The 57,671-nt window shown below is 43.1% G+C and carries 55 protein-coding genes and 1 riboswitch (1 of these 56 only partly in view); of the genes, 29 read left to right on the top strand and 26 right to left on the bottom strand.

Annotated elements, in window-relative coordinates; translation table 11 throughout:
* The first annotated feature begins 57 nt into the window (after positions 1-57).
* From nadA to aroG, 3 genes are all read left to right on the top strand, one after another.
* Entirely contained in the window at positions 58-1,098 is a 1,041-nt protein-coding gene (gene nadA / locus GKR48_RS15110) for a quinolinate synthase NadA (RefSeq protein ID WP_154628671.1), read from the top strand.
* Between the two features lie 95 nt (positions 1,099-1,193).
* A complete protein-coding gene (pnuC, locus tag GKR48_RS15105; RefSeq protein WP_154628670.1) occupies positions 1,194-1,916 on the top strand; it encodes a nicotinamide riboside transporter PnuC in 723 nt (240 codons plus the stop codon).
* 332 nt (positions 1,917-2,248) lie between these two features.
* A complete protein-coding gene (gene aroG, locus GKR48_RS15100; protein WP_154628668.1) occupies positions 2,249-3,304 on the top strand; it encodes a 3-deoxy-7-phosphoheptulonate synthase AroG in 1,056 nt (351 codons plus the stop codon).
* 69 nt (positions 3,305-3,373) lie between these two features.
* On the opposite strand, the gene GKR48_RS15095 is transcribed toward aroG, so the two are convergent.
* The 4 genes from GKR48_RS15095 to modE all read right to left on the bottom strand — a co-directional run bounded on the left by GKR48_RS15095 (position 3,374) and on the right by modE (position 7,825).
* Complete coding sequence (locus GKR48_RS15095; RefSeq protein WP_154628667.1) at positions 3,374-4,114, bottom strand: hypothetical protein; 741 nt, start codon at positions 4,112-4,114, stop codon at positions 3,374-3,376.
* 184 nt (positions 4,115-4,298) lie between these two features.
* Complete coding sequence (gene gpmA / locus GKR48_RS15090) at positions 4,299-5,051, bottom strand: 2,3-diphosphoglycerate-dependent phosphoglycerate mutase (RefSeq protein WP_006660200.1); 753 nt, start codon at positions 5,049-5,051, stop codon at positions 4,299-4,301.
* Between the two features lie 373 nt (positions 5,052-5,424).
* On the bottom strand, positions 5,425-6,903 hold the full coding sequence (gene modF, locus GKR48_RS15085; RefSeq protein WP_154628666.1) for a molybdate ABC transporter ATP-binding protein ModF: 1,479 nt from the start codon (positions 6,901-6,903) through the stop codon (positions 5,425-5,427).
* A gap of 133 nt (positions 6,904-7,036) precedes the next feature.
* Entirely contained in the window at positions 7,037-7,825 is a 789-nt protein-coding gene (gene modE, locus GKR48_RS15080) for a molybdenum-dependent transcriptional regulator (protein WP_154628665.1), read from the bottom strand.
* Between the two features lie 190 nt (positions 7,826-8,015).
* Here modE and GKR48_RS15075 point away from each other — a divergent pair, with 190 nt between their 5' ends.
* Complete coding sequence (locus tag GKR48_RS15075; RefSeq protein WP_036950553.1) at positions 8,016-8,168, top strand: AcrZ family multidrug efflux pump-associated protein; 153 nt, start codon at positions 8,016-8,018, stop codon at positions 8,166-8,168.
* A gap of 82 nt (positions 8,169-8,250) precedes the next feature.
* Here GKR48_RS15075 and GKR48_RS15070 read toward each other — a convergent pair whose 3' ends face one another.
* Complete coding sequence (locus GKR48_RS15070) at positions 8,251-9,306, bottom strand: ElaD/SseL family deubiquitinase (protein ID WP_195848262.1); 1,056 nt, start codon at positions 9,304-9,306, stop codon at positions 8,251-8,253.
* Positions 9,307-9,570: 264 nt separating this feature from the next.
* Here GKR48_RS15070 and modA point away from each other — a divergent pair, with 264 nt between their 5' ends.
* The 3 genes from modA to modC are packed head-to-tail and all read left to right on the top strand — an operon-like array spanning position 9,571 to position 12,128.
* Entirely contained in the window at positions 9,571-10,347 is a 777-nt protein-coding gene (modA, locus tag GKR48_RS15065; RefSeq protein WP_036950547.1) for a molybdate ABC transporter substrate-binding protein, read from the top strand.
* Between the two features lie 22 nt (positions 10,348-10,369).
* On the top strand, positions 10,370-11,059 hold the full coding sequence (gene modB, locus GKR48_RS15060; protein ID WP_036950542.1) for a molybdate ABC transporter permease subunit: 690 nt from the start codon (positions 10,370-10,372) through the stop codon (positions 11,057-11,059).
* A 1-nt stretch (position 11,060) separates the two neighbouring features.
* Positions 11,061-12,128: a molybdenum ABC transporter ATP-binding protein ModC gene (gene modC, locus GKR48_RS15055; RefSeq protein ID WP_154628663.1), complete on the top strand. Its 1,068-nt coding sequence runs from the start codon at positions 11,061-11,063 to the stop codon at positions 12,126-12,128.
* A 139-nt stretch (positions 12,129-12,267) separates the two neighbouring features.
* Here modC and GKR48_RS15050 read toward each other — a convergent pair whose 3' ends face one another.
* Positions 12,268-13,086: a pyridoxal phosphatase gene (locus GKR48_RS15050; protein WP_154628661.1), complete on the bottom strand. Its 819-nt coding sequence runs from the start codon at positions 13,084-13,086 to the stop codon at positions 12,268-12,270.
* 213 nt (positions 13,087-13,299) lie between these two features.
* Between GKR48_RS15050 and pgl the strand changes: the two genes are divergently transcribed.
* Entirely contained in the window at positions 13,300-14,280 is a 981-nt protein-coding gene (gene pgl / locus GKR48_RS15045) for a 6-phosphogluconolactonase (RefSeq protein WP_154628660.1), read from the top strand.
* Between the two features lie 47 nt (positions 14,281-14,327).
* Here the strand turns inward: pgl and bioA are convergent, their stop codons facing one another.
* Positions 14,328-15,599 carry an adenosylmethionine--8-amino-7-oxononanoate transaminase gene (gene bioA, locus GKR48_RS15040; RefSeq protein WP_154628659.1) on the bottom strand — a complete coding sequence of 424 codons (1,272 nt, stop codon included), beginning with the start codon at positions 15,597-15,599 and terminating at the stop codon, positions 14,328-14,330.
* A 93-nt stretch (positions 15,600-15,692) separates the two neighbouring features.
* Between bioA and bioB the strand changes: the two genes are divergently transcribed.
* From bioB to uvrB, 5 genes are all read left to right on the top strand, one after another.
* Positions 15,693-16,730, top strand: a complete 1,038-nt coding sequence (gene bioB, locus GKR48_RS15035; protein ID WP_336431180.1) for a biotin synthase BioB — start codon at positions 15,693-15,695, stop codon at positions 16,728-16,730.
* On the top strand, positions 16,730-17,887 hold the full coding sequence (gene bioF / locus GKR48_RS15030; protein ID WP_154628658.1) for an 8-amino-7-oxononanoate synthase: 1,158 nt from the start codon (positions 16,730-16,732) through the stop codon (positions 17,885-17,887). Before bioB ends, bioF begins: the two co-directional genes overlap by 1 nt.
* Positions 17,865-18,680 (top strand): malonyl-ACP O-methyltransferase BioC, encoded by an 816-nt coding sequence (bioC, locus tag GKR48_RS15025; RefSeq protein WP_154628657.1) that lies wholly within the window; start codon positions 17,865-17,867, stop codon positions 18,678-18,680. The genes bioF and bioC overlap by 23 nt, the downstream gene beginning before the upstream one ends.
* Positions 18,673-19,347, top strand: a complete 675-nt coding sequence (gene bioD, locus GKR48_RS15020) for a dethiobiotin synthase (protein WP_272521297.1) — start codon at positions 18,673-18,675, stop codon at positions 19,345-19,347. The genes bioC and bioD overlap by 8 nt, the downstream gene beginning before the upstream one ends.
* A 624-nt stretch (positions 19,348-19,971) precedes the next feature.
* Positions 19,972-21,990, top strand: coding sequence for an excinuclease ABC subunit UvrB (uvrB, locus tag GKR48_RS15015; protein WP_036949781.1), 2,019 nt, complete (start codon positions 19,972-19,974; stop codon positions 21,988-21,990).
* Positions 21,991-22,059: 69 nt separating this feature from the next.
* On the opposite strand, the gene pgtP is transcribed toward uvrB, so the two are convergent.
* Positions 22,060-23,439, bottom strand: a complete 1,380-nt coding sequence (pgtP, locus tag GKR48_RS15010) for a phosphoglycerate transporter PgtP (RefSeq protein WP_132494322.1) — start codon at positions 23,437-23,439, stop codon at positions 22,060-22,062.
* Positions 23,440-23,839: 400 nt separating this feature from the next.
* Between pgtP and GKR48_RS15005 the strand changes: the two genes are divergently transcribed.
* From GKR48_RS15005 to pgtA, 3 genes are read left to right on the top strand one after another with little or no spacing between them, the layout of a single operon-like run.
* Positions 23,840-25,069 (top strand): ABC transporter substrate-binding protein, encoded by a 1,230-nt coding sequence (locus GKR48_RS15005; RefSeq protein ID WP_154628764.1) that lies wholly within the window; start codon positions 23,840-23,842, stop codon positions 25,067-25,069.
* A complete protein-coding gene (pgtB, locus tag GKR48_RS15000; protein WP_154628655.1) occupies positions 25,066-27,072 on the top strand; it encodes a two-component system sensor histidine kinase PgtB in 2,007 nt (668 codons plus the stop codon). The genes GKR48_RS15005 and pgtB overlap by 4 nt, the downstream gene beginning before the upstream one ends.
* Positions 27,065-28,312: a two-component system response regulator PgtA gene (gene pgtA / locus GKR48_RS14995; protein ID WP_154628654.1), complete on the top strand. Its 1,248-nt coding sequence runs from the start codon at positions 27,065-27,067 to the stop codon at positions 28,310-28,312. The genes pgtB and pgtA overlap by 8 nt, the downstream gene beginning before the upstream one ends.
* A 63-nt stretch (positions 28,313-28,375) precedes the next feature.
* Here the strand turns inward: pgtA and GKR48_RS14990 are convergent, their stop codons facing one another.
* Together GKR48_RS14990 and GKR48_RS14985 are read right to left on the bottom strand one after the other, a co-directional pair.
* On the bottom strand, positions 28,376-29,284 hold the full coding sequence (locus GKR48_RS14990; protein WP_154628653.1) for a gluconeogenesis factor YvcK family protein: 909 nt from the start codon (positions 29,282-29,284) through the stop codon (positions 28,376-28,378).
* A 264-nt stretch (positions 29,285-29,548) separates the two neighbouring features.
* Entirely contained in the window at positions 29,549-30,379 is an 831-nt protein-coding gene (locus GKR48_RS14985) for an ADP-ribosyltransferase domain-containing protein (protein ID WP_154628652.1), read from the bottom strand.
* A 445-nt stretch (positions 30,380-30,824) separates the two neighbouring features.
* A riboswitch (molybdenum cofactor riboswitch) is annotated at positions 30,825-30,960 on the top strand.
* Here GKR48_RS14985 and moaA point away from each other — a divergent pair.
* The 5 genes from moaA (at position 30,950) to GKR48_RS14960 (ending at position 33,994) form a co-directional block, all read left to right on the top strand.
* Positions 30,950-31,930, top strand: a complete 981-nt coding sequence (gene moaA / locus GKR48_RS14980; RefSeq protein WP_154628651.1) for a GTP 3',8-cyclase MoaA — start codon at positions 30,950-30,952, stop codon at positions 31,928-31,930. It overlaps the preceding riboswitch by 11 nt.
* A 26-nt stretch (positions 31,931-31,956) precedes the next feature.
* Positions 31,957-32,436, top strand: a complete 480-nt coding sequence (gene moaC / locus GKR48_RS14975) for a cyclic pyranopterin monophosphate synthase MoaC (RefSeq protein WP_036949768.1) — start codon at positions 31,957-31,959, stop codon at positions 32,434-32,436.
* The gene (gene moaD, locus GKR48_RS14970; RefSeq protein WP_154628650.1) at positions 32,433-32,678 is read left to right on the top strand and encodes a molybdopterin synthase sulfur carrier subunit; all 246 of its coding nucleotides are present in this window, start codon (positions 32,433-32,435) and stop codon (positions 32,676-32,678) included. The genes moaC and moaD overlap by 4 nt, the downstream gene beginning before the upstream one ends.
* 2 nt (positions 32,679-32,680) lie before the next feature.
* Complete coding sequence (gene moaE / locus GKR48_RS14965) at positions 32,681-33,133, top strand: molybdopterin synthase catalytic subunit MoaE (protein ID WP_036949766.1); 453 nt, start codon at positions 32,681-32,683, stop codon at positions 33,131-33,133.
* Between the two features lie 153 nt (positions 33,134-33,286).
* Complete coding sequence (locus tag GKR48_RS14960; protein ID WP_036949765.1) at positions 33,287-33,994, top strand: Bax inhibitor-1/YccA family protein; 708 nt, start codon at positions 33,287-33,289, stop codon at positions 33,992-33,994.
* Between the two features lie 82 nt (positions 33,995-34,076).
* On the opposite strand, the gene GKR48_RS14955 is transcribed toward GKR48_RS14960, so the two are convergent.
* The 5 genes from GKR48_RS14955 to cecR form a co-directional block, all read right to left on the bottom strand.
* The gene (locus GKR48_RS14955; protein ID WP_154628649.1) at positions 34,077-35,183 is read right to left on the bottom strand and encodes an ABC transporter permease; all 1,107 of its coding nucleotides are present in this window, start codon (positions 35,181-35,183) and stop codon (positions 34,077-34,079) included.
* 8 nt (positions 35,184-35,191) lie between these two features.
* The gene (locus tag GKR48_RS14950; RefSeq protein WP_154628648.1) at positions 35,192-36,331 is read right to left on the bottom strand and encodes an ABC transporter permease; all 1,140 of its coding nucleotides are present in this window, start codon (positions 36,329-36,331) and stop codon (positions 35,192-35,194) included.
* The gene (locus GKR48_RS14945) at positions 36,328-38,085 is read right to left on the bottom strand and encodes an ATP-binding cassette domain-containing protein (protein ID WP_154628647.1); all 1,758 of its coding nucleotides are present in this window, start codon (positions 38,083-38,085) and stop codon (positions 36,328-36,330) included. Before GKR48_RS14945 ends, GKR48_RS14950 begins: the two co-directional genes overlap by 4 nt.
* A gap of 8 nt (positions 38,086-38,093) precedes the next feature.
* Positions 38,094-39,086, bottom strand: a complete 993-nt coding sequence (gene hlyD, locus GKR48_RS14940; RefSeq protein ID WP_154628646.1) for a secretion protein HlyD — start codon at positions 39,084-39,086, stop codon at positions 38,094-38,096.
* Positions 39,087-39,151: 65 nt separating this feature from the next.
* The gene (gene cecR / locus GKR48_RS14935; protein ID WP_154628645.1) at positions 39,152-39,850 is read right to left on the bottom strand and encodes a transcriptional regulator CecR; all 699 of its coding nucleotides are present in this window, start codon (positions 39,848-39,850) and stop codon (positions 39,152-39,154) included.
* A 289-nt stretch (positions 39,851-40,139) separates the two neighbouring features.
* Between cecR and rhlE the strand changes: the two genes are divergently transcribed.
* The 3 genes from rhlE (at position 40,140) to GKR48_RS14920 (ending at position 42,936) form a co-directional block, all read left to right on the top strand.
* Positions 40,140-41,561: an ATP-dependent RNA helicase RhlE gene (rhlE, locus tag GKR48_RS14930; protein ID WP_154628644.1), complete on the top strand. Its 1,422-nt coding sequence runs from the start codon at positions 40,140-40,142 to the stop codon at positions 41,559-41,561.
* Positions 41,561-42,520 (top strand): tRNA dihydrouridine(16) synthase DusC, encoded by a 960-nt coding sequence (dusC, locus tag GKR48_RS14925; RefSeq protein WP_154628643.1) that lies wholly within the window; start codon positions 41,561-41,563, stop codon positions 42,518-42,520. The genes rhlE and dusC overlap by 1 nt, the downstream gene beginning before the upstream one ends.
* A 167-nt stretch (positions 42,521-42,687) precedes the next feature.
* A complete protein-coding gene (locus GKR48_RS14920) occupies positions 42,688-42,936 on the top strand; it encodes a GlsB/YeaQ/YmgE family stress response membrane protein (RefSeq protein ID WP_036949742.1) in 249 nt (82 codons plus the stop codon).
* Positions 42,937-43,066: 130 nt separating this feature from the next.
* On the opposite strand, the gene GKR48_RS18230 is transcribed toward GKR48_RS14920, so the two are convergent.
* From GKR48_RS18230 to GKR48_RS17775, 4 genes are all read right to left on the bottom strand, one after another.
* A complete protein-coding gene (locus GKR48_RS18230) occupies positions 43,067-43,420 on the bottom strand; it encodes a hypothetical protein (RefSeq protein WP_154628642.1) in 354 nt (117 codons plus the stop codon).
* A gap of 10 nt (positions 43,421-43,430) precedes the next feature.
* A complete protein-coding gene (locus GKR48_RS14910) occupies positions 43,431-43,895 on the bottom strand; it encodes a hypothetical protein (RefSeq protein ID WP_154628641.1) in 465 nt (154 codons plus the stop codon).
* 132 nt (positions 43,896-44,027) lie between these two features.
* A complete protein-coding gene (gene sseA / locus GKR48_RS14905; protein ID WP_154628763.1) occupies positions 44,028-44,867 on the bottom strand; it encodes a 3-mercaptopyruvate sulfurtransferase in 840 nt (279 codons plus the stop codon).
* A 36-nt stretch (positions 44,868-44,903) separates the two neighbouring features.
* Positions 44,904-45,065: a hypothetical protein gene (locus GKR48_RS17775; protein ID WP_165906914.1), complete on the bottom strand. Its 162-nt coding sequence runs from the start codon at positions 45,063-45,065 to the stop codon at positions 44,904-44,906.
* A gap of 240 nt (positions 45,066-45,305) precedes the next feature.
* Between GKR48_RS17775 and dinG the strand changes: the two genes are divergently transcribed.
* The gene (gene dinG / locus GKR48_RS14900) at positions 45,306-47,417 is read left to right on the top strand and encodes an ATP-dependent DNA helicase DinG (protein ID WP_154628640.1); all 2,112 of its coding nucleotides are present in this window, start codon (positions 45,306-45,308) and stop codon (positions 47,415-47,417) included.
* A 66-nt stretch (positions 47,418-47,483) separates the two neighbouring features.
* Here the strand turns inward: dinG and dps are convergent, their stop codons facing one another.
* The gene (gene dps / locus GKR48_RS14895; RefSeq protein ID WP_154628639.1) at positions 47,484-47,987 is read right to left on the bottom strand and encodes a DNA starvation/stationary phase protection protein Dps; all 504 of its coding nucleotides are present in this window, start codon (positions 47,985-47,987) and stop codon (positions 47,484-47,486) included.
* A gap of 293 nt (positions 47,988-48,280) precedes the next feature.
* On the bottom strand, positions 48,281-49,168 hold the full coding sequence (gene rhtA / locus GKR48_RS14890) for a threonine/homoserine exporter RhtA (RefSeq protein WP_154628638.1): 888 nt from the start codon (positions 49,166-49,168) through the stop codon (positions 48,281-48,283).
* A gap of 301 nt (positions 49,169-49,469) precedes the next feature.
* Here rhtA and GKR48_RS14885 point away from each other — a divergent pair, with 301 nt between their 5' ends.
* Both GKR48_RS14885 and GKR48_RS14880 read left to right on the top strand, forming a co-directional pair.
* Entirely contained in the window at positions 49,470-50,048 is a 579-nt protein-coding gene (locus GKR48_RS14885; protein WP_154628637.1) for a TIGR00730 family Rossman fold protein, read from the top strand.
* Positions 50,049-50,228: 180 nt separating this feature from the next.
* Positions 50,229-51,827, top strand: a complete 1,599-nt coding sequence (locus tag GKR48_RS14880) for an ABC-F family ATPase (protein ID WP_272521289.1) — start codon at positions 50,229-50,231, stop codon at positions 51,825-51,827.
* A gap of 90 nt (positions 51,828-51,917) precedes the next feature.
* Here GKR48_RS14880 and GKR48_RS14875 read toward each other — a convergent pair whose 3' ends face one another.
* The 3 genes from GKR48_RS14875 to moeA all read right to left on the bottom strand — a co-directional run bounded on the left by GKR48_RS14875 (position 51,918) and on the right by moeA (position 54,448).
* Positions 51,918-52,253, bottom strand: coding sequence for a zinc ribbon domain-containing protein YjdM (locus GKR48_RS14875; protein ID WP_006662278.1), 336 nt, complete (start codon positions 52,251-52,253; stop codon positions 51,918-51,920).
* A gap of 202 nt (positions 52,254-52,455) precedes the next feature.
* A complete protein-coding gene (gene moeB, locus GKR48_RS14870) occupies positions 52,456-53,202 on the bottom strand; it encodes a molybdopterin-synthase adenylyltransferase MoeB (protein WP_336431179.1) in 747 nt (248 codons plus the stop codon).
* A 4-nt stretch (positions 53,203-53,206) separates the two neighbouring features.
* On the bottom strand, positions 53,207-54,448 hold the full coding sequence (gene moeA / locus GKR48_RS14865) for a molybdopterin molybdotransferase MoeA (RefSeq protein ID WP_154628636.1): 1,242 nt from the start codon (positions 54,446-54,448) through the stop codon (positions 53,207-53,209).
* A 426-nt stretch (positions 54,449-54,874) separates the two neighbouring features.
* Between moeA and folE the strand changes: the two genes are divergently transcribed.
* Both folE and yeiB read left to right on the top strand, forming a co-directional pair.
* On the top strand, positions 54,875-55,534 hold the full coding sequence (gene folE / locus GKR48_RS14860; RefSeq protein ID WP_036949713.1) for a GTP cyclohydrolase I FolE: 660 nt from the start codon (positions 54,875-54,877) through the stop codon (positions 55,532-55,534).
* Between the two features lie 3 nt (positions 55,535-55,537).
* A complete protein-coding gene (yeiB, locus tag GKR48_RS14855; RefSeq protein WP_154628635.1) occupies positions 55,538-56,719 on the top strand; it encodes a DUF418 domain-containing protein YeiB in 1,182 nt (393 codons plus the stop codon).
* Here yeiB and sanA read toward each other — a convergent pair.
* Together sanA and GKR48_RS17965 are read right to left on the bottom strand one after the other, a co-directional pair.
* Positions 56,716-57,420: an outer membrane permeability protein SanA gene (sanA, locus tag GKR48_RS14850; RefSeq protein ID WP_036949704.1), complete on the bottom strand. Its 705-nt coding sequence runs from the start codon at positions 57,418-57,420 to the stop codon at positions 56,716-56,718. The genes yeiB and sanA overlap by 4 nt on opposite strands.
* A gap of 202 nt (positions 57,421-57,622) precedes the next feature.
* On the bottom strand, positions 57,623-57,671 hold the final stretch of the coding sequence (locus tag GKR48_RS17965; RefSeq protein ID WP_230088701.1) for a YncE family protein. 800 nt of this gene lie beyond the right edge of the window; only the last 49 of its 849 coding nucleotides appear in the window; the start codon falls outside the window, past its right edge — the gene reads right to left on this strand; it ends in the stop codon at positions 57,623-57,625.

The raw sequence follows: 57,671 nt of genomic DNA, 5'->3' as shown, positions 1-57,671 counted from the left end.
GGGGTTTTATGAATATTTTTAGGCATAAAATAACTTTCTGCTAAACAGAGGCAAGAAATGAGCGAGTTTATCGATTTTGACCATGCTGTTTATCCTTTTCCTCCTAAACCAGCACCGTTAAATACCGATCAGAAAGCGTTTTACCGTGAGCGTATTAAGCAATTACTAGTTGAAAAAAATGCGGTGATTGTCGCCCATTACTATACCGATCCTGAAATACAAGCATTAGCCGAAGAAACTGGCGGCTGTGTTGCCGACTCCCTTGAAATGGCGCGTTTTGGCGCTCGACATGATGCATCAACCCTGGTTGTTGCTGGCGTACGATTTATGGGGGAAACAGCCAAAATCCTAAGCCCAGAAAAAAATGTCTTGATGCCAACACTTGATGCGCAATGTTCGCTGGATATTGGCTGCCCTGATGAAGAATTTGCTCGCTTCTGTGATGCCCATCCTGACAGAACTGTGGTGGTGTATGCGAACACGTCAGCCGCGGTAAAAGCCCGCGCAGATTGGGTCGTGACATCCAGTATTGCGGTGGAGTTGATTGAACACTTAGATAGCCTCGGAGAAAAGATCATTTGGGCGCCGGATAAGCACTTAGGGCGCTATGTTCAACAACAAACCGGTGCGGATATTCTGTGCTGGCAAGGGGCTTGTATCGTTCATGATGAATTTAAGACTCAATCATTAGAGAAAATGAAAGCCATGTACCCTGAAGCAGCGGTACTGGTTCATCCTGAGTCCCCCCAAGCCATTGTGGATTTAGCGGATGCGGTCGGTTCAACTAGCCAACTGATTAAAGCTGCACAAACGTTGCCTAACCCATCCATGATAGTGGCGACCGACAAGGGTATTTTTTATAAAATGCAGCAATCATGTCCAGATAAGTCACTGTATATCGCTCCAACGGCAGGTGAGGGGGCAACATGCCGAACTTGTGCTCATTGCCCGTGGATGGCGATGAATGGCTTACAGGCGATTACAGCGGCTTTAGAAGGTAATGGTATCGAGCATCAAATCCATGTAGACGCACAGCTACGTGAAAAAGCCCTATTACCATTGGATAAAATGTTAAAGTTTGCAGAAAGTCTAAAATAACAACCAAAAATGTGCGGTTTAATTTCAAATAAGTTAACCGAGTGATATTGATGAGCAATGCTATTTTAACGATGAATGATAAATAGGATTTGAAAATGGAGTTTTTTAGCACCGCAAATACGTTAGTGCAGATCCCTGTATGGGGAACTATTTATGACCTTTCGTATATTGAAGCTGTTGGCACAATAGCGGGTTTATTGTGCATTCTATTGGCAAGCTTTGAAAAAACCATCAACTACTTATTTGGTCTCATTAATGTGACCTTATTCGCAGTGATTTTTTTCCAAATTCAGTTATACGCTAATTTGCTTTTACAGGTATTTTTCTTCGGCGCCAATATTTATGGTTGGTATGCGTGGAGTCGCGTATCAAACTCTCAAGAGGCCGAGTTGAAGATCCGCTGGCTAAGCCTGCCGAAAGCGTTAACGACACTGGTCATTTCGGTTTTAGCTATTATTTCCCTCACTTTTAATATTGATGCAGTATTTGGACGCCTTGCGACTTGGGCCGTTGAATTATTAAACCTCTTTGGTGCTAATTTAACTTTACCAACAATAGACCCAGATGCTTTCCCATTCTGGGATTCCACAATGACAGTGTTATCTGTGGTTGCGATGATTTTAATGACCCGCAAGTATGTTGAGAACTGGCTACTCTGGGTGGTGATTAACGTTATTAGCATTGTGATTTTCTTTATCCAAGGCGTTTATGCAATGTCACTGGAATATTTAATTCTGCTTGGTATTGCATTGAATGGTTCTCGGCTGTGGATCAAATCCGCGAAAGAAAATGGCTCAACGGCGTTATCTCGTGACTAAACTTCTTATTGAGTCAGTTACTCAATAGGAAAAAATGCAAAAAACGGCTAAAGTAACATTATCGTTGTTTAGCCGTTTCTTTATATTTTTACTCTGTATAACCCATCTATCATTTAGCAATTGTGCTAAATACCAACGTTTCGCCTCATTTTATAATCAGAAGCGGAATAATGAGTGATTATCTCGCCATTTTGGCTGTTTACAGATGGCTAGGGAACGGTTAGATTGAAAATTCGATACCTGTCGCATTTTAAGTTAATTGTTAGCTATTGAGACTCAAAAGGGTATGTAACTCAACTTTAGGAAAAATAATAAACATTGGATATACCAGTATGAACTATCAGAACGATGACGTCAGAGTAAAACAAATAAAAGAATTATTACCCCCTATTGCACTGCTTGAAAAATTTCCAGCAACCGATAAAGCGGCGTTTACCGTTCATGAAGCTCGTCATGCTATTCATAATATCCTAGTAGGAAAAGATGACCGTCTTGTGGTTGTTATTGGTCCATGTTCTATTCACGATACAAAAGCGGCTTTAGAGTATGCTGAGCGCTTGAAAAAATTACGCGAAGAGCTAAAAGGTTCTTTAGAAATCGTGATGCGAGTTTATTTTGAAAAACCGCGTACTACCGTTGGTTGGAAAGGATTAATTAACGATCCTCATATGGATCATAGTTTTGATATTAACGAAGGCTTACGTATTGCGCGCGAGCTGCTGTTAACGATCAACGACCAGGGCTTACCAACGGCAGGTGAATTCCTCGATGTGATCAGCCCACAATATGTGGCGGATTTAATGAGCTGGGGCGCCATTGGTGCGCGTACAACTGAATCACAAATCCACCGAGAGTTAGCGTCTGGCTTGTCTTGCCCGGTTGGTTTTAAAAATGGTACCGATGGCACGATTAAAATTGCGATTGATGCGATTAATTCCGCGCGTTCAGCGCACAGTTTCTTATCGGTCACTAAATGGGGTCATTCAGCTATCGTGAATACCAGCGGAAACCCTGACTGCCATATTATTTTACGTGGTGGTAAAACGCCAAATTACAGCGCTGAACATGTTAAAGAGGTGCGTGAAGGGCTGACGAACGCAGGGCTTATCCCAAGCATTATGATCGATTTTAGCCATGCTAACAGCAGCAAGAAATTTGAAAAACAGATGGAAGTTGCAACGGATGTTAGCGCACAGCTGAGCAATGGCGATCGCTCAATTACGGGCGTGATGATTGAAAGTCACTTAGTTGAAGGTAACCAGAATTTAGAATCTGGCGAGCCTTTGGTTTACGGCAAAAGTGTCACGGATGCATGTATTGGCTGGGATGATACGGAAAAAGTTTTACGACAGTTATCCGATGCAGTGATTGCACGTCGCCAAAAGTAATTAATAAAAAACTCGTTTAAAATATGAAAAAAGCCAGTTCGTTAATTTAGGAACTGGCTTTTTTTGTGATTATTTCTGCACTCGGCTTAATAATTTTTCAATGCTTGCCTGATCTTCAGGTGCCATATTTGTAGGATTAGCAGAGAGCTGAATATCAGAACCTTCCACTTTAGCTGTGAAAAATAATTTTCCTTTCTCGCTTTTTACGTAGAACACATCCTTGAGTGGAATACGGTAACAATAAGCAAAGATATTCGGGCGAATATAAAAATGGTTATCTTTAATCGCTAAATAGGTAGTGGCACTGGCTTTTTTACCAAAGAAACCTAAGAAAACAGCGAATACGAATAAAAACATTCCTAGGCTTTGGCTTAATACAATCAGTATGATACCTAAAATCGCAATCGGGAATACCATCATTGTATTGCTGCGTTTATTCATTGGGATACTGACATCGAAAGGGACATTGATAGTGGTATCAAATGGCGTGAGTTGATGGTAACGCCAGCGAATGGCAGAAAAGACCATCCCCATCGCAAATACAATCGTAATGGGCATTAACGCAATACTGCTGATGATGGCAAGGACAATGGCAAATGTCGGCTTATAGTTGAGTACCATCATACTGACGATTTGCAGTGGGAAGCTGACACACGCAATAATCATCAATGTTTTCATCAGCTCAGGGTTTGCACTCCCCGCAGGTCCTTCAAGGCTCATTTCTCCGGTTTGTAACATATACAGTAACGCACCTAAGATACTGGCACTGAGGATTAACCCCACCCAGACATAAAGATTAAACTTATTCATTTTCTTGATTTATCAACCTTCCAGTAAATTTTGCCTATGATAGTCGGTTATTGCCGTTTTCGACACTCCGAGGTGATGGATTTTATAATCAAATACAAAAAAGGGAGAGAAAACCCAATAAAAAAGGGCTAAGCCATCGGCTTAACCCTCAATCAATCCGTTAGGTATAAAGAGAAGTCAGTAATTACTTCGCTTTACCTTGGTTTGCAACCGCGGCTTGTTTTGCTGCGATTTCATCTTGGTTACCCAAGTAGTAGTGTTTGATTGGTTTCATGTTCTCATCGAACTCATAAACCAGTGGCACTGCTGTTGGGATGTTCAGGTTCAGAATCTCTTCTTCGCCCATGTTGTCCAAGTATTTAACCAGTGCACGCAGTGAGTTACCGTGAGCTGCGATGATCACTTTCTCGCCTTTTTCAACACGTGGTTTAATCACTTCTTCCCAGTAAGGAACAACACGGTCGATAGTGGTTGCTAAGCTTTCAGTGACTGGCAGTTCAGATGGTTTCAAGTTTGCGTAACGTGGGTCATGACCAGGGAAACGCTCATCATCTTTAGTCAGGTCTGGTGGAGTGATAGCAAAACCACGACGCCACAGTTTTACTTGCTCATCACCGTATTTTGCAGCAGTTTCTGATTTATCTAAACCTTGCAGTGCACCGTAGTGACGCTCGTTTAGTTTCCAGCTTTTTTCAACTGGCAGCCATTGCTGTTCAACTTGATCCAGAATGTTCCATAAGGTGTGGATAGCACGTTTTAGAACGGAGGTATAAGCGAAATCAAAAACAAAGCCTTCTTTTTTCAGCAGTTGACCTGCATTTTTGGCTTCTTCACGACCTTTTTCTGACAGTTCTACATCAGTCCAACCGGTGAAGCGGTTTTCTTTGTTCCACTCACTCTCACCGTGTCTTACTAAAACCAGTTTAGTTACAGCCATAGCTAAAACTCCTATCAGTACATTCAAATTAGAAATGAATTATTGCTGACCTACATTATAGGGATAGTCGCCCCGAACGCTAGTGACAACATGACGTTTTCTCAGTTTTAAGTCAAAAAAATCAATAATATCTAGGGATTAGTAATTTTAATTTAACTTAAGTTTAGGCGAAACGATTTAGTTTATTAGGTGTTTTAACACCGTGTCACTGGCTCAGTAAATCAGAAGGTATGGCATAGATTTAACCCTAAGTGAATCGATACAGCAAGTGAAAAATTCAATAATAATATGTGCTGGATTAATTTATTGGGGAATTTGATAAGCGGCAATAAATGATGCTGGTAAGTAAATACTTACCAGCAGGATAACGGGGTTATAGTTTTGATACGACTTCAATATCGTAGTGGTATTTATCCCCATCAGGAACAAATTTCAGTCGATGGGTAATGCACGATGGAGCATCTTCTTGGTGATGTGAAACAAACAATAGCTGAGTATTTCCTCGGCTAAGCATAATATCGATAAAACGCAGAACCAGCAGGCGATTTAGCCCATCAAGCCCTTGAAGAGGTTCATCCAAAATAAGCATGGTAGGGTGTTTAACCAAAGCGCGAGCAATCAGAATTAATCGCTGTTGACCCCACGATAAGCTATGAAATGGTTGTTGAGCCGTTTGTGGCGCAAATCCAAGTAGTGCTAGCCATTCATAAGCTAACTGAACTTGGCGGTCTGAAGGTGTTTGATACAGACCAATAGAGTCATGGAAACCGGAAATAATTACGTTGAGTACACTGGTTGCCACACGATATTCTTGATGAATACTGTTACTGACATAGCCAATGTGGCGCTTAATATCCCAAATCGTTTCTCCGCTGCCGCGACGGCGTCCAAACAAGGTTAAATCATTACTATAACCTTGAGGATGGTCTCCGGTGATCAGGCTTAATAGTGTGGATTTACCTGCACCATTTTCACCAATGATCTGCCAGTGTTCTCCGGGATTAACTTGCCAGCTTAGCCCATGCAAAATGGGTTTATCGTTGTAGCTAACAACGCCATTATTTAAAACAATACGTGGTGTCTCTTTATCAAGCGTCTCTTCAAGAGTTGGGTCTTCTTGTTCAGGAATAGTGAGTTGCTTGATTTTTTCGCTGTGCTGTAGCTGGTGGATCAGCGTGTTAGCAAGCACTGACTCTCTATCGCCACTTAGCGTGAGTTTACAGTCAGCGACAACACCAATGTGCTCAACAAAATCGGGGATCTCATCAAAGCGGTTGAGCACCAATACGACGGTGAGTCCTTTATCATGCAGGCTAAAGAGCAGTTCGCTAAGGTTGCTTCGTGAATAAATATCTAAGCCATCAAAGGGTTCATCGAGGATCAGTAAGTCTGGAGATCCCATCAACGTCTGGCACAGTAGGACTTTGCGAGTTTCCCCCGTGGACAGGTATTTAAAGCGACGTGATAGCAAATCGCTGATACCAAATTTAGCCGCAAGCTCTAAGCATAATTCATTATCTTTATGATGAAGTTGAATAATCTCCGCGGCAGTAAAGCCAGTATCTTCTTCATCGTCACTGAGTAAGTCGGTGTTATTACGTTGCCACTCTTCTGCGATGATTTTTTGTAGCTGCTCAAAAGAGAGGCGAATAGGGGATTTGAAGCCGCTTTGGGTGATACCGGAAAGGGATTGCAACTCCCCAGAGAGTACGCGTGCTAGCGATGACTTTCCGCTACCATTGGCACCAATAAAAGCCCAGCTTTCACCCGAATGGATTTCGAGATGAGGAATATCGAGCGTTTGGGTTTCGCTCAGTTTAAAGCACCCATTTTGTATTGTTATCGAGCTCATTTAGCTTCCTTATCATTGACCTGCCTGCTACCACAAATAATCAGGTTTACAAGTAAAGTCAATAAGCTGACATGGGAGGAAGCTAAAAAATAGTGAATCAGGGGCAATATTAGGGGCGTTAACCCCTAAAAATCTAGCAAAGTGTAGCGATAATCACTTGGTCAGCATTAAATAGCGCTGTAATTGAGTCGTTAATCGCCAGCTTTAACGCATCAACTTCTTGATTTGATAAGGTGGAGCAGAGTGTTTCTCCACCCGCTAAAGTGACAAGGATTTCGCTGTTTTCAGGGCCTCTTTCGAGGGTTGAAACGGTGCCTGAGAGTTGATTATCAAAATGGGTTTCGCTTGGTTTCTTGGTCAGTTTTACCCATGGTGCTTTAATCAGGGCGAGGACTTCTTTTCCTTCAACTAAGCTAAGGCGGTTAGCGCTAGATTCGGTGAGTGCGGCGTTAATGACGGTTTTCTTGTCGGCCAGTTTTACTTGAACGTGCTGTAAAACATGGTTGTGATCTCGTGCAATCAGAGTGCCGAAAAACTGGTTGCGGGCACTGGTTTGCAATGAAAAGCGAGAAATTGCAGCGAGCAGGCTATCAAGGGGAAGGCTATCATCTTTGAGCACATCAAAAGCTTTTTGTTGAATTTGCCCCAGTAAATCATAGAGCTGGATTAATCTTTCCCCATACTGGGTGAGCGTGGTTCCGCCACCACCTTTGCCTCCGGTTGATCTATCTAACAGAATGTCATCGGTGAGTTGGTTCATTTCATTGATGGCATCCCACGCACTTTTATAGCTGATCCCTGCAAGTTTAGCACCTTGGCTAATTGACCCTGTTGCTTTTATTTGTTTTAGTAGAGCAATTCGGCGAGGGTCGGCAAATAAACTTCCCTGTAGCTTCAATGTAAGTAAGATTTCGGCCTGCATTGTTAAGATCTCCCTGCTAGGATTGTGGCGGCAAAGGCAAAAAGCACGTTTAGTATCTTGCTAGTATAATAATTTGTCTAAAATAGTATGCAATATAATGCTATTGTGCGTTATTATTTTTGTTATATCGATTTTTCCCTCGTCAGCGTATCAGAATGCTGGTGAGCACAGTATCACTGAAGAGGCTTAGATGTTAGAACTTATCAAAAGTTTGGGCTTTGCCCTGTTAATGGTTCCGGTTGTAATGGTATTGATCATGGGTCTGATCTATGGCTTAGGTTCATTCTTTAACCTATTGTCTAAAGCGCATGTTCCGCATCACCATAATACTGAAAATAAGTAATACATAGCGAGCTTAGCTCGAATTAATCCTAGCCCCTTGATTGTGCATGCAGTCAAGGGGCTTTTCGTTTTAGAAAAGCGCTTTAAAATAAATGATGTTGATCATCGTAGTAGTTTGAAAACAGTTCCCTGCGGTTCTGAATATTAAATTGCTGCTGTTCTTCAATGGATTTTTCTGGGAAATCTTCATGGAATGCTTTGAGGATCTCTATTGGATCTTGTTGTGTGTTCTCAGTTAATTTTTTGATTGCTTCAAGAACAAATAGCCCACAACCATTTGGCACGTATTGTTGAATATCCCCTTCAATAAAGGTCATATTATCACCAGCCCCAACAACTTGAGCGGCATCCATGAGTTGTTCACGAATTTCGGGCGTGAGTTCAGTGAATGAATTGAATACCACACTATCGGTTTTCTGTGTCAATTGATCTCGATAAAGTGCAAGAAAAATCCAATGTTCGTGGACATTGATGGGGAATAATTCAAGTTGATTCAATCCCTGCGAATTTTTCTCTTTTTGTTCAATATTTTCCTTCAAAAAATCTAACCCACTTAGAGTAAGAGGCATTGCGCTATTGATGGTTACATTAGATGGTAAGGCGTTGAGGACTTTATTCGCTGAATTAATTTCATCGCTGGTGACCATTCTATTTGTATCCCAAAGTGTTGATCCAGTTTTATCATCTTTGAATAACAAGGAGCTTAACCTAATCTTATCCATGAGATTCTTTATGGATGAACCAATAATATAGAGGAGCTTAGACGGTTTTTTTAGCTTTGAATCGTCAAAGTGGTTTGCAAGTTTTTTGTCGTTAAATAATTGGTATAACGCCTCACTGGTTTTCTGGATTTCCTTATCAATCCCTTTCTTTGCTGGCTGTTTACCACTGAATAAATCGAATAGGATATTTTCGGCTTTTTTTCCTGAAGGGTCTTGGCGTAGGGCGATATTGTGCAGTAACTCAATGCTGTTTAAATTTCCATTTCCGGCCTGTTTTCCCAAAACATCCAACGTTTCTGGATTGACCTCTTCATCAAATAATCGATTAAATTGTTTGGTCGTTAATCCGCTTATGTAATTATTTTGGGTTGGAGCACGTACTACCTGTGTGGGAATCATACCTTTTCCTTTTTTCATGACGCATGGCAAAAAAATTGAATTAAACATTCAAATGTAAATGATTTGTGCCGATAAAATTACAAAGGAAATATATGTAAGGCTATATAAAAGCGATGATGCTCAGACCCAAAAAATCCTGCGGTGTAATGAGCATGATAAGTATCCCATTGAGAAAAAGTGGATGAGTTCTTGAGCTAGCACACCTTTATGTATTGTTTGACTTTAAGTTAACGTTGTATCTTGATATATATAGCGTGTTAAATAATACAATGGTGGATTAACATGAAAAAAGGTTTGATATCTCTGGTTGCGGGTGCCACGTTAACACTGACTATGGCAGGTAATAGCTTCGCGGCTGAAAAAATTACCGTGTTTGCAGCAGCGTCACTGACTAATGCACTGAATGAAATTTCAGAACAATATAAGAAAGAAACGAATGTTGAAGTGGTGGCTTCTTATGCTTCTTCTTCAACGCTGGCTCGCCAGATTGAGCAAGGTGCACCGGCAAACATGTTTATCTCTGCTGACCAGCAGTGGATGGACTTTGCGATTGATAAAAATCTGATGGTTAAAGATACCCGTTATACTTTATTAGGTAACGAGTTAGTGTTGATTGCACCGAAAGATTCAAAAATCGATAAAGTGGAAATTAACAAACAGACCGATTGGAAAAAACTGTTAGATGGTGGCCGTTTAGCAGTCGGTGACCCTGACCACGTTCCTGTTGGGATCTATGCGAAAGAAGCATTGACCTATTTAGGGGCTTGGGAAACCGTTGACCCATTATTAGCACGTACTAACAACGTACGTAGCGGCATGGCGCTAGTTGAGCGTCAAGAAGCACCATTAGGTATTGTGTACGGTTCTGATGCTGTTGCAAGCCAAAAAGTAAAAGTAGTGGGTATTTTCCCTGCTGACACTCATAAACCTGTTGAATATCCAATGGGAATTGTGAAAGATCAGGATAATAAAGCGACCCGTGACTACTATGAATACCTGAAAACCCCCGCGGCTTCAGAAATATTCAAGCGTTACGGCTTCACTCCAAATCAAAAATAATTAAGAGATCATATCGTTGCAGATGTTAAGTCCTTATGAATGGGAAGCGATTTACCTCAGTTTAAAAGTTTCCAGCGTGGCGGTGCTATTTAGCTTACCGTTTGGTATTTTGATGGCTTGGGTATTAGTCCGCTGCCATTTTCCTGGCAAAACATTGCTCGACAGTATTATCCACTTACCACTGGTGCTACCGCCAGTGGTAGTGGGGTATTTGCTTCTCGTCAGTATGGGTAAGCGAGGATTTATTGGCGAATGGCTGTATGACTGGTTTGGTTTCAGTTTTACATTCAGTTGGCGAGGTGCTGCATTAGCATCGGCGGTGGTCGCATTTCCATTAATGGTGAGAGCGATACGCTTAGCGCTAGAAGCCGTAGATAAAAAGCTGGAACAAGCTGCACGAACCCTTGGCGCGAGCCCATTAAGAGTTTTTTTCACGATCACCATTCCATTATCGTTACCGGGAATTATCGTCGGTACGGTTTTAGCGTTTGCACGTTCTCTTGGCGAATTTGGGGCAACTATTACGTTTGTGTCTAATATTCCAGGGGAAACTCAGACAATCCCACTTGCTATGTATACGTTGATAGAAACGCCGGGAGCAGAAACTGATGCGGCGCGTCTGTGTATTATTGCGATTGTCTTAGCCTTAATTTCGTTATTAATTTCAGAATGGCTGACCCGTTGGGGCAAGAAGCGTCTGGGGGTAGCCTAATATGTTAGAACTAAATTTCGCTCAAAGATTGGGTGATTTACAAATGGAAGTGAATACCCAGTTACCCACGGAGAGCATCACGGCAGTTTTTGGATTATCCGGTGCGGGAAAAACATCACTAATCAACGTGATAGGCGGATTAACTAAGCCAAATAAAGGGCGTATCGTTCTAAATGGACGCACGCTGGTGGATATCGAAAAAGGGATCTGCTTGCCCCCTGAAAAGCGCCATATTGGCTATGTTTTCCAAGATGCTCGGTTATTTCCCCACTACCGCGTAAAAAGTAATTTACGTTACGGTATGGCGCCGCAAATGAAAGAGCGATTCGACGATATCGTTGAATTGTTGGGGATTGAAAAATTACTAAATCGTTTCCCAATGACCCTATCCGGTGGGGAAAAACAGCGAGTGGCAATTGGGCGCGCATTATTAACAGCGCCTGAAATTTTGCTGATGGACGAGCCATTAGCTTCTCTTGATCTTCCTCGCAAGCGTGAATTATTGCCTTACTTAGAAAAGCTCTCCCAAGACGTTAAAATCCCGATTTTGTATGTCAGTCATAGCCTCGATGAAATCCTGCGTTTGGCGGATAAAGTTATCGTCATGGCGCAAGGTAAAGTGAAGGCATTTGGCCCCCTAGAAGAGGTATGGGCAAGTAGCGCGCTACGTCCTTGGTTACAGCAAGAAACCTTGAGTAGCGTGTTGAGTGTGGAAGTGCATAGCCAGCACCCTGATTATCAGATGACGGCGGTAATGGTTGGCAATCAAAAGTTGTGGATCCCCCGCGTCGATGTAGATAAAAACAGTGCGTTACGGTTACGCATTGATGCCTCTGATGTCTCGTTAGTGCTTGAAAAACCTTCAGTGAGCAGTATTCGTAATATTCTTTCTGCGGAAGTGGTGGAATGGATAGAGGATGGCGAGCAAGTGGATGTGAAGTTAGATTTGGGGGATGAGCACTATTTATGGGCAAGGATCACGCGCTGGGCTAGGGATGAACTTTCGATTCGTAAAGGACGGAAGGTGTTTGCGCAGGTTAAGTCGGCATCCCTTTCTAAAACATTCTAAAGGCTCGTTGTTCTTCACACCGCAGCGTTGTTGCCTTCATTAACTCGCCCTAGTCATATACACAAGTATACGCTTAGGGATGAGTGAATTTGTCGCCTAGCTGCAATGCGAATAACTTAGAGCCTTGCATTGAGTTGTTTTACAAAACATATTTGCGGATCACTTCGGCGATACCCGGTTCGGTATTCACGCGAGTGACTAGCTTCGCTTGCTGTTTGATTTCATCAACGGCGTTGCCCATAGCAACCCCGAGGCCTGCGGTTGTTAGCATACTTAAATCATTGAAATTATCGCCGAAAGCAACCACATCATTCATACTCATGCCTTGGGCTTCGACCCATTCTTTCAGGCGCTGACCTTTGCTATTGCCTTTGCGACCCACATCCACCTGATCTTCCCACGACCATTCGCAATCCAAGTCTAATTCTGACTCAATTTCACGAACAATATCGTGCAGGCGTTGATGGTCTGGTGAGGTGACAGCGAATTTCCAAATGTACTCATATTGGTTGAGTGCATGAGCGAAATCTTCGATAAATTCAAAAGTTGGGCGCTGGTGCTGAGGTAAAGATTGCGCCCAATTTAATGTCCGCGTCACACCTTCAGTTTTCGTGTGATACAGCATCGCATTATCAACATACATTAAATGTTGAATATCAGAGCCGCGCAGTTTTTCAATCAGTAAAGCAGCGGAATCCACCGTCATTGGGTTGGATTTAAGGACTTTTTTACCTAAATAGTCATACAGATAGGTACCGTTACAGCAAATTGCAGGGGTATCTAAGTCAAGTGTCTGATAAAACGGATGAATGGCCACATGGTGGCGACCTGTCACAATGATGACTTTTACCCCTTGTCGACGGGCTTCATTCAGGACTTCTAAAGATTCGGGCAGAATTTTTTTCTGGTGATCAAGTAGCGTTCCATCGAGATCAAGGGCAATAACACGGTATGACATAAACGACTCCATATGATTTTTTTCGGATTCATTTTAGGGCTTTATGATAACTGAAGTTGATTAGTGTTTATACACTAAACTGTGCGGAGCTGGTTTTTAGTGGTTATTGGGTTTTTAGCCGTAATTTGTTTTTTTAGCGGCAATTTGATTTTTTTTCGGTATAGTCAGTCAATCATTTCATTCGATGATTTTACTATCAATCAAGGAGTCAGGATGGATCAGGTTGTTTATGTTGCCAGCCCAGAAACCCAACAAATTCACGTTTGGGCGATGAATCAAGTGGGCGAACTCTCACTACTGCAAACCGTGAGTACGCCAGGGCAAGTACAGCCAATGGTGGTGAGCCACGATAAAAAGCATCTGTATATCGGAGTTGGTCCTCACTTGAGCGTTGTGACCTATGATATTGAACCTCAAGGTACATTACGTTTTAAAGCACAAACCTGCGTACCAGGAAAACCTGTGCATTTATCGCTGGATAATAGCGGTAAATTCCTGTTTGTCCCTTCTTATCACCAGCACAATTTAGCGGTATTACCGATTGGCTGTGACGGGGTTGCAGGAGCACCAATTCAAGTGATCGAAGGATTGCGCCATCCGCATTCATCCCATATGGACGCTGATAATCAGCAGCTGTGGGTGCCATGCCTAGGCGAAGATCATATTCGCCTGTTTGATCTGACAGAAAATGGCTATTTAACTGAAGCCACAGCGGATCAAATCACGACAGCATCGAAAGCAGGCCCTCGTCATTTAGCGCAACACCCTCAAGAAAAAGTGATTTACTGCTTGAATGAACTAGATTCCACGATCAACGTTTACCATAAATTTACGCGTTACCGTGAAATGCAGAATATAGCGTTGTACCCTGAGGGAAATCAGAGCCAGCGTTGGGCGGCGGATATTCATATCACGCCAAATGGTCATCATTTATATGCGAGTGAACGCTCAGAAAGTTACTTAGCTCACTATCAAGTGTCTGAGAATGGGCGCGAGTTAAGTTTAGTCGGACGCTACCCAACACAAGCGCAGCCTCGTGGTTTTAATATTGACCCATCAGGGCGTTTCTTGGTGTCGAGTGGACAAAAATCCGATCATATTTCAGTGTCAGAGATTGACTCTATCACTGGAAAATTAACTGAATTAGCGCGTTATAAAGCCTCTGCGGGCTGTATGTGGGTGACATTCCGTTAATTGTTGACAAGCCTGCCGCTGTGTGAATAACCCAGCGACAGGTTTCATTACGCGGTAAGCACTTTTTCCATTGCTTGAGTTATTTTACTCAGCTGCTCTGGGGTAATAATATACGGCGGCATCACATAAATAAGCTTACCAAATGGGCGTACCCATACCCCTTCAGCCACAAAAATTTTCTGCAATTCGGCCGTATTGACTGGATGTTTCATCTCAATCACCCCAATAGTGCCTAGCACCCGAACATTTTGAACACTGGAATAACGGGCAAGGGGAAGTAACTCCGTTTTCAGTCGCTGCTCAATGTTGGCAACAGTCTCTTGCCATGGGCTTTCTAGCAATAATTTCAAACTGGCATTGGCAACGGCGCAGGCCAATGGGTTCCCCATAAAGGTCGGTCCGTGCATAAAGCAGCCAGCTTCCCCATTACTGATGGTTTCCGCGACATGGCGAGTGGCAATGGTGGCCGATAGGGTCATATATCCCCCCGTCAAACCTTTACCTAGGCACATGATATCAGGTGAAATTTCCGCATGCTGGCAAGCAAATAACTTTCCGGTACGACCAAAGCCAGTGGCGATTTCATCTGCAATGAGCAGTAATCCGTAATGGTCACAAAGCTCACGAACGCCTTTGAGGTAATTAGGATGATAAAAACGCATTCCGCCCGCACCTTGAACGATGGGTTCTAGGATGATCGCGGCAATGTCTTGATGATTCTCGGCAAGTTGACACTTGAGTGGCTGAAGATCATTTTCATTCCATTCATCATGGAAACCACATTGAGGCGCATCGACAAAAATATGAGGCGGCAAATAACCTTTGTATAAACCGTGCATGGAGTTGTCAGGATCACACACCGCCATCGCACCAAAAGTATCGCCATGATAACCATGACGTAAAGTGAGAATGCGCTGGCGCTTTTCACCGCGAGCTTGCCAGTATTGTAGCGCCATTTTTAAGGAAACTTCTACGGCGACGGAGCCAGAATCTGCAAGGAAAACACACTCTAATGGCTCAGGGGTGATGGCAACCAGTTGTTTGCATAATGCAATGGCAGGTGGATGGGTAATACCCCCGAACATCACGTGGGACATTTTCGCCAGTTGGTCAGTGACCGCTTGATTGAGTACCGGGTGATTATAGCCATGAATGGTTGCCCACCATGATGACATTCCATCCACCAGCCTTCTACCATCTTCCATAATCAGCTCAGCACCTTCTGCGGCAACGATTGGGTAGGCAGGAATAGGGTGGCTCATTGAGGTGTAAGGATGCCAAATGTGCTTGGCATCAAAAGCAATATCACAGCTGTCCATAATTATCTTTCGTCAACTTTTTTTAGGTCATTTAGTTGACATGATAATCGCAATATTTAAACTGGCAACAACTTTTTCAACTGGAGAGTTCCCGTGAGCCAACTAAAACAGTGGACAATAAAACAAGCTAACGAACTGTTTTCAATGCCGTTTTTCGAATTACTATTTCAAGCACAGCAAGTACATCGCCAACATTTTGACCCGCAACAAGTGCAAGTGAGCACGCTGCTATCTATCAAAACAGGGGCATGTCCTGAAGATTGTAAGTATTGCGCTCAAAGTGCGCGGTATAAAACGGGCTTAGAAACTGAGCGCTTGATGGAAGTCCAGCAAGTGGTTGAATCGGCGAAAAAAGCCAAAAATGCGGGTTCCGCGCGTTTCTGTATGGGCGCAGCATGGCGTAATCCGAAAGAGCGTGATATGCCTTACCTTGAAATGATGGTCAAGGAAGTGAAAGCACTAGGAATGGAAACGTGCATGACGCTGGGGATGATTGATGATTCGCAAGCAGGTCGCTTAGCGGATGCGGGGTTGGATTACTATAACCATAACCTTGATACCTCACCGGAATATTACGGCAATATTATCACCACGCGAACTTACCAAGACCGTTTAGATACGCTGGATAATGTGCGTAATGCGGGAATTAAAGTCTGTTCAGGTGGCATTTTGGGCCTAGGTGAAAAAGTCAGTGACCGTGCGGCATTACTCGTGCAGCTGGCGAACTTACCAAAACCACCAGAAAGTGTGCCTATCAATATGTTGATGAAGGTTGAAGGCACGCCAATGGCAGATAACGACGATGTCGATCCATTTGATTTTATTCGTACTATTGCTGTAGCGCGGATTATGATGCCAAGCTCCTATGTGCGTTTATCCGCAGGGCGCGAGCATATGAACGAGCAAACCCAAGCGTTGTGCTTTATGGCGGGTGCGAACTCTGTTTTCTATGGCTGCAAACTGTTAACCACGCCAAACCCTGATGAAAATAAAGATATTGCGCTGTTTAAAAAGCTGAATATCAACCCTGAGCGTATTGAAATGGAAGACGCGGAAGATCTGCAAGCAGCTAAATTGGCAGAAACGCTGTTAACCGCGGACAATGCGCAATTTTATAACGCGGCAGTCTGATGGGCTGGGCATCGTTTATCGATAGCCAATTGCAGAAGCGTAAAGACGCTTCTGCATGGCGTGAGCGCAGATGTATTGAAAAAAGCGCTGGGCGGGAACTCCATTTTCAAGGCAAAAGCTACCTGAATTTTTCGTCGAATGATTATTTAGGGCTTAGCCAACACTCCGACATTATCCGTGCTTGGCAGCAAGGTGCGCAAGAGTATGGGGTTGGAAGTGGTGGCTCTGGGCATATCACGGGGTTCACTCGCGCTCATCACCAAGCGGAGCAGAAACTGGCTGATTGGTTGGGTTATCCACGTGCCATTTTGTTTATCTCCGGCTTTGCCGCTAACCATGCCGTGATCACTGCGTTAATGATGGCGGAAGACCGTATTCTGGCTGATAAACTCAGCCATGCTTCTTTGTTAGAAGGGGCTATGCATTCCCAAGCCCAGTTACGGCGCTTTGGTCACAATAACGTTGATTCCCTCGAAAAGTTAATTAGTAAACCCCATGAAGCGAAAACGTTAGTGGTGACGGAAGGGGTGTTCAGCATGGATGGGGATAGTGCGCCACTTGATGAACTGCAAACACTGGCTCACGCCCACGATGCATGGTTAATGGTCGATGATGCTCATGGACTTGGGATCTGGGGTCAACAAGGGCGTGGTAGCTGTGATGCATACGGTATTAAGCCCGAGATTCTTGTGGCTACGTTTGGTAAAGCCGTTGGCGTTAGCGGGGCTGCGGTGTTGTGTGATGAACGTACTGCGGCCTTTTTAATTCAAGCGGCTCGCCATCTTATTTACAGCACCTCAATGCCTCCGGCTCAAGCCGTCGCTATCTCGGCGGCGATAGAAAAAATTCAACAAGCGGACGAGGAACGGGCTCAATTACAGCGCAATATTCGCTATTTTAGGCGCCAGCTTAATTTACCGGATATGCAGTTGGTGGATTCAAATACGGCTATCCAACCGCTGATTGTCGGGGATAATGAAAAGAGTTTGCAGTTATCACAATTCTTGCGTGAGAAAGGCATTTGGGTTCAAGCAATTAGACCGCCAACGGTTCCTCCAGGGAGTGCCAGATTACGCATGATATTAAGCGCCGCTCATCAGCAAGACGATATCGACAAATTATTGGAGGCTCTCAATGAGTTTGTCTTTGTATCATGATGAGGCGAGTTTATCGCGAAATATTCGAGAAAAAACCAAGATAGCTTCCGCATTTGGGCGTGCAGCCTCACGCTATGATTCTCTAGCTAGCTATCAACAAAATAGCGGTAAGCGGCTGCTTGGCTTGTTAGAAAGCCACGGGACAATAGAGACGCCTATGTTTTCTCTACAGGTATTAGATGCGGGCTGTGGGACAGGATTTTTTAGCCAAATTATCAAACAGAGGGGAGCGCATGTGACGGCGCTTGACCTCTCTGCCGGCATGCTAGATGTCGCGCGAAACAAGCAAGCGGCACACCGTTATGTCTGTGGGGATATGGACGCGCTTCCTTTTGAGGATGCCAGTTTTGATTGGGTATTTTCGAATTTAGCCATTCAGTGGTGCGATGATCTATCTCATGTTCTAAGCGAGCTATATCGTGTGACCAAGCCAGGTGGCGTTATCGGGTTCACCACATTAGCGGAGCACTCCCTTGGTGAACTCTCGGTGGCTTGGAAAGCGTTAGATGATTCCCCTCATGTTAACCGTTTTTTACCCTACTCAAAGATTGTTAAGAGCTGTCAGGCGTGGCGTAGCCAACTTTATCAACAAGCGGATACGCTCTATTTTTCTAACCTCATTGAATTGCTTAATTCGGTGAAGGGAATCGGCGCAACTCACTTAACTGCGGGTCGCCAACCGGGGCTGATGACACGTCAGCGTTTGCAGCAACTAATCGAGGTATACCCAAATACCGAGAAAGGGCTGCCATTAACCTATCAAACTGTATTTGGAATTATTTATCGTGACTAAAACGTATTTTGTAACCGGAACCGATACTGAAATCGGCAAAACGATGTCGAGTTGTGCATTGTTACAAGCGGCTAATCTGCAAGGGCTGAAAACCGTAGGGTATAAGCCAGTTGCTTCAGGTAGCGAAATGACGGCACAAGGTTTGCGTAATAGTGATGCACTACAGCTTCAAGCGAATAGCCGCATTAGCGTGCCTTATGAGCAAATCAATCCCATCATTTTTGAAGCGCCAACGTCACCACACATTGTGAGTGAAAAAACGGGTCAGCCCATTGAATTTTCTGTGATGACTCAAGGGCTAAAACAGTTACAGAAGCAGGCTGAATGGGTACTAGTGGAAGGTGCTGGCGGCTGGTATACCCCATTATCTGCCGAACAAACCTATGCAGATTGGGTGGTTGAGCTGCAGTTACCCGTGATTTTGGTGGTTGGTGTGAAGCTTGGGTGTATTAACCATGCGGTATTAACCGCGCAAGCTGTGAAAGCCTCTGGGTTATCTTTAGTTGGCTGGGTTGCGAATGAAGTGGAGCCTGCGGGCACATATCAACAAGAATATCTCACTGCATTGAAGCGTATGATAGGTGCGCCATGCTTAGGGATCATCCCGCATATCGAAAGCCAATCTACCGATTGTTTAGGGCAATATTTAGACCTTTCCTTCCTTTAAGATCCCTTAAAAATCGTCATAAACCCGCTATACAATTAGGTATGGCGGGAATACGCCTTTGACTTGTTTTTGCCGATCTTTTTTAACGTTAATGATCCTTTTTTTGTCAAGTTTCATCGGGAAAATACTAAGTAGTTTCCGTAAAAAAACAGAATATTTTTCTTTTGTCGCGAATGGAGAGTAAAAACACTTTCACCATTTCGCCATATTTCTGTCATTTTATCGCCAAACCGTAAAATGAGCATGTTACGGGAGTGCATGAGACGGAAGGGCTTCCAGAGTTATCCACTATTTCTGTGGATAACCTTGTGAATTAACATTCAAAAACCATTCTGATGCTAGGTGACAAGCGGCTTTGCCTTTATTTGATGTGATTCTGGGCTTTTATATAATTTCATTTAAATACAAATAGTTAAATAAAAGCAAGCGTTCTATTTAGATTTGCGTTAAAGCCAAAAAGTCTAAAAGCATAAAATATCCACTTTCGAAAAGGTCAAGTTTTATTTTGGGGATAACATTTTCGTAAACAGATTTCAACCTCATAAAAAGGAAATTTATCGCCAGTACTTGAAGCTGGTTTTTTATCCAGTATCATAGGCGAGAGATTATTAAAGAGGCATAACTATGAGCAAGGATTTTAAACTGTATTCTGATTTTCAGCCGGGAGGCGATCAGCCTGAGGCGATTCGTAAATTAAGAGAAGGGTTAGAAGATGGTCTTGCTCATCAAACCTTGTTAGGGGTTACGGGGTCAGGTAAAACATTTACAATTGCTAACGTTATCGCTCAAGAAAATCGTCCAACGATGTTGATGGCGCATAACAAAACCTTGGCTGCGCAACTCTACAGCGAAATGAAAGCCTTCTTTCCTGAGAACGCAGTGGAGTATTTTGTTTCTTACTACGACTATTATCAGCCTGAAGCGTATGTTCCCAGCTCTGATACCTTTATTGAGAAAGATGCTTCGGTAAACGAACATATCGAGCAGATGCGTTTGTCTGCAACCAAAGCTTTACTTGAGCGCCGTGATGTTATTGTAGTGGCATCGGTCTCTGCAATTTATGGGTTGGGCGATCCGGACAGTTATTTGAAAATGATGCTGCACTTGACTGACGGCATGATCATTGACCAGCGCTCTATTTTGCGCCGCCTCGCAGACTTGCAATATACCCGTAATGACCAAGCGTTTACGCGAGGGACTTTCCGTGTTCGTGGTGAAGTGATCGATATCTTCCCTGCAGAATCTGATGAATATGCATTAAGAGTTGAACTTTTTGATGACGAAGTGGAGCGATTATCGTTGTTCGACCCGTTAACCGGAGCTATTCAACATCGCGTACCACGCTTTACCGTGTACCCTAAAACTCACTATGTGACGCCAAGAGAACGAATTCTTGAGGCGATGGAAAATATCAAAGTCGAGTTAGCTGATAGGCGAAAAGTGTTGTTAGAGAATCATAAGCTACTGGAAGAGCAGCGGATCACTCAGCGCACCCAATTTGATTTGGAAATGATGAATGAGCTGGGCTACTGCTCCGGCATTGAAAACTATTCACGTTATCTTTCGGGTCGTGCTCCGGGCGAGCCACCACCAACATTATTTGATTATTTGCCCGCTGATGGATTGCTGGTTGTGGATGAGTCTCACGTAACCATCCCTCAAATTGGTGCGATGTATAAAGGTGACCGTTCTCGTAAAGAGACTCTCGTAGAGTATGGTTTCCGGCTGCCTTCTGCCCTTGATAACCGCCCAATGCGTTTTGAAGAATTTGAAGCTTTAGCGCCTCAAACTATCTATGTCTCTGCGACACCGGGTAATTACGAGTTGGATAAATCAGGACAGGAAGTGATTGAGCAGGTAGTTAGACCGACAGGGCTGCTTGATCCGCTGATTGAAGTACGCCCGGTGGCTACGCAGGTGGATGATTTGCTATCCGAAATTCGTATTCGCGTCCAGAAACAGGAGCGTGTGCTGGTCACCACCTTAACCAAGCGCATGGCGGAAGATCTCACCGAATATTTAGAAGAGCATGGGGAGCGTGTGCGTTATTTGCACTCGGATATTGATACGGTTGAGCGTGTCGAAATTATTCGTGATTTACGCCTCGGCGAGTTTGATGTACTGGTTGGGATCAACTTATTGCGAGAAGGTTTGGATATGCCAGAGGTTTCGCTGGTGGCTATCCTTGATGCTGATAAAGAAGGTTTCTTACGTTCAGAGCGTTCACTGATCCAAACCATCGGTCGTGCAGCGCGTAACTTGAACGGTAAAGCCATTTTGTATGGGGATAGGATCACTAACTCCATGGAAAAAGCAATTGCTGAGACAGAACGACGTCGTGCCAAACAGATGGCGTTTAATGAAGCCCATGGGATCACGCCTAAAGGCTTGAACAAGAAAGTGGGGGATATCCTCCAGATTGGTCACAAAGTGGGTGGAAAAGGGAAAGGGCGCGGTAAAGAGAGCATCAAAGATGAATCTCTGCTTAATGTCCAATCCATGTCAACGAAAGAGCTGGAGCAGCGTATTTCTCAGCTTGAAGCACAAATGTACAAGCATGCTCAAGACTTGGAATTCGAAGCTGCGGCGCGAGTGCGAGATGAGTTACAAACACTACGAAACCAATTTATCGCCAATTCGTAATTAACAATGAATAGTAAAGGTAGAGCTCAGCAAAATACTTGCGCTCTACCTTATTTATTCTGACTGAGATTACGCGTTAGCTAACTGGCCTTTTGCTATTACCGATTGGCGGTTACGCTCAAGTTCTAATGCACCTAAGTGAGACAGTACACAGAAGATAATGCAGCAAACAATGCCTCCTAACAGCAGATAGAAACCGGCATGCCAGCCCATACGGTCAACCACGAAGCCAAATAAGCTAGTACCTAAAGTTGCGCCAAGGATATAGCTCATAAAACCACGTAAGCCGACGGCTGAACCAACTGCGAAGCTTGGCACGATTTCCATTGTTTGTACTGACGCTAAGAACTGAGGCACATAGATTAAGCAACCAACAACTGCTGCAAAGAAGGTGACGACAGCTAATGATTGGCTTTGCCAGTAACCGATGAGGCAGAAGAAAATCAGTGTCATACAGACAATAGCTAACGGCATTCTACGACCTTTAAACAGTTTGTCTGTTAACCAACCTGCCAATAAAGTGGATGGAATCGCCGCCCATTCGAAGAATAAAAATGCCACGCTCATTTGATCTTTAGAGAAGTTTTTCTCGGTCAGCAGATAAATTGGTAGCCAGCTGATCACGCCAAAACGCACCATATACACAAAGACGTCAACAAAAGAGATATACCACGCATTTTTATTTTTCAGTACATAGGTACAGAAAATTTGGAAGGCGCTCATATTCTCTGGTGATTGCTCTTTTTGCGCCGAAGTCAGGATCACTTTTTCTTCTGGCATCATTTGGTCAAGTGCAGGTAAACCTTCTTGTTTTGGGGAACCTTTACCTAATACCAACACAACCCCTGCAAATAAAATCGCAATACAAGCGGGAACCATGTAACTCGCACTTTGCCAGTGCTCTGTTCCTAATACGGCGAAAGCAGCACCGACGATTGGGGCAACAATCCCCCCACCCACGTTATGAGAAATATTCCAGAATGCACCGATACGACCACGTTCACGACGCGGGAACCAGTTTGCAATGGTGATAAATGACGGACCCACACCCATGCCTTGGAACATACCATTAAGCACTACAAAACCAACGAATAACCAGAATGCGTTACTAAACCCCATTCCGAAGTTGACGATGGCACACAGGATCAAACCAAATGCCATAAATGCTTTTGGGCTAGCTTTATCGGCAAGGCTACTCATCACGCCTTTGCTGATCCCGTAAGCAATTAGCATACAGCTGGTTAATAGACCAATTTGAGTCGTACTTAAATCTAAGTTTTCTTTCAAATACGGGGTAGAGAGCGTGAAGTTGTTACGAACAATATAGTAAGCCAAATAGCCTAAGAAAACGCTGAGCAGTGCTTGAACACGATAGCGTTTATAGGCGGCAGGAACTTTTTCTGGTGCAATTTGTTTTTTTGCCGTGGCTGGCGTTAAAAATGACAGCATAGGTTCACCTGTGAAATAGAGTAAAAAGAAATTCCCTGATGTTTTTTGTCGTTTTATTTCTGACAGGCTCATCATGTTCTCGTTGAAAAAATATCGCAATATGAAGGGGTTGGGTCAAAATTGACCCAATTTTGTATAGTGACGAGTCAAATTGACCCATTCATAAATTAACGGGAATGGATTTCAAAGAATGAACAACTAAGGGTTGATTTAATCGCGTAACAATGAGAATAAAGCGGGTAAGTTTTGTCGTGTGCCCATAAATCCGAAAAGGGTAAAATTTGTCTCAAATGCACTTTTTGACAAACTCACACTATTGTTACTTTCTTTGATATGAATCACATCTACCCAGGGGATGACTACGCTCATGAGACTAATAACACCAATTCGTCCACTGATAATGCGGCTCTGTTTTTTTATTTTTTTGCTAAACAGCGTGGGAATTAGCCATGCGAAAAATGATGAATTGGTGATAGCGACAACATTCTCACCCGAAGCGACACAAGCGATAGTCACGAATTGGAATGCGCGAGTGGATGCGATACCTATCCGCACGATTAACCGAACCAGTGCCTCATTAGAGCGTTTGTTAGATACTGATGCCTTGGAAAATGTCGATTTAATCCTGACCTCCTCGCCGATGCTGATGCACCATTTGCAGCAGCATAATCGGTTGAGTGTATTGCCGGATATTCCTGAATATTCCCAGCGCTTAATTCCTGAATCCTTAAAAGGTTCCGTTGCTGCGGTGGCATTTTCCGGATATGGCATTTTGACTAACCGAAAGTGGATGGAGCAAAACAAATTACCCATTCCCAAGACATGGGATGACCTGACAAATAGCCAATATCAAGGCTCGTTATTGATAAGCAGCCCATCTCGTTCTGATACCTATCATTTAATGATTGAGTCGTTATTACAGCAGCGAGGGTGGGAAGATGGATGGCGCATTTTACTGGGAATGTCAGGGAATTTAGCCACTGTTTCATCACGCAGTTTTGGCGTAGCCGATAAAATCAAAGTGGGGCTAGGCGGGGCTGCACCGATTATTGATAACTACGCGAATGTGCTATTAGCGGATCCTGAACTTGAGTTTCACTATCTGCCTGATTCAGCTACATCGCCGACGTTTATTGCGATCACTCGCCATAGTTTAGCGCCAGAAAAAGCGCGAAAACTGATTGATTTTTTACTCAGTGAACAAGGGCAAAAAGTGTTTGCAGACAGCAGCACAGGAAAATATCCAGTTACGCCTCTTGAGGATGATAACCCTCGAAAAGCGCAGCAAAACCAACTATTAGATTCTCCTAAACCGCTAGATGTCCATTTGGTATTAAAGCGCCAGCGATTAGTTCAACAACTATTTGATGCGGCAATCACGTTTCGTTTAACGGAATCGAAAGATGCTTGGCGTGCTGTATATATGGCTGAAGCTAAGCTAAAGCACCCTTTACCAGACGTTCGAGCGTTACTGACGGCGATGCCAGTCAGTGCAAAAGAAAGCGAAGATCCTGCTTATTATTCGCGTTTTGAAGATAATCGCAAAGCGGAAGAGGAATATATGCGCTGGCAGCATTTCTTTCAGGAACAGCAACGTCAAGCCATCAGTGTATTGGAAGCAATTAAATGAAAACATCGATAGTGAAATTGATGGGGCGCTTCAGCATTACGGCTATTTTACGTGGAGCCTTTATCGCGGGCGCCTTGATGACACTGATCGTCAGTTGCGTCAGCTTATATGCATGGCAAGAGCAAAATAAGCAGATCCGCTACGCGCTTGGGGACTATTTTCCCAAAATGCAGGCTTCATTTTTGATTGAAGGGCAGCTAAATACTTTAGTCAATGAATTGAACGAATTTTTAAAAGCGCCAAATACAGCGACGAGATTACAACTACGCAATCAGATCACTGCACATTTGGCGCAAATCGCTGCGTTTAACCAACAATTAAATGGGCAGGATCAACAGCAGATTTCCTTGATTTTGTCGCAAAGCCAGGATCTTTTGCAGCGATTGGATAAGGCACTGTATGCCCTGTTTTTAGCACGGGAAAAAATTAATACATTATCTTCTCGGATCAACTGGTTACATGACGATTTTAGTACGGAACTCAACTCATTATCGCAAGATATCAGCCTACAACAAGGCTCTTTACTGGATAAAATTGAGCAAGATCCTCTTCAAGCGAAAGGGTTACAAAGTCGGTTACGTAACGTGCAAGGAGAGTTGCAGCTTATTTATACATTGGCGCGTTTGGAAGAGCAGATCACCAATATTTTGACGGGGCGCTTGAAGGATATTCAAGGGGATAATGCTTTTGATGACCCCATCGATGTTAACGGTTATGCCCGCTATTTAGGATACTTAAAAACGAACTTAGCCACCAATGAAGAGGCGTTGAATTTATACCCGAGTTCAGTGACGCTGCGTCAAACCATTGATGAGTTATTAGATATTGGTCTTTCGGATAACCAAATGCTCGAAGTCCTACAAAATTATCAAACGGCGAAAAGAGCTTTAAATGAAGCAACGACCGAAAAGGAGCGAATTTTAGCTGATTTTCGCTCTCAGCTTGATTTACAACTTGGGAGTAGCCACTTTCAGTTACAAACGCTGAACCAACGTTTAGCGAACATTATGTCGTGGAGTGGCACAATTATTATTATTACCGCAGGGTTGGCGTTACTGTTGGTATTGCTGTTCAATATGCTGTTTATTCGCCCTCGCTTGGTCAAGCGCTTTACCGCATTAAATCAAGCAGTGGCTCGGATCAGTATTGGGGATTTGACGACCCATATTCCTGTCGAAGGTCGTGATGAGTTAGGGCGAATTGGTACACTGTTACAGCGCAGTATTGCTCAAATTAATCAACAGAAAACTCAGTTAGAGCAAGAAATTGCAGAGCGTAAGGCAATAGAAGAAAACTTAAGAACCACGCAAAATGAGCTGATCCAAACGGCAAAACTTGCCGTCGTGGGGCAGACGATGACTACCTTAGCTCACGAAATTAACCAACCGTTAAATGCTCTCTCAATGCACCTGTTTATGGCGAAAAAAGGGTTGCCAAAGCAAGATAATGACACCTCATTGATCGCGATAAATAAGTCAGAACAACTCGTGGCTCGAATGGATGGTATTGTGCGTTCACTACGTCAATTCGCTCGTAAGCGTGATGATAATGAGCAATTACAACCTGTGAATTTACGCCAATCAATTCAAAGCGCTTGGGATGTCCTGAAGCTTCAACATAAAACCCGCAAAGTGATATTAAGTTATCCGAATATATTGCCTAAGGTGCAGGGGGATGAAATAGGTATTCAGCAGGTGCTGGTTAACTTGCTCTCTAATGCGCTTGATGCTAGCCCCACAGAGGCAGAAATCACCGTTGATTACAGCGAAACCGCCGATAAGTTGCTATTAACCCTGTGCGATAACGGGGCGGGTTGGCCACTGCACTTGGCGGACACATTAATGAAACCCTTTACGACAAGCAAAGAGATTGGTTTGGGCGTTGGGTTATCCATTAGTCAATCGATTATGCAACAAATTGGTGGTGAGTTGAGGATCGCTTCTACATTGCGTGGAAATGGGTGTGTAATTTTAGAATTTAAAAAGGTACTTGAAGATGCTTGATGACAACCATGACATATTGCTGATTGATGATGATAAAGATGTATTGGAAGCGTATTGTCTATTACTCGAACAAGCGGGGTACCGAGTTCATGCGTGTGATAACCCATTGACAGCAAAAGAGTTAGTCCACCGCGATTGGTGTGGCATTGTTCTTAGCGATGTGTGTATGCCGGAATGTTCGGGCATCGAGCTGATGACACTCTTTCTCGCCAAAGACAAACATCTCCCTGTGGTATTGATCACTGGGCATGGGGATGTGCCAATGGCGGTGGAAGCGGTCAAAATGGGGGCATGGGATTTTCTACAAAAACCCATTAATCCGGAATATCTCTTAGAGCAAGTCGCTAAAGCGTTGGCAGCACGTAAACAGCGTGTATTGCAGCGTCGATGGGGTAAAAACCAATTGATGCTCAATTTTGTAGGGAGCAGTGAATGGTCACAGCAAGTTCGCGGGCAGCTTCAAGGGTTATCGGAAACTCTTGCCGCAGTGTTCTTACAAGGAGAGTTAGGTAGCGGCCGCACTTATTTAGCCCGCTATCTGCATCAAATCAGTACACTTAAGCAAGCGCCATTAGTGATCAAAACATTATTAAATGAGCAAGAAGTACCTGTCGAAGCATGGGTCTCTGAGGCTCGTTCAGGTACATTGGTGATTAAAAATATTGAGTTGCTCCCTGTGAACCAACAGCGTTATTTGGTTCAGCATTTACAACAAGACCCACGGGGATTTCGCTTGATTGGGATTTCGGAGCAGCCGCTGCTCATGTTGACTAAACAGCAGCAAATCATTGCAGAACTCTATTATTATTTCTCATTAACCCAAGTGAATTGCTTGCCACTATCTCAGCGTAAGGCGGATATTCCGGTTTTGTTCCAGTATTATTTAGAGCTGGCTTGTACTCGATTGAATCAGAAACTCCCTGAACTGGATGAGTCTTTTGTCAAAAAATTGAGTCGGCGTCATTGGCCTGGAAATGTAACGGAGCTAGCCAACGCAGCGGAGCTATATGCGGTTGGCATTATGCCGATGGGGGAAACTGCGAATCCGTTATTAACATCGATAGTGCCGACAGCATTAGATCAACAAATTGAAAATTATGAACGGCAGATTATTACGGAAGCGCTGAATATTCATCAAGGGCGAATTAACGATGTGTCGGAATATCTGCAAATGCCGCGGAAAAAACTCTATTTGCGCATGAAAAAGTATGGATTAGATAAGCACCATTATCGGACATAAATTATTGGAGATAAATAGAGAGAAAGTTGCAGGGATTGACCTGCAACTTGAAATTTCAGTGAATTACAGAAGAGGAATGGTCTCTTCGATGGCTTTTAACAGTAAATTTCTATCATGGCGATAAGGAATATCATCCGCCTCTAATACTCGCTGAGTCACTTTGCGTTCTTGGCGGATTGTTGTGACATCGGTACGCGGTCCAACAATCACCGCATCGATTTTTTTGCGGCCAATATAACGCTCCATCATCACTAATTTTTCAGGAAGTGTAAGGCTGGCAGCGGAGGTGCTGATTTCTTTGCCTAAATTACCGATATACACCATCGGCGCTTGGCTCTCTTTCAGGGCGCAGGCGATATCATCGAGTAATAACAGGGGCATTAAGCTGGTAAAAAAACTACCGGGGCCGATTAAAATCAAATCAGCTCGATAGATAGCATCAAGGGCTTCAGTGGTCGCTTTAACGGGCGGGTATAAACGCAATTCTTGCGGTAACTCCTGTAAAGCATCCACGTTAACTTCACCGTAGACTTCATTACCCATATCATCGATAGCCATCAGGTCTACCGGCGATTCAGACATCGGGATTAATTGCGCATCCACTTTCAGCATATTGCGGATTAAATTGATAGCTTCAAGTGGGCGAACACTTAAATGATCAAGGGATTTCAGCATTAGGTTACCGAGATTATGCCCTGATAATTCTCCTGTACCTGCAAATCGGTATTCAAACATCTTAGAGGCAATGGATGGCTCAGTAATCAACTGATTCAAGCAATTTCGCATATCACCCCAAGCAATCCCTCCTTCAGAACGACGAATTCGTCCTGTAGAGCCACCATTATCCGTGGTGGTGACAATGCCAGTTAAACGGGAGCCTAAAGATGAGAGAGAAGACATCACTCGACCAAGTCCATGTCCACCCCCAAGGGCGACGACGTGATTAAGATTTGTCAGACTACGGTTTGGCATAGTGTTCCTATTTAAACAATCAATCTATTTAAACTGTCAATCTAGCTAAATTATCAATCTAGAATCAGTGTTAAAACAAAATTGGCGCTAATCTATCATAAAACACCATCTGAAGTTTACTTACTGTGATAAAAAACAATAAAAGAGAATATTCTCGATCAGTATCACAAATTTCTTGATTATGTGGCTAAGCATAATTGACGAGAAAGGTATGAAAATAGAGGTGAGAGAGGGGCAAATATTGCCCCTCCTGTATTAAGTTAATTAAGGGAAGATAATGTGATGAATTTTTTCAGTAAGAGCATATTCCGTTGTTGGACGTGTTTCTAATAACAGATTGAAGGTTTTGTTTTTTTCATCACGATGAGTATTAACAATATTAAATTCAGTGTTCGGTAAAAATAAAAACTCTTCTTCGCCATCACGTAAAATCTTACTGATATTTGCACCAGAATAAGGGTTTTTATTCTCAATAAAATAAAAAACATTATATTGCTCAGGATTTAATTCATTAACATCCTCGCAAAAATATTGGGCGGTTTCTTTATTCATTGAAGCGCTCCAAAATGATTTTGTTTTTATGGTATCGCCTTTACTTAGCATATTGATGAAATTAATATCACGAGTTTCACCTCGATATATAATTTCTTCATATTTAAACTCCATTGATTGCAATAAGGTTTGATGCATCAAGGTTAAATAGAGTTGCTTTATTTCGGCGGGGTAGTGCCTGAGCGATAAAACATTTTCACGTAGTGCTTGATTGATTCTGACGTAGCCTGCATGTTTATAATCTTGAAGAGCAAACCAATCCACAAAGTTCATATTATTAAATGAGTGTGTTTTATTGAATAATCGAATTTGGTCATTAATATCTAACACAGTTTCCTTTTCTAAGTAATCTTCAGAATAACATTTTTTAAATGCATTAAATTCTTCAGAGTCTTTGGTGATAAGCAATGAAACACTTTCATTGCTCATTATTTTATCAAGATAATTAAGGTGCTGTTTTTCATAATATGAAATATCTCGAGAATTATTTGTTGCTGAATAATAGGAATTAATAGTTTTTGAACTCGCTGAATTTAAATACATATTTTATCCTCTATGGTGCCATTTTAATTCGTTTCAATAATGATTTGATGGTGATGTAGTAGTTTCAATAATTCGTTTCAATAATGATTTGGTGGTGATGTAGTAGTTTCAATAATTCGAGACATCATATTTCTGGGTTCTTAGGTTTATCTATCAAAAAACGCAGGATAAAACTGATCTACAACAAACAATGTGCACAGAGTTAACCTCATTTTGACGAGATTTTGACAGATAGGCGTTTGTCATCACATGGAAATAGCAAAAAATTATCCATAATAATAAGGACTTCTGAATCTAGCGGCTATTTTCTGTAAGTCGTTGTATATTAAGTTGTATATCGTTTTTGGATTCGCTTTTTCATCTGCAATGGGCTAAAATCCTTACAGAAAATAAGTGAACCCAGTGATGATCGTCTTAATCCTATAGGCTTAATCAACTCACAGGGTTCCAGATATAACTCCTAGCCTTTGTGTCTAAGTTCTTCTGAATATGATGCTCTGGCCGTGACCTTGAGTCACCAGGGTGCAAGATAGAAATGTCTGCATCTCCCGTATTTGGAAAGGTGTGAATATGCAGCAACTTGTCGATCAATTTGACCGAAAATTTTACTATCTTCGTTTATCTATCACTGATGTTTGCAACTTCCGTTGCACATATTGCCTGCCTGATGGTTACAAACCGAGTGGTCGCCATGAATTTCTGACACTTGATGAAATCCGTCGAGTGAGCCGCGCTTTTGCTGAGTTAGGGACTGAAAAAGTCCGTATCACTGGCGGCGAGCCAACGATGCGTAAAGATTTCACCGATATCATCGCCGCTATCAAAGAAAATAACTCCATCAAAAAAATCGCCGTAACAACCAATGGTTATCGGATGGCTCGTGATGTGCAAGCATGGCGAGATGCAGGGTTGAATGCCGTGAACGTGAGTGTAGATAGCCTTGATCCTCGTCAGTTTGCTGCGATCACAGGGCAAGATAAATTTTTCCAAGTGATGAAAGGGATCGATGCGGCATTTGATGCAGGCTTCGAAAAAGTCAAAGTCAACGCGGTCTTGATGAAAAACGTCAATGATATCGCCCTCAAATCTTTCCTCAATTGGATCAAACATCGTCCAATTCAACTGCGTTTTATTGAACTCATGGAGACAGGGGAAGGCAGCAGCCTATTCCAACGTTACCATGTGTCTGGTGAAACCGTTCGTGAACGCCTCATTGCAGAAGGCTGGTATATGCAGCCTCGCTCTCGTAGCGATGGTCCAGCTCAAGTCTTTAGTCACCCTGATTACCAAGGGGAAATTGGGCTGATCATGCCGTATGAGAAGGACTTTTGCCAAAGCTGCAACCGTCTTAGGGTTTCTTCTTTAGGCAATCTACATTTGTGTTTATTTGGTGAAAATGGCATTCCACTGCGTGATTTACTGGGGGATGAAAACCAGAATGAAGCCCTAAAAGCACGAATCCAAAGTGGGTTAATGTCTAAGCGCGAAACCCATTTCCTTCACCAAGGCGACAGCGGGATCACCCCGAATCTTTCCGTTATCGGCGGTTAATAACTTTTTGATTTTCAGGAGTAATTATGTCCCAACTGACCCACCTCAATGCGTCGGGCGAGGCGCACATGGTTGATGTATCAGCCAAAGCAGAAACTGTCCGTGAAGCACGCGCAGAAGCGTTTGTGACGATGAACCCAGAAACTTTAGCCATGATTGTGGATGGCAGTCACCATAAAGGGGATGTTTTTGCGACGGCACGTATCGCTGGGATCCAAGCGGCAAAAAATACGTGGCAGTTGATCCCTCTGTGCCATCCTTTACTACTTACCAAAGTGGAAGTCACCTTGGAAGCTGAGCAAGCCCATAACCGTGTACGCATCGAAACTTGTTGCCGATTGACAGGGAAAACGGGCGTCGAAATGGAAGCGTTAACAGCGGCTTCTGTCGCGGCATTAACTATCTACGACATGTGCAAAGCGGTACAAAAAGATATGGTTATTGGTCCTGTGCGTTTATTAGAAAAAACGGGCGGAAAGTCCGGTCATTTTAAGGTGGAAGCATGATCACAGTCCTCTTTTTTGCTCAAGTTCGTGAATTAGTTGGCACTGACCGTTTAGAGTTAGCGGCACAGTACCCAACGGTAGGAGTTCTGCGCCAAGCATTGGCTCAAAAAGGGGATCGTTGGGCGCTGGCCTTGGAAGATGGCAAATTATTAGCTGCTGTTAATCAATCGTTTGTTTCTGCTGACCATCCCCTGAATGCGGGTGATGAAGTGGCTTTCTTCCCACCAGTTACCGGGGGATGATCATGGACAATACCCATATTGCGGTACAAACCGAGAATTTCAGTGTCGGCGAGCAGTATGCGTGGCTCGCTGAATGTGACAGTGATGGTGCCGTAGTGACATTCACAGGTAAAGTTCGTAATCATAATTTAGGGGACAGCGTAGCGGCGCTGACGCTTGAACACTACCCAGGCATGACAGAAAAAGCTTTAGCGGACATTGTGATGCAATCTCGCGAACGCTGGCCGCTGCAACGTGTGAGTGTGATCCACCGTATCGGTACTTTACAACCGGGTGAAGAAATTGTATTCGTGGGCGTGACCAGCGCACATCGTAATGCGGCATTTCAAGCGGCTGAATTTATAATGGATTACCTGAAAACCAAAGCACCATTCTGGAAAAAAGAGTCTCTCCCTGATAATGAACGTTGGGTGGAAGCCAAAGAGAGTGATGAAGCTTCTGCAAACCGTTGGTAGTCTTAAATTGTTACGCGGAAAATGCGAATAAGCCGAATGGTAATGTCAAAATATTGTGATAAACTTTGGAACAAATTTGTCCGATCACAGTAAGGATTACTCTGTTGGTGGTTTTGCTGGGTCGATTTTTCTTAAAATGGAAGGGTAACCATCATGGGTCAATTTGATCAACGTAATGATTCTCTTGTCCAGAATGCCAGTACTGGTGTTCAGGCATTTATGTCGCAAGTCTACGGTTGGATGACCGTTGGGTTATTACTGACAGCTTTTGTTGCTTGGTACTCCTTAAGCAGCGGTCTGTTTTTCACTATCGCAACGAACAAAGTTCTGTTCTTTGGAATGATCATCGCTGAACTCGGTTTAGTGATGGGCCTGTCTTTCTTACTGCCTAAAATGAGCGGCGCGATTGCAACTGGGATGTTTATGCTATACGCATTACTGACTGGTTTAACTATCTCCGTTATTTTAGCGGTTTATACGGGTGAGTCTGTTGTTGGGACGTTCATCATTACCGCAGTTATGTTTGGTGCGTTAAGCTTCTACGGCTACACCACTAAGCGTAGCTTAACAGGAATGGGTAACTTCCTGTTTATGGCACTGATTGGTCTGGTTGTGGCTTCTTTGGTTAACATCTGGTTGCAAAGCTCCATGATGTACTGGGTGATTACTTACGGTGGTGTGTTACTGTTTGCTGCATTAACCGCCTATGACACTCAAAAACTCAAAGAAATGGGTGAGCAAATCAACCAAGATGACAGAGAAAATATGCGTAAATACTCCATTATGGGCGCGTTATCTCTGTACTTAGACTTCATCAACCTGTTCCTGATGTTACTGCGTATTTTCGGTGATCGCCGTTAATTGCTAACCAAGCAGATTGAATATATGAAACCCCGCAATCAGTTAATGGTTGCGGGGTTTTTTTATGATATCAATCTGATTGCTAGGCTATCTTTTTGCGAAATAAGTAATAGGCCAGAGAGCTGGTTATCAGGAAGATAATCAGAAGAGGCCATAGGCTGTGAAACACCACGGAAAAATCAGCATCTTTGAGGTAAATTTGCTTAGTGATATCGGTGAAGTGGCGGATGGGGTTAACCCACGTAATATCCTGTAGCCAAACAGGCATATTCTCGACGGGGGAGATATAACCGGATAGCAACACCGCGGGCATCATAAACACGAACACACCAATAAACGCTTGCTGCTGGGTTGAGCACAATGCGGAGATAAGCAAACCAAATCCCACGAGTGATAAACCATAAAAAATCATCGTGCCATAGAACAGTAATAGTGAACCCGCAAACGGAATTTTGTAGCAAAAAATCCCAATCACTAGCACCAATGTAGCTTGTGCGGTGGCGACCACTAAGGCAGGAATCGCTTTACCAATAAAGATTTGCCATGTGGTGAGTGGCGAAACTAACAGTTGGTCGAGTGTTCCTTGCTCACGTTCCCTTGCAATAGACAACGACGTTACGATAAGTACCCCAATCGTCGTAATCAATGCCACTAATGACGGCACAATAAACCATTTATAGTCCAAGTTTGGGTTGTACCAGTTGCGGACAATCAACTCACTATTATTGGGCAGTACTTGGGTTTGTGTGAGTTCCTGCTGATACTGCATGACAATTTGTTCGATGTAGTTAGCCGCTATTTGGGAGCTATTCGAGTTTCGCCCATCCAGCAGCAACATCATATTCGCCGTATGATGGCTAGCGATATCGGCACTGAAATTTTGATTAAAGCGGACGACTAACAAGGCTTTACGGTTATCTAATGTCTCTCGAATCTCAGGTTCATTTTTCAGTAACAGCACATGGGAAAATGCGCTGGCTTTCGCTAAGCGTTGGGTGAGTTCAATGGAATGCTCCCCATTATCTTGGTCAAAAATGGCAATGGTGGTGTTAGTGACTTCTAAAGTCGCCGCCAGTGGGAAGAGGATCATTTGGAAAATGACGGGCATGATCAAAATAATTCGCGTCTGTTTTTCCTGCAATAGTGATTGCAACTCTTTCATAATTAAGGTGTAAAGACGATAAAACATATTTCACCTCAATCCAAACGACGACGCGTCTTCAGCGCCGTTAAGCCAATAAATAATATCGCTGAGGCAATCAGCAATAAGAAATCGGTGAGTAATACCAGATAGATATCTCCCGCCAAAAATAAGGTCTGCAAGCTGCTTACAAAGTAGCGAGCGGGAATGAAGTAAGTCACCACTTGAATAAATACAGGCATGCTATCAATTTCAAAAATAAACCCTGAAAGCATAATCGCTGGCAAAAAGGCTGCATTCAGCGCCACCATCGCCGCATTGAACTGATTGCGGGTAATGGTTGAAATCAGTAATCCCATCCCTAACGCTGTTGCTAAATAGAGGCTGGTTATCACAAATAAAATCAATAAAGAGCCTCGATAAGGAATATCGAGCACTAATGTCGTCACCAACATACAGAGCACCATGACGAACGACCCAAGAATTTGATAGGGCAATAATTTGGAAAGCAGTAATTCAGTACGAGTGATTTGGGTGGAAAGCAGAGCTTCCATGGTGCCTCGTTCCCATTCTCGGGCTATCACCAGCGAGGTCAAAATCGCGCCCACAACGGTCATAATGATGCTAATGGCGCCTGGAATAATAAAATGTTGGCTGAGTGCCGCTTCGTTAAACCAATAGCGCATATTAAGTTCGATAAGCGGGTCGGTGGGATAACCTCGGTTTTCACCTTGTTGGATAAGCCATGTATGCCAAACTCCTTTGGTGTAGGCTTGCACAAAATTGGCGGTATTGGGTTCGCTTCCATCGGTGATCACTTGGATTGCCGCATGTCCATCAGGGCGAGAAAGTTGCTCAGCAAAATTGACGGGGATCACCACAATGCCGCGAATTTCTCCCGCTTGCATTTTATTAATCAATAGATTGCGGTTATCGCTAATGGTGGCATCAATAAAAGGGGAGCCAGTAAACGTATCAACCAATTCACGAGCTGGTTGGCTTTGTTGATCCATTAGGATACCGACTCGTAATTTACTGGAGTCCAGATTGATCCCATAACCGAAAATAAACAGCAGCATCAGAGGAATAACAATGGCAATTAAGGCGCTGCTGGGGTCGCGAATGATTTGCTTACTTTCTTTCCAGCAGAGGGCTTTAAGCCTGCGCCATGAAAAACCTGAGGCGGTTATCTTCATTGTGCCTCCCGCTGTTTATCGTAGTTGAAAATCAATTCAATAAAGGCATCTTCCATCGATGGGTTTGGATTTTCTGTGCTGGCGACCTGTTTTTTTAGCTCATCTGGAGTGCCTGCAGCAATAATTTTTCCGTGGTAAACCAACCCAATACGATCGCAATATTCAGCTTCATCCATAAAGTGGGTGGTAACCATAACGGTGACCCCCTTGTCTACCATGCCATTAATGTGTAGCCAAAATTCTCGCCGAGTTAGTGGGTCAACCCCTGAAGTGGGTTCATCCAAAAACAGGATATCCGGTTCATGCATCAGTGAGCAGGCGAGGGCAAGGCGCTGCTTATAACCCAGCGGGAGTGAGTCAGTAATCTGGCTGATAATGGGCGTAAAATTAAACGCGTTAATCATCTCCTGCATTTTGGTAGCTTGCTGTTTATGATGCAAACCGTATACGCCGGAGAAAAATTTTAAGTTTTGCCCAACTTTGAGGTTGCCATAGAGGGAAAATTTTTGCGCCATATACCCAAGGTGCTGGCGGGCTTTGTTTGAACTGGTTTTTAAATCCATACCAAGCACCAGAGCTTGCCCATCCGTGGGTTTCATTAATCCACACATCATTTTAAATGTCGTGGATTTGCCTGCACCGTTAGGCCCTAATAATCCAAAAATTTCACCCCGTTTTACTTGAAAGTTGACGGTATCCGTCGCAGCAAAATCCCCAAATTTTTTGGTCAGATTGCGGGCTTCAATGACGGTTTCATTGGGGGCGGGGGGAATTTGTGGCACGATAGAGGCGAGTTCAGAACGATGGGATGGCCCACCACCTAAAAGGTCAATAAACGCATCTTCAAAGCGCGGCTGGGCTTCAATCAGCGTTTGATCTCCCATATTTAAGGCATTAAGTAAGTTCTCTTGGGATGCGTGAGGCTTTAAAATTAAGCGAATATAGCGACCTTGGATCACGCCATCAGTGGTTTCAGGTAACACTAAGGCATTTTGCAGAATGGTACGTTTTTGCGTTGCGGGAACATCGAGTAAAAATGAGCGTCCAGCCATCTTTTGGGTGAGCTGCTCGGGTTTTCCGCTGTACAGTAACTTGCCTTCATTGAGTAGCAGCACCTCTTTGCACTGCTCAGCTTCATCCAGATACGAGGTACTCCAGAGGATCAACATGCCATCGTCAGCAAGGGTGTGCACCATTTGCCACAGTTCTCGTCTGGCAATAGGATCCACGCCGACACCTGGCTCATCCAGCAGTAAAACTTTCGGTTTGCCTAATAGGGTGCAGGCGAGCCCCAATTTCTGTTTCATTCCCCCAGAAAGCTTACCAGCAAGGCGAGCGGTAAAGGGGGCTAGGCTAGTAAATGCGAGTAATTGTTTATAGGTTTGTTGGCGCTCTTCACCAATAACGCCGCGCAGATCGGCATATAAATCAAGGTTTTCTTGAACCGTTAAATCTTCATATAGACCGAATTTTTGCGGCATATAACCGAGGTTTGCCCGCACTTCGATACTGTCTTTAATTGGGTCTAATCCCATTAAGCGGATTTGCCCTGAATCTGGTTTGAGTAGCCCAGCCAGCATACGTATCAGCGTTGTTTTCCCTGCACCATCGGGACCGACTAACCCCGTCACGGAGCCGCCGTGAATTTCGGTAGTTAGGCTTTCAACCGCAGGGTTATCCAGTCCAATAAAGCGTTTTTCGACGCTGTTTAACGAAATAACGCTATTTAATGAGTGAGTATCTTGCTGAGCCATAATGCGCCCTATTGCTGAGGTGCCGCAAACTGAACAGTGACGGGCATTCCTTGACGCAGCTTATCATTAGGATCATCGACAATAATTCGTAATCGATAGACTAAGTCGGTGCGTAAATCCGGTGTTTGTACACTTTTAGGGGTAAATTCGGCAGTGGGGGAGACAAAACCAATCGTGCCATGATAAGGGGTATTGGGCTGGCTATCCGTAAAGAGTAAGACTTTACTGCCAGGAACCGCATCACCTAAATGTGCTTCACTCACATAGGCTCGCACCCAAACAGGGTGAGTTAATGTCACACTAAAAACGGTATTGCCCGCACCAATGATGGTGCCAGGTTCGATGGCTCGAGTCAGGATTGTACCGTCAGATGGGGCGATAAGCTGTGTGTCTGAGAGGTCAAGCTCCGCTTGAGCAACGGCGGCTTCCGCTTGTAGCCATTCTCCTCGGGCTGCTGCTATCTCTTCTTGGCGAAATCCGCTCTGATATTGGTTGAGTTTATCTTGGGAAGCTTTTAATGCAGCAAGCGTTTGATTTCGATTGTTTTTGGCATTATCTAAATCATTGGCGGAAATCAGTTTTTGGTCAGCTAAGCCTTGCTGACGTTTATAAAAGTTATCTGCATATTGCCAAGCGGCTTGGCGCTGAGCCACTTCTGATTCGACTTGCGCAATTTCTTGTGTTCGGTAGCCCTTCTCTTTGAGAGCTAACTGGGCTTTGGCGCTATCACGCAGCCCTTTGGCTTTATTTAATGCGTTGATGTAAGGTGCATCATCCAATTTTCCGAGTCGTTGTCCCGCAGTGACTTTCGCCCCTTCATCAACATCTAAAGAGGCAAGTTTACCATTGACTCGAAAACTAAGGTTAACGGTGCGCACATCCACATTCCCGTATAAGGCGAATGTTTTATCTTTAAGTGACTGATAATAGTAGACCCCTGCAATGGCGGCAATCAGCATGATAATCAGTAAAATAACCAGTGCATGGCGTTTTGTGTTCATAGCTAACCTTAGTGACGGATAAAGCATTACTCAGGATTATGATTTAATTTTATCCATATATCATATCACTTTTCTGCTAGTTGGCGATGACGTAACCCCAATAATAAAATGTCGATATGCTCAATAAGAACCTGATTAATAATTTTAAATTCGTTTTCGTTGATGTGTTTCCAACCTGTTTGCCTGAGTAATGTTTCTCGCGCAATACGGAAAGAGAGGGTTTCACCCAAAATGGCATGCGTGTGGATCAAGGTCGCTAGATTATTGGGATCCGCGCCAATATAGATGGAAATTAAGCGATTAAGCCGTGAGTGAATAGGACCTAACGCTTGTTCGTGGATCAATCCGTATGCTTCAGTTGGGTTCAGTTGTTCGCGAGCTAGAATGCGTGAAAAGCTTAAGTTTTCTTTTTTAAGTTGAAAAAAATTGTACGAAATAATGGTTTCTTTGAATAATTCGAGCGCTTCTTCAGAATTTTGTAACTCTGCAGGCTGATTAATAAAGTTATCTATTTGAGTGATACTCTCAGCAAAACTCTCTTTGATATTGTTAGCAATTTGCTGAGCAACGGCGAGATATAACCCTTCTTTAGATCCAAAATAATAAGAAATGGCTGCGATGTTTTGCCCTGAGGCTTGGGCAATTTGGCGGGTGGTAGCCCCGTCGATGCCTTGTTCTCCATAAACATCGGCAGCGGCGAGAAGAAGTTGGAGTTTGGCGCTCTCTCCGCGTAATGTTGGCGATGGATTTGTGTTCATAAACATTCCTTTCGATTCAGAATTAAATAATTTTTAGCATGCTCTTAGCTGGCATTTATTCATTGTGCAGGATGAAAACGGATGTATCTTTAGTTTTGTGTACGTATATATACTATATAAAGCAGATTTTGTATTAGTTTATTCATCAATCTAAATTAATATATTTATCACGGTCAAATGATGGTAGAATTTTTGCGTGTCGCATGGCAGTTTGCGCTTTTCTTCTATTGAATATCGAATCTTCCCCCCTAGAGCTGCCCAGTAAATTGAAGCGGTGGAGCCCGGAGTAATTAATTTGACTAGTTTTTCTGACCTCGCGTTAAACGAGGAAATCTTGCGTGCCATTAATGAATTAGGCTATGAAAGCCCTACGCCGATTCAACAACAAGCTATTCCTGCTGTTTTAGCGGGCAAAGACCTATTAGCCAGTGCTCAAACAGGTACGGGTAAAACGGCTGGTTTTACTTTACCTATTTTGCAAAAGCTGGTGGACAATCCACGCGGTAATAACCGTCGCCCTATTCGCGCATTGATTTTAACCCCGACCCGTGAACTTGCGGCTCAAGTGGCTGAAAATGTAAAAGAATATAGCCGTCATTTGAGAATTCGTTCATTTGTTGTGTTTGGTGGTGTCAGTATTAACCCGCAGATGATGAAACTGCGCGGCGGTGTGGATGTGTTGATCGCAACACCAGGTCGTTTACTGGACTTGGAACATCAAAACGCGGTGGATTTATCGCAGGTTGAAGTTTTCGTCTTGGATGAAGCTGACCGTATGTTAGATATGGGCTTTATTCACGATATTCGCCGTGTGATCACGAAATTACCTAAAAAGCGCCAAAATCTTCTGTTCTCAGCGACGTTCTCCGATGAGATCAAACAGTTGGCGAGTAAGTTATTGAACAATCCGGTTTCCATTGAAGTGGCTCCACGTAACTCAGCTTCTGAGCAAGTGACGCAATATGTTCATTTAGTGGATAAAAAACGTAAAGCCGAATTACTGTCGTTTATGATTGGCCGTGAAAACTGGCAGCAAGTGCTAGTATTTACACGCACTAAGCATGGCGCTAACCGCTTAGCTGAGCATTTAAATAAAGATGGCATAAAAGCAGCGGCAATTCATGGCAATAAGAGCCAAGGTGCGCGTACCCGTGCTTTAGCTGATTTTAAATCTGGGGATATCCGCGTTTTAGTTGCAACAGATATCGCGGCTCGAGGCTTAGATATCGAACAATTGCCTTACGTAGTTAACTTTGAGCTACCGAATGTGGCAGAAGATTACGTTCATCGTATTGGTCGTACTGGCCGCGCAGAAGCCACGGGTATGGCGGTGTCTTTAGTGTGTATCGATGAAGCGAAACTACTTAAAGATATCGAGAAATTATTGAAGAAATCCATCCCACAGATGGAGATCGAAGGCTACGAGCCAGACCCATCAATCAAAGCTGAGCCGATCCAAAAGCCTTCTCAGCGTAATGATCGTCGTGGTTCTGATAGCCGCCGTGGTTCTGATAACCGTCGTGGTTCGGATAATCGCCGTAGCTCTGAGGATAGCCGCGGTGAGCGCAGCAATCATTCAGGCAATAATAGCAATAAAGGTCCGAGCCGTCCTCGTCGTCAAAATGCGAACTCCGAGAAAGGTCAATCTGAATCGACTTCAGGTTCACCGTGGAAAAATGCACAAAAACGCGTTAGACAAGGGCGTAGTGATAGCTAATGCGTGTACTACTCGCCCCGATGGAAGGGGTACTCGATTCTCTGGTTCGCCGATTATTGAGTGAGGTGAACGACTACGACTTGTGCATTACTGAGTTTGTGCGAGTTGTCGATACCTTGTTGCCGGCAAAAACGTTTTATCGGTTATGCCCGGAATTGCAACAGGGTAGCCGTACACCATCGGGGACGTTAGTGCGGGTGCAGCTCTTAGGGCAGCATCCTGAGTGGTTGGCTGAAAATGCCAACCGCGCAATTGAATTAGGCTCTTGGGGTGTTGATCTCAACTGCGGTTGTCCATCAAAAACAGTGAATGGCAGCGGTGGCGGCGCAACGCTATTGAAGCAGCCAGAGCTTATTTATCACGCAGCTAAAGCAATGCGAGCAGCGGTACCGAAAGAATTACCCGTTTCTGTAAAAGTTCGTTTGGGCTGGGATAGCAGCCAATTTGCTCATGAAATTGCAGATGCTGTACAGCAAGCAGGTGCGACCGAATTAACGGTTCATGGGCGCACAAAGGAAGATGGCTATAAAGCGGAATGTATTAACTGGCAGGCGATTGGTGAGCTTCGTCAGAAACTGTCGATTCCGGTGATTGCCAATGGCGAAATCTGGGATTATGAAAGCGCTAAACGCTGTATGGAAATCACTGGGTGCGATTCGATTATGATCGGCCGAGGTGCTTTAAATACGCCGAATTTGAGCCGTGTGATCAAGCACAATGTCGCAAAGATGCCTTGGGAACAGGTTGGAAAAATCCTCTTTAAATATACAGAGCTAGAAAAACTGGGCGATACAGGGCATTACCATGCGGCTCGTATTAAACAGTGGCTGAGTTATTTACGTAAAGAGTATCAGCAGGCGGATGAACTATTTTCTCAAGTGAGAGCGTTGAAAACTGCGGAACAAATCGCCGATGTTATTGCGCTGCATGTGGAGCAGCTTTCTGTCGCATCACCTTAACATGATGAAATTTGCCAAAATTTGAGATTAGGTCTTTAATTACAATGTATGGTGGTGATTAATTCAAAATACTGTCATCACCGTATGTAATGATTAAAGAGTCTATATCGTGTAACAAAGTTATCGTGCTAGGAAATTTAGAGCAACAGAGATATTGGAGGCCTCAAATGGGCGTTATTGCTTGGATTATCTTTGGTTTAATCGCAGGTGTTTTAGCTAAATGGTTAATGCCTGGAACCTATCAAATGGGTTTTATCATGACGACCGTATTGGGGATTGTCGGGGCGGTTGTCGGGGGATATATCAGCACATTCTTTGGTAAAGGCAAGGTGGATGGCTTTAATTTCGGTAGTTTTGTGGTTGCCGTGATCGGCGCCATTGTCGTGCTATTCCTTGCGGGAATGTTTATTAAGTAGCATTTCTAGGGGCATCATTATCAAGGGTCGGTTTTTTACCACTGCACAATTTACTATTTATTAAAGCCACTTATTATGATGTTCGCTAAATAATGAGTGGCTTTAATTTTTTAATTTTCATCTTACTTTGCTACATGAATTTATGTATTGATGATTTATCAAATGCCGTAATTTCAAATAACTGAGTCAATAATCTATCATCATGAACTGTGTTCCAAGTGATGCAATTATTTTCAATTAATGTGAGCGAAAATTTTACTGCAGAGTTATGTGTTTCAGTATAATGATTAAACTCAAGAGTGCGATATGAGTATAAGTAAAAAGCCATGTTATCTAAGTTTGTTGTATTATAGCAGCTGAGAATACAGAAGTTTGGAGATTGATTAATAGCTGGATGGATATCTTTTGTTTGCTCCCATTCTATTTGGCGTTTTAAACTTTTTAAAAATACGTTAGATATGACTTTGTGTTCTGTTGGGTTCATTATTTTTCTCTCATATTTTTCTGGCTGAAATATCAATGATATTATCAATATAATTAAGTAGAAGATTTACTTCATCTAACATATCAAAACATAGGCTAATATCTAGTTCATGGTGATTTTTTATTGATGTAATTCTTGTGATTTTTCTTTTGTATTGTTTTATTGAGGATATTAGTTTTTTATCTTTAGAGTCAATAAATAGAATGTAATGGTGTAAGGATTGTATTCTACTATGTAATTTCCTTCTATGCATTTCTTCATGGAAGGTATTTTTATTATGAACTTCTGATAAATATTTATAATAATCATCAAGTAGCTTAGATAACTTCTCCTTATGAAAATAAATCGATGCCTTACGATTAAACTTAATCGTTAATCTTGATGTTTGTAGTAGAACCCATAAAGTTGCAGCGGTACCTACAAAGGTAGATAACGTCCCTAGATTTATTACCCAGAGTTCCCATATTGTATTCATTAATTATTAGCTCCATAAAAATAGAGTAATAGAAAGCGTAATTAATTAGATTAATTTTTATAATATTAGATTTAAATAGAAAAAATAAATCCCCTCATAATTAGCGCGTATTTATGAGGGAATAAAAAATGATTAAGGTTCGATTGGTAACCCGTTGTCTTGCCCCCATTGTGCCCATGAACCATCATAGAGGCGCACATGTGGGTTACCTAATAATACCAATGCCAGTAAAACTACGGCAGCCGTCATGCCGGAGCCACAGGTTGTGACTGTAGGTGCGGTAATATCAACACCTTGCTGCGCAAAAATAGCTTTTAACTGTTCAGGAGATTTATATTCCCCATTATCCACTAATAAATCCCAAGGCACATTTTTACTGCCTGGAATATGACCCATCCTTAAACCCGGACGAGGTTCAGGGGCTTGAGCCAGAAAACGGGCAGCCGCACGCGCATCAATAATTTGGATTTTACCTTCAGTGGCAACCTCTAACATTTGCTGTTGATTCAGCGCATTAGCATCTTGTCTATCAGCAATAAAGGTTTGAGCTGCGGGTGGGGTGACTTTGCCGGATTGGGTTGCGAAACCAGCTGCTTTCCATGCGTTAATTCCGCCCGCTAAAATTTTAACCTGTTTACAGCCTAAAGTACGGAAAGTCCACCATGCACGCGGAGATGAAAATAAATTATTTTGTGCGTAAATAATGACTTGGGTTTGATTATTAATCCCCATTGCCCCAACAGCTTGACTAAATGTGGCGGCGTCAGGGAGCATATGAGGTAAGTCGCAGCTCTTATCGGCGACTTCATCTTGATTAAAAAATTGAGCTTGGGGAATATGCTCATCAAGGTAGCTTTGGTAGCAATCATAAGGGGCGGTAGGTGGTGGCGTAGAGACATCAAGCACAATAATATTACTGCCTGAAAGGTGTGAATTTAACCACTCTGGTGTTACAAAATAATCGTTGTACATCATAACTCACCGTCCCGTTTGATTAATAATGGATGATTACTGGATCTGATTAGGTGCAGGTAATATCGATGGCGATTGAGCCTGATTTTGCTCTATAGGTGTCGTGGAGCGGGTGTAAATATTCATCCCAGCAAGCACAATACCCCCAATAGAACTCAATGCGCATAATGCGCACAGTGCGATGACGACTTTTTTCATTTTTATTAGCCTGATTTGACACGAAGATGCCAAAGTATAACTGGATGGTGATAGCAAACAAGTTTTACGGGGTATTTTCTTGGCTTGATTTGGTGTTTTGCGAAAGGCTTTCCAGAATTTGTGTATAATGGAAATTAATACAGTAGTTTTGCGAAGGGTTTCGCAAAAGAGAAACGGGGGCTTTCCAGCCTCTTTTTTGATTGGTTATCATCTCCTTTTTACTTGGTCTTCTGCGTATCTATGCCTCTGTCAAATAAAATCAAAGAACAAATCACCCAATGGTATAAGGGGTTATCTAATCAAATTGAGGGATTCGTCTCTCGGGCACCTCAGCGGCAGATGATTGCTGAAGTGGCGAAAAATTTGTCGGATGCAGAAGGGCGTCATTTAGTTATTGAAGCACCCACTGGGGTGGGAAAAACCTTATCCTATTTGATACCAGGCATTGCGGTTGGGCGCGAAGAAGGCAAAACCTTGGTCGTGAGTACCGCCAACGTTGCCCTACAAGATCAAATATTCAGTAAGGATTTGCCATTACTGAGCAAAATTATCCCTGACTTAAAATATACAGGCGCATTTGGGCGAGCGCGTTATGTGTGCCCCCGAAATTTAGAAGCTATCTGCGCTGCGGAAGGGGAACAAATTGATTTAATGCTGTTGGTGGAAGACAAAACTGAAATTGCCAACAGCGAAGAGAGAGCGCAATGCCAGCAATTACGCAATGATTTTCATAGCTTTGCTTGGGATGGCTTGCGTGACCACCATAAAAAAGCATTTAGCGATAGTCTATGGCGTAAAGTTAGCACCGATAAGATGAACTGTCTTGGGCGTAATTGTCAGTTTTATCAACGATGTCCCTTTTTTATTGCCCGTCGTGAAATTGAAGATGCAGATGTGGTTGTTGCTAACCACGCTTTAGTTATGGCGGCAATGGAAACAGAATCGGTATTACCGGATCCCAAAAAATTATTGTTAGTTCTTGATGAAGGGCATCACGTTCCCGATGTGGCGAGAGATGCCTTAGAAGTGGAGGGGGAAATTACGCTAGTTCAGCTTACCGCGCAGGTGGATAATTTTATTCACCATGTGGGGCAGTATGTGGCGCAGTTCCGCCCTGCAAAGCCACCTAAGTTAACTAATCCCGATAAGCTACAGCAACACGCCGAAAAATTGCGAGAATGTTTCCGTGATTTTTCATTGTTAGCGAACGGATTATTACCGGAAACATCCAAAGAGTCAGAATATTTGTTCCCAATGGGGATCTTGCCCGAGGTAATGCAGCAATGTTGCCAAGAGCTATTTAAGCTCACAGATGCATTGCGTGGGCTATCAGAGGCGATTCTTAGTGACTTAACGGAACAAACGGCAAAGCAAGATATTGTGCGTTTACACCGTTCAATTTTAGTGACAAGCCGAGCTATGGGTTATTTTGAAAATATGACCAAATTGTGGCGCTTAGCCTCACTTGATCAAAGCTCGGGAGCACCTGTTTCGAAGTGGCTTAGCCGCCGTTATGAGAAAAATCAGTCCCGGATTTTTATGCATTGCGCAGGGATCCGCGTGAGTGAGCAGTTACAACATTTATTATGGAAAAATGTGCCTCATATTGTGGTGACATCGGCAACGCTTCGCTCTTTGAACAGCTATTCACGTTTTATGGAATTAACGGGGTTATCCGAAAAGAGTGATGACCGTTTTGTGACGCTCACCTCGCCGTTTAATCATGTTGAGCAGGGTAAATTGGTGATCCCAAAAATGCAGCATGAGCCAACCATGGCAACTGAAGCTGAGCATTTAAAAGAGATGGCAACTTATTTTCGCCATCAATTTACCGAAAGTGACCATCGTGGGGTATTGATCTTATTTAGTAGCCAGCGAGCGATGGACGGGTTTCTTGAACATGTGAAGGATTTGCGCCTTCAACTCTTAGTGCAGGGGGATCAGCCACGCTACCGTTTAGTGGAGACGCACTGTGAACGTATTAAACAAGGGCAAAAAAGCGCGTTAATCGGCTTACAATCATTTGCGGAAGGGTTGGATTTAAAAGGCGAATTTTTAACCCAGGTGCATATTCACAAGATTGCATTTCCACCTGTGACAAACCCAGTGATTATTACTGAAGGGGACTGGCTGAAGTCCTTAAAGCGTTATCCATTCGAGGTACAAAGTTTACCTAGCGCTTCATTTAATTTGATCCAGCAAGCAGGGCGTTTGATTCGTAGTCATGAATGTTATGGTGAAATTATCATTTATGATAAACGCTTATTAACCAAAAACTATGGTAAACGTTTATTAAATTCGTTACCCATTTTCCCTATTGAACAACCTGAAATGCCAACATCAGAGAAGTAAGATGATAAATAAATTGAGGCCACCGAAGTGGTCTCATGGTCAATATATTGACTCTGTTTTACGACACTACTCAATATTGGCTTCTAATAACCACAGGAATTTATCCAGATCGCGAGAGGCGGCGGTAAACATATCTGCGGTATTTTCATCTTCAACTTCGTCGATGGCTTTACGAACATCATTCGCAACAACGGCATATCGTTCTGCCAACGCTTTTAAATGGTCTTGTACAGAATGAATATCCAAAGGATAAGCTTCTAACGACGTGAATTTATTGACTTGTTGTGATGTTCCTGTGGCGACGCCACCCAACTGAACCGCACGTTCAGCGAACTCATCCAAGTGCCCGACGATACTATCTCTAAAGCCATCTAGCATCTCATGTACCGCGATAAAGTTACGTCCGCGCATGTTCCAATGGGCTTGTTTAGTGATTAAAGAGAGATCGGTGAAATGGATAACCATCATGTTTAAGATACCGATGGTTTCTAATTTAACACTATCTTCAATATCATTACGGGTATATAAAAGTTCAGTTGAAGAGGTTTTAAATAATTTTGCAGTATTCATAGAATTTCCTCTCTTAAATATAAATTGATTCAATTATCTTGTCTGCTTATAAATATAGAGTGTAAAGCTAAGAATGTCATAAAGTAATAATCTATTACTTTAATAGGCAAGGTGATGATATTTTTTTGAGATATTTTTTTATTTAGGTTTTATCAATTGAATCTATCGGTGTGACATTTCAAATAAATGAATATTACCTTACAAGATAATGAAATAGAGAAATGAGTAAAAAAGCAAAAAGGCTAATAGAAATACCTATTAGCCTTTGATAAAAGTGAAGATGACGTAATTATTTACGATACTTTTTCAATCTTTGATTTGGGTACCGAAGTTGATGTTGAACCAATAGACGCGCATACAATACACAGCAGCGCTAACCACTGGGTCATAGTTAAATGCTCTTGCAGGAAGACAATGCCTAAGAATGCCCCCATACAAGGTTCTAGGCTCATTAGGGTACCAAAGGTTTTTGCGGGTAGCTTGGTTAACGCTATCATCTCTAACGTATACGGGAATGCGGTCGATAAAATCGCAACTCCTAAAGCTAAAGGTAGAATGGCAGGGTCAAACATCGCTTCAACTCCAGTTTGCATTAATCCAATTGGGAAGAAAATCAGCGCAGAAATCAGCGAACCCACGGCAACCGTTGCGGCACCATAGCCTGCACCAGCACGTTGCCCAAAGATAATATAAATCGCCCAACAGACACCTGCACCTAAAGCATAAGCGGCACCAACCAGGTCGAGAGAGTCAATGTTATTGCCGATAGGCAGTAAGAACAGGAGCCCGGCAATCACGAGCCCAATCCATAAAAAATCGATAGGGCGGCGAGAAGAAAACATCGCAACGGCTAATGGGCCCGTAAACTCAAGTGCGACCGCAATCCCTAAAGGGATACGCTCAAGTGCTAAATAAAACAGGTAGTTCATGGTTCCGAGAGATAAACCATAAGCAAGCAGTGGTCCCAGTGAGCTTTTTCTGAAATTTAAACGCCATGGTTTAAAGATCACGCACAAAATAATCGTGGCAAGCAACAAACGTAAACCGGTAACACCTGGTGCGCCGATAAGTGGGAACAATGTTTTAGCTAAAGAGGCCCCGCTTTGGATTGACATCATTGCCAATAATAGCAAGCCTATCGGTAATAGCGGAAAAACACTCTTTTTAGTATCGGCAGACATGAATAAAAAACCTCAAAAAAACGTTGGGAACGTCGATAAAACCCACACTGTATATACAGATAAAATGGGTAAATCTAAATAATAATGGTGGTTTGTTGGGATATTTACCCTAAGCCAGCAAATTGGCGTGAATTATCTCATAGAATTCATGCAGATTATATTGCTTTGTTTAGAGTGGAGAATTCATCGTATTATTTAATATTGGATAACGAATAAAAATAAAATAATGTGAGTTGAGCTTCTTTGTGGGTACCGTATAATTTTGTGCTTACAAGAATGATAATAGGAATGAAAATAGAACATGAAAAAAATTAAAAGTGTTGCGGTTTATTGTGGTTCTAGCCTAGGTGTTAACGAGATTTATCAAAAACAAGCCATTGAGTTTGCAAAAGAGTTGGTAAAACGTGATATCGCTTTAGTCTACGGTGGGGCGAGTGTTGGGTTGATGGGAACGGTTGCCGATATGGTATTATCTTTAGGTGGTAAGGCTATTGGCGTGATCCCATCCCTGCTTGAAGAGCGTGAAATCTCTCATAAAAATCTGACCGAATTGTACAAAGTCGACACCATGCATCAGCGTAAAAGCAAAATGATTGAATTAGCTGACGGTTTTGTCGCAATGCCAGGCGGTTATGGCACTTTAGAAGAATACAGTGAAGTGTTCACATGGAGCCAAATTGGTTTACATACAAAGCCTTGCGGGTTATTCAATATTAATAATTACTGGCAGCCGTTGATTGATATGACCAATAAAATGGCGGATGAGGGCTTTTTACATGAAAAATATCGTCATATGGCGATTGTGGAATCATCCCCTGCCAGTTTATTAGACCTGTTTGAAACCTATGTAGCGCCACCTGTAAAAACCTACGAAAAATAAATAATTATCCATTTACCCCTTTTTTCTAAATAGCTGCGTGCCAAAATCAGCACAAGATCTAAACGCGGGATTATGGCATAATGCGCGGCTATTTATTCTTATCAGACTTCAAGTCGGCGAGATAAGGGCACTTAAGCCAATCTCGGGGCGACTCTACAAAGATCAATTTAAGGCATCGCAGTGTTAACAACCAACAATATCACTATGCAGTTTGGCAGTAAGCCGCTGTTTGAAAACATCTCAGTTAAATTCGGTACCGGTAACCGCTATGGTCTGATCGGTGCGAATGGTGCGGGTAAATCCACATTTATGAAAATTCTGGGTGGGGATTTAACGCCAACCGCAGGGAATGTGAGCACCACGGATCCTAACGAGCGTTTAGGTAAATTACGCCAAGACCAGTTTGCATTCGAAGAGTTCACCGTTCTAGATACCGTTATCATGGGACATGCTGAGCTTTGGGATGTAAAGCAAGAGCGTGACAGAATTTATGCGATGCCAGAAATGAGCGAAGAAGATGGCTATCGCGTTGCGGATCTCGAGGTGGCTTACGGTGAGATGGATGGCTATAGCGCGGAAGCGCGTGCGGGTGAGCTGTTATTAGGCGTCGGTATTCCAGTTGAGCAACATTATGGTCCAATGAGCGAAGTGGCGCCGGGTTGGAAACTGCGTGTGCTATTGGCTCAGGCATTGTTTGCAGACCCAGATATTCTGTTACTTGATGAACCGACGAACAACTTGGATATCGATACCATCCGTTGGTTAGAGCAAGTGCTGAATGACCGTAACTGCACCATGGTCATCATTTCCCATGATAGACACTTCTTAAACACCGTTTGTACGCACATGGCGGACTTAGACTACGGTGAGCTGCGTTTATTCCCAGGTAACTACGATGAATACATGATCGCAGCAACTCAAGCGAGAGAGCGTCTGTTATCTGATAACGCCAAGAAGAAAGCGCAAATTGCTGAATTACAATCGTTCGTCAGCCGTTTCAGTGCTAACGCATCAAAATCGAAACAAGCAACGTCTCGTGCTCGTCAAATTGATAAAATTCAATTGGATGAAGTTAAAGCTTCTAGCCGTCAAAACCCATTCATTCGTTTTGAACAAGAGAAAAAACTGTTCCGTAATGCTCTAGAATTAGAAGCGGTCACTAACGGTTATGATCAAGGTCCTCTGTTTAAAAATGTGAACCTGCTAATGGAAGTGGGTGAAAAGATGGCCGTTATCGGTGCTAACGGTATCGGTAAAACCACATTCTTAAAAACCTTAGTCGGTGAGCAACCTGCGACAAGCGGAATCGTCAAATGGTCTGAAAACCATAACATTGGTTATTATGCGCAAGACCACGCAGAAGACTTCGATACTGACCTGAATGTATTTGACTGGATGAGCCAGTGGAAAAATGAAGGGGATGACGAGCAAGCGGTCCGGAGTATTTTAGGTCGTTTACTGTTCTCTCAAGATGATATCAAGAAAAAAGTGTCGGTCTTATCCGGTGGTGAGCAAGGTCGTATGTTATTTGGTAAGTTGATGATGCAACAGCCAAATATCTTGATTATGGATGAACCGACCAACCACTTAGATATGGAATCCATTGAATCGTTGAACTTAGCGTTAGAAATGTATCAAGGAACGCTGATTTTCGTTTCTCATGACCGTGAGTTTGTGAGTTCACTGGCAACGCGTATTCTTGAAATTAAAGAAGATAAAGTCATTGATTTCAAAGGTACTTATGACGAGTATTTGAAAAGCCAAGGCGTTGTTATCTAATCTTGCTTGAATCAAAAAATAGCCCCGCCGGAGTGATACCCGCGGGGCTATTTTTATTTAGCCGTTCAAAATGGCAGAACCGCCTCAAAATTAGTTTTTCTTCACAAACTCAGATTTCAGTTTCATTTGACCGAAGCCATCGATTTTACAATCGATATTGTGGTCGCCTTCCACTAAACGAATACCTTTAACGCGGGTACCGATTTTCAGCATTGAAGAGCTACCTTTCACTTTAAGATCTTTGATTACGGTAACGGTATCGCCATCAGCTAATAAGTTGCCATTCGCATCTTTTACGATGAGCTCATCAATGTCTGCAACTGGCTCAGCATCATTCCATTCGTGTGCGCACTCAGGGCAGATGTACATATCGTTGTCAGTATAGGTGTATTCAGACTGACATTTTGGGCAAGGAGGTAATGACATATTTATATTCTCAGTGATGACTAACTTCTCAGTGACGATGAATGTAGTCATAGTTCAAACCAGTAGGGATAACGAGGTTCCCCGAAAGGGGGATAGTATAAGACCAAAGACAAGATAAATGAATTTTTAAGATTATTCCTAATTTTATCTTGATAAAAAGTGAGATAGAAAAATGGCGAGACTCAGCTCGCCATGGATAATCTCAAGAGCAGACCTCACAGTGGGGGTCTTTATTGAGCTTAAATTGACGGAAATCGAGCGTCATCGCATCAAATAACAGCACTTTCCCAACATTAACTTTGCCGTATTGCGCCAGCAATTTGATGGTTTCCATCGCTTCTAATGTGCCAATTGTCCCCACCAGTGGCGCCATCACGCCTGCCTCTACACATGTCAGGCTGTTTTCTCCAAACAGTCGGCTTAGGCAGTGATAGCAAGGCATTCCTTCTTCGTAGGTAAATACGGAAAGTTGCCCTTCCATACGAATCGCGGCACCCGAAACAAAAGGGATTTTGTGCTTAAAGCAGAGGCGATTAAGCTGCTCACGAATGGCAACATTATCCGTGCAATCTAAGATCACATGATTCTGCTGAACTAATTGCTCTAGCTCAGGATCATCCAATTGTGCGTTAACCGTATCAATCTGGATATGGGGATTGATGGCAGCTAGCTGTGCTTTTGCTGAATCCACTTTAGGCTCACCGATAGTGGCGTCGCGGTGCAGGGTTTGACGCTGTAAGTTTGATAGGGAAACCGTATCAAAATCTACGAGGGTTAAATGCCCAACACCCGCTGCAGCAAGGTATTGCGTCGCAGCACAGCCAAGTCCACCAAGCCCAACGACCAAGACTTTACCAGCCTTCAGCTTTTCCTGCCCGTCAAAATCGAAGCCGCGTAAGATAATTTGGCGGTTATAACGCAGCATTTCCTGATCAGTTAGCTCATACACAGTCTTACTCACTTTTTAATAAATAATTGAACATTTCCACATCAACCATTTCGCCTGAAGCTACTTTTCCCCGCTCACGTTCTAATACGATAAAGCAGTTTGCTTGGCTAAAAGAACTGAAAACATGTGAGCCTTGGTGTCCAGTGGTTGCCACTTGTAGCTGACCTTGTTCATCGACGCTTAGAATTCCTCTTTGGAAATCAAGGCGTCCCGGTGATTTTTTCAGCGGTGTAGTGACAGGAACTTTGAAGCGGACAGGGGCTTTCCATTGGCTATGACCACAGAGGCGAGCAATTAATGGCTGAACTAACTGGTAGAAAGTCAGTGCGGCAGAGACAGGATTACCCGGTAAGCCACAGAACCACGCTGAACTGAGTTTACCAAAAGCAAAAGGTTTACCCGGCTTGATGGCTAATTTCCAAAAACCAATTTCACCCAGTTCATCCAAAATTTGTTTAGTGTAATCCGCTTCACCGACAGAGACGCCGCCGCTGCTGATAACTAAATCAGCACATTGGTTAGCTTCAATAAAGGTTTGCTTGAGTTTTTCGGGTGAATCGGGGATCACGCCGAAATCCAGCACATCACAATTGAGTTTTTCTAACATTAAGCGAACGGCAAAACGGTTGGTGTCATAAATTTGACCTTCAGCCAGAGGTTCGCCTACTGCTTGAAGCTCATCACCAGTTGAGAACACGGCAACTTTCAAACGGCGCTGGACAGTAACATTCGCAATTCCGAGAGACGCTATCAATGGAAGCTGTGCGGTGGACAATAAGGTTCCCGCTGGGAATACCGCGCTACCTTGGGCAATATCTTCGCCAGCTTTACGAATATTATTTCCTTGCTTGAAACTTTCCGTAAAAATAATCCCTTGGTCAGTTTGTTCTGTTGCTTCTTGCATGACAACAGTATCAACGCCTTCTGGAATAGGCGCTCCCGTCATGATGCGCACGCAGCTACCTGCGGGTAATTTCCCTTCCATTGGGTTGCCAGCAAATGATTTTCCAGCGACGGGCATCGGGGTTTTTCCATCCCAATCAGCAAAGCGAAAACCATAACCATCCATCGCGGAGTTATCGAACGGCGGGACATTTATAGGAGATATGAGGTCTTCGGCAATAATACGTTGGGCAGACTCAGTTAATGGAATGATTTCAGTGCTAGTGACCACTGTGGTGTTTGAAAGTAATTTTTCTAATGCAAGCTCTAGTGAAATCAAACCGTTAGTATGACACTGGTCCATAAATCGTTACCCCTTAATCTTGTTATTGGCCTTAGAGGCTTAAAATAAATTGTTGGCGGTATTATGTCAGATATAGCGCATTGGGTGAATGAATAGAAATTGATTACTGATAGCTTTTGAGTGGATAGTTTGTGTCATTTGAGTCACGCATTGCGTTGTTTTAATAAACTCGTTATCGAATAACACGATTTTTGCTAAAACAGATCCATCAAAAAGGCTAAAATAAAGCATGTTATTAATCGCATTTAAATAATGAGATAGTTATTTAAATTGCAAGGAGTATTCTGGATCGAGTCGCGCGATAACCTGCAAATATTTCATGCTGTTGATAGATGTATTACTGGATTATCTGCACTTGCTGCTTTAGAGTACCGCGCACACCTGCATTTTTATAAAAATAGCGTTATACCATCTGTGGAGGATCCTATGTCATCTCTGAGTAAAGAGGCCGAATTAGTTCATGCTGCTTTGGAAGCAAGAGGGCTTGAAACCCCATTACGAATCCAGCCAAAATCCGGAGAGGATCGTAAGCAGCTGATTGAAGGGCATATGACCGAAATTATGAAGTTGCTGAACTTAGATTTAACCGATGATAGCTTGGCGGATACCCCGCGCCGTATCGCAAAAATGTATGTGGATGAGATTTTTTCAGGTCTTGACTACGCAAACTTCCCAAAAATCACATTAATTGAAAATAAAATGAATGTGGATGAAATGGTCACTGTGCGTGATATTACTCTGACCAGTACGTGTGAGCATCACTTTGTGACGATCGACGGTAAAGCGATTGTGGCATACATCCCTAAAGACAAAGTAATTGGTTTATCGAAAATCAACCGTATTGTGCAGTTTTTTTCACAGCGCCCACAAGTTCAAGAACGTTTAACTCAGCAAATTTTAGTGGCTCTGCAAACGTTATTAGGCACCATGAATGTCGCGGTTTCTATTGATGCCGTTCACTACTGTGTGAAAGCCCGTGGTATACGTGATGCGACGAGTGCAACGACCACAACATCATTGGGTGGGCTGTTCAAGTCTAGCCAAAATACACGTCAAGAATTCTTACGTGCGGTTCGCCATCTCTAATTTATGACCTCTACCGTTTCAGTTGCCCCTAAAAGCCGTATCGGGCAACTTGATACAGTACGTGGCATTGCCATCCTTGGTATTTTATTGCTGAATATCTTTGGATTCGCATTACCACAAGCGGCCTATCTTAATCCCTATTACACCCCTGAAGTATCATCTTCTGATGCGGCGGTTTGGGTGTTTTTTAATCTTTTCTTTCAAGGGAAGTTTCTGGGTATTTTCTCCCTACTTTTTGGCGCTACATTAGGCTTACTAAGTTATCGCGCAATATTGTGGCAACGTAGCCGACTGATTATTTTAGCGATTATTGGATTGATTCATGGAATTGGTTTTTGGGATGGGGATATTCTTCTCGCCTATTCCTTGACGGGGCTGATTGCAATAATGGTGATGCCACACTATGCGGCTTCAACATTATTGAAAATTGCTATTTCTATCTATTTGATTGGTTTGGTTATTCTATTTGCCATTGGCAGTAATGTAGTGGATACCAGTTTTTGGCAGATCACAGCAGACCAAGCGTTTCTTGATGTTTGGCAACATCGCATTGGCGGAATGACGGGGATCGCATATCGCGCGGGTGAAGTGGCGATGATGGTTGAATTGCTGGTGATCCAGTATGGCTGGCAACTGGTTGCAATGATGATCCTTGGGGCGCTGTTACTGAAAAATGGTTGGCTAAAAGGGCAGTTTACCGAGCAGCATTATCGCCGAATAGCCATTATATTAATTCTCCCAGCGGTAGGGATTCAGTCCGTGGCTCTCTATGTTCAAAGTCTTTTCGGTTGGCGTTACTTTGATACCTCGATTGTTGGTTATATCATTAATGAATTATCGGTGCCGTTTCAGTCTTTGGGCTATATTGCGTTAGTGTATGGGTTTTGGGGGGCATTGAGCCGAAGTGTGCTCGCGAAAGCACTGCAAAATGTAGGGCGGATGGCACTGAGTAATTACTTACTTCAAACACTGATTTGTACCACTATTTTTTACCATTTGGGCTATTTTTATCAGTTTACCCGAGTGGAACTGTTAGCGTTCATTCCACCCATTTGGTGTGCCAATTTACTGTTTTCTTACTGCTGGTTGAGCTTCTTTAAGCAAGGGCCTGTGGAATGGTGTTGGCGACGACTGACAGACAAACTGTTTTATCTTTTAAATCGCCATTCACCATCCGAACATTAATTGAGTTTGTTTAGCTCATCGGGGGTTACTGCAGGGTAGCCCTTTGTGCCATCGGGCATTTTTATTGGAGCAGGAATGGATTCTTGTTCCCCTAAAAATTTAGGTTCACGCTGGAGAATATAGAGATCGGCGAGTGCACCTAAACGGGCAAACACTTCACGTATCCGCACTTTAAACATACCTTCTGGCGTCGGTACCGCTAAACATTGGGCATCAATCCCTTTGTGCTTAGCAATGAATAGCGCTCTTTCACAATGAAAACGCTGAGTGATAATAGTGAAGTTATCGGTATCGAACACTTTTTTCGTACGAACCACGGAGTCTAAGGTTCTAAAGCCGGCAAAGTCGAGCACAATTTTTGAAGCGGGAACACCCGCTTTGATGAGGTCTTTACGCATGGCGATAGGCTCATTGTAATTGTGCGCGCCGTTGTCACCGCTCAGGAGTAAATACTTCACTTTGCCGCTGTGATAGGCATCCGCAGCACCTTTAATTCGATAGGTGTAATAGAGGTTAGTGGCACCGGAGGCATAATATTTCGATGTGCCGAGAACCATCCCAACATCGCGGGCAGGCAGTTGCTCTACATCTTCATAGATATAGGGCGCGGTTTCCCAACTGATCCAGCGGTCGAGTAAAATAACAGTGGCGAAAGCTATCCCTGCTAGTATTAATAGACCATAAAGCAGACGTTTCCTCATGTCTTCGCCTTGAATAATTAATGCCTATAATAATTAATGGTAACAATTAATAGGCTACTTGACTTAATTTCGTGACGCAAGTCGCGTAACGTAAAATCGTGTCAATATGGCTCATAATGTTTCGGTTGACGATATTGTCTAAGACAATATCGTATAAGGTAATGGTATCGAATTGAAAAACAATAAGATGCCGTATATTGGTTTATTCGTTTGGTGTTCCACCAAAACAGAGTAATGGGCTGATAGTATTT

The sequence above is a fragment of the Providencia sp. wls1943 genome, assembly GCF_009706275.1.
GTDB classification, from domain to species: Bacteria; Pseudomonadota; Gammaproteobacteria; order Enterobacterales; family Enterobacteriaceae; genus Providencia; species Providencia zhijiangensis.
The sequence above is the reverse complement of the archived record's forward strand: the minus strand, read 5'-3'. Positions and strand labels throughout refer to the sequence as shown.

What these genes read in the sequence shown, in the direction of transcription:
- nadA (WP_154628671.1), top strand. Translation starts at nt 58, where the DNA reads ATGAGCGAGTTTATCGATTTTGACCATGCTGTTTATCCTTTTCCTCCT.
- pnuC (WP_154628670.1), top strand. Translation starts at nt 1,194, where the DNA reads ATGGAGTTTTTTAGCACCGCAAATACGTTAGTGCAGATCCCTGTATGG.
- aroG (WP_154628668.1), top strand. Translation starts at nt 2,249, where the DNA reads ATGAACTATCAGAACGATGACGTCAGAGTAAAACAAATAAAAGAATTA.
- GKR48_RS15095 (WP_154628667.1), bottom strand. Translation starts at nt 4,114, where the DNA reads ATGAATAAGTTTAATCTTTATGTCTGGGTGGGGTTAATCCTCAGTGCC.
- gpmA (WP_006660200.1), bottom strand. Translation starts at nt 5,051, where the DNA reads ATGGCTGTAACTAAACTGGTTTTAGTAAGACACGGTGAGAGTGAGTGG.
- modF (WP_154628666.1), bottom strand. Translation starts at nt 6,903, where the DNA reads ATGAGCTCGATAACAATACAAAATGGGTGCTTTAAACTGAGCGAAACC.
- modE (WP_154628665.1), bottom strand. Translation starts at nt 7,825, where the DNA reads ATGCAGGCCGAAATCTTACTTACATTGAAGCTACAGGGAAGTTTATTT.
- GKR48_RS15075 (WP_036950553.1), top strand. Translation starts at nt 8,016, where the DNA reads ATGTTAGAACTTATCAAAAGTTTGGGCTTTGCCCTGTTAATGGTTCCG.
- GKR48_RS15070 (WP_195848262.1), bottom strand. Translation starts at nt 9,306, where the DNA reads ATGAAAAAAGGAAAAGGTATGATTCCCACACAGGTAGTACGTGCTCCA.
- modA (WP_036950547.1), top strand. Translation starts at nt 9,571, where the DNA reads ATGAAAAAAGGTTTGATATCTCTGGTTGCGGGTGCCACGTTAACACTG.
- modB (WP_036950542.1), top strand. Translation starts at nt 10,370, where the DNA reads ATGTTAAGTCCTTATGAATGGGAAGCGATTTACCTCAGTTTAAAAGTT.
- modC (WP_154628663.1), top strand. Translation starts at nt 11,061, where the DNA reads ATGTTAGAACTAAATTTCGCTCAAAGATTGGGTGATTTACAAATGGAA.
- GKR48_RS15050 (WP_154628661.1), bottom strand. Translation starts at nt 13,086, where the DNA reads ATGTCATACCGTGTTATTGCCCTTGATCTCGATGGAACGCTACTTGAT.
- pgl (WP_154628660.1), top strand. Translation starts at nt 13,300, where the DNA reads ATGGATCAGGTTGTTTATGTTGCCAGCCCAGAAACCCAACAAATTCAC.
- bioA (WP_154628659.1), bottom strand. Translation starts at nt 15,599, where the DNA reads ATGGACAGCTGTGATATTGCTTTTGATGCCAAGCACATTTGGCATCCT.
- bioF (WP_154628658.1), top strand. Translation starts at nt 16,730, where the DNA reads ATGGGCTGGGCATCGTTTATCGATAGCCAATTGCAGAAGCGTAAAGAC.
- bioC (WP_154628657.1), top strand. Translation starts at nt 17,865, where the DNA reads ATGAGTTTGTCTTTGTATCATGATGAGGCGAGTTTATCGCGAAATATT.
- uvrB (WP_036949781.1), top strand. Translation starts at nt 19,972, where the DNA reads ATGAGCAAGGATTTTAAACTGTATTCTGATTTTCAGCCGGGAGGCGAT.
- pgtP (WP_132494322.1), bottom strand. Translation starts at nt 23,439, where the DNA reads ATGCTGTCATTTTTAACGCCAGCCACGGCAAAAAAACAAATTGCACCA.
- GKR48_RS15005 (WP_154628764.1), top strand. Translation starts at nt 23,840, where the DNA reads ATGCGGCTCTGTTTTTTTATTTTTTTGCTAAACAGCGTGGGAATTAGC.
- pgtB (WP_154628655.1), top strand. Translation starts at nt 25,066, where the DNA reads ATGAAAACATCGATAGTGAAATTGATGGGGCGCTTCAGCATTACGGCT.
- pgtA (WP_154628654.1), top strand. Translation starts at nt 27,065, where the DNA reads ATGCTTGATGACAACCATGACATATTGCTGATTGATGATGATAAAGAT.
- GKR48_RS14990 (WP_154628653.1), bottom strand. Translation starts at nt 29,284, where the DNA reads ATGCCAAACCGTAGTCTGACAAATCTTAATCACGTCGTCGCCCTTGGG.
- GKR48_RS14985 (WP_154628652.1), bottom strand. Translation starts at nt 30,379, where the DNA reads ATGTATTTAAATTCAGCGAGTTCAAAAACTATTAATTCCTATTATTCA.
- moaA (WP_154628651.1), top strand. Translation starts at nt 30,950, where the DNA reads ATGCAGCAACTTGTCGATCAATTTGACCGAAAATTTTACTATCTTCGT.
- moaC (WP_036949768.1), top strand. Translation starts at nt 31,957, where the DNA reads ATGTCCCAACTGACCCACCTCAATGCGTCGGGCGAGGCGCACATGGTT.
- moaD (WP_154628650.1), top strand. Translation starts at nt 32,433, where the DNA reads ATGATCACAGTCCTCTTTTTTGCTCAAGTTCGTGAATTAGTTGGCACT.
- moaE (WP_036949766.1), top strand. Translation starts at nt 32,681, where the DNA reads ATGGACAATACCCATATTGCGGTACAAACCGAGAATTTCAGTGTCGGC.
- GKR48_RS14960 (WP_036949765.1), top strand. Translation starts at nt 33,287, where the DNA reads ATGGGTCAATTTGATCAACGTAATGATTCTCTTGTCCAGAATGCCAGT.
- GKR48_RS14955 (WP_154628649.1), bottom strand. Translation starts at nt 35,183, where the DNA reads ATGTTTTATCGTCTTTACACCTTAATTATGAAAGAGTTGCAATCACTA.
- GKR48_RS14950 (WP_154628648.1), bottom strand. Translation starts at nt 36,331, where the DNA reads ATGAAGATAACCGCCTCAGGTTTTTCATGGCGCAGGCTTAAAGCCCTC.
- GKR48_RS14945 (WP_154628647.1), bottom strand. Translation starts at nt 38,085, where the DNA reads ATGGCTCAGCAAGATACTCACTCATTAAATAGCGTTATTTCGTTAAAC.
- hlyD (WP_154628646.1), bottom strand. Translation starts at nt 39,086, where the DNA reads ATGAACACAAAACGCCATGCACTGGTTATTTTACTGATTATCATGCTG.
- cecR (WP_154628645.1), bottom strand. Translation starts at nt 39,850, where the DNA reads ATGTTTATGAACACAAATCCATCGCCAACATTACGCGGAGAGAGCGCC.
- dusC (WP_154628643.1), top strand. Translation starts at nt 41,561, where the DNA reads ATGCGTGTACTACTCGCCCCGATGGAAGGGGTACTCGATTCTCTGGTT.
- GKR48_RS14920 (WP_036949742.1), top strand. Translation starts at nt 42,688, where the DNA reads ATGGGCGTTATTGCTTGGATTATCTTTGGTTTAATCGCAGGTGTTTTA.
- GKR48_RS18230 (WP_154628642.1), bottom strand. Translation starts at nt 43,420, where the DNA reads ATGAACCCAACAGAACACAAAGTCATATCTAACGTATTTTTAAAAAGT.
- GKR48_RS14910 (WP_154628641.1), bottom strand. Translation starts at nt 43,895, where the DNA reads ATGAATACAATATGGGAACTCTGGGTAATAAATCTAGGGACGTTATCT.
- sseA (WP_154628763.1), bottom strand. Translation starts at nt 44,867, where the DNA reads ATGTACAACGATTATTTTGTAACACCAGAGTGGTTAAATTCACACCTT.
- GKR48_RS17775 (WP_165906914.1), bottom strand. Translation starts at nt 45,065, where the DNA reads ATGAAAAAAGTCGTCATCGCACTGTGCGCATTATGCGCATTGAGTTCT.
- dinG (WP_154628640.1), top strand. Translation starts at nt 45,306, where the DNA reads ATGCCTCTGTCAAATAAAATCAAAGAACAAATCACCCAATGGTATAAG.
- dps (WP_154628639.1), bottom strand. Translation starts at nt 47,987, where the DNA reads ATGAATACTGCAAAATTATTTAAAACCTCTTCAACTGAACTTTTATAT.
- rhtA (WP_154628638.1), bottom strand. Translation starts at nt 49,168, where the DNA reads ATGTCTGCCGATACTAAAAAGAGTGTTTTTCCGCTATTACCGATAGGC.
- GKR48_RS14885 (WP_154628637.1), top strand. Translation starts at nt 49,470, where the DNA reads ATGAAAAAAATTAAAAGTGTTGCGGTTTATTGTGGTTCTAGCCTAGGT.
- GKR48_RS14875 (WP_006662278.1), bottom strand. Translation starts at nt 52,253, where the DNA reads ATGTCATTACCTCCTTGCCCAAAATGTCAGTCTGAATACACCTATACT.
- moeA (WP_154628636.1), bottom strand. Translation starts at nt 54,448, where the DNA reads ATGGACCAGTGTCATACTAACGGTTTGATTTCACTAGAGCTTGCATTA.
- folE (WP_036949713.1), top strand. Translation starts at nt 54,875, where the DNA reads ATGTCATCTCTGAGTAAAGAGGCCGAATTAGTTCATGCTGCTTTGGAA.
- yeiB (WP_154628635.1), top strand. Translation starts at nt 55,538, where the DNA reads ATGACCTCTACCGTTTCAGTTGCCCCTAAAAGCCGTATCGGGCAACTT.
- sanA (WP_036949704.1), bottom strand. Translation starts at nt 57,420, where the DNA reads ATGAGGAAACGTCTGCTTTATGGTCTATTAATACTAGCAGGGATAGCT.